This window comes from Solihabitans fulvus, from assembly GCF_008386585.1.
GTDB classification, from domain to species: domain Bacteria; phylum Actinomycetota; class Actinomycetes; order Mycobacteriales; family Pseudonocardiaceae; genus Solihabitans; species Solihabitans fulvus.
The window spans coordinates 115,344-158,892 of record NZ_VUOB01000075.1 but is presented as its reverse complement, the minus strand read 5'-3'; the positions used below and the strand labels follow the sequence as shown (position 1 = coordinate 158,892).

Annotated in this window: 41 protein-coding genes; 20 read left to right on the top strand and 21 right to left on the bottom strand. The window is 68.9% G+C overall.

What is annotated here, in order from left to right; genetic code table 11:
• Positions 1-499 precede the first annotated feature (499 nt).
• The 6 genes from F0L68_RS36150 to F0L68_RS36125 are packed head-to-tail and all read left to right on the top strand — an operon-like array spanning position 500 to position 7,103.
• Positions 500-1,537, top strand: coding sequence for an ABC transporter permease (locus F0L68_RS36150; RefSeq protein WP_149854398.1), 1,038 nt, complete (start codon positions 500-502; stop codon positions 1,535-1,537).
• A 32-nt stretch (positions 1,538-1,569) separates the two neighbouring features.
• On the top strand, positions 1,570-3,315 hold the full coding sequence (locus F0L68_RS36145; protein ID WP_149854397.1) for an ABC transporter substrate-binding protein: 1,746 nt from the start codon (positions 1,570-1,572) through the stop codon (positions 3,313-3,315).
• A 52-nt stretch (positions 3,316-3,367) separates the two neighbouring features.
• Complete coding sequence (locus tag F0L68_RS36140) at positions 3,368-4,345, top strand: ABC transporter permease (protein WP_149854396.1); 978 nt, start codon at positions 3,368-3,370, stop codon at positions 4,343-4,345.
• 25 nt (positions 4,346-4,370) lie between these two features.
• Positions 4,371-5,402: an ABC transporter ATP-binding protein gene (locus tag F0L68_RS36135; RefSeq protein WP_149854395.1), complete on the top strand. Its 1,032-nt coding sequence runs from the start codon at positions 4,371-4,373 to the stop codon at positions 5,400-5,402.
• A 21-nt stretch (positions 5,403-5,423) separates the two neighbouring features.
• Positions 5,424-6,449, top strand: coding sequence for an ABC transporter ATP-binding protein (locus tag F0L68_RS36130; protein WP_149854394.1), 1,026 nt, complete (start codon positions 5,424-5,426; stop codon positions 6,447-6,449).
• 54 nt (positions 6,450-6,503) lie between these two features.
• Positions 6,504-7,103: a DUF6896 domain-containing protein gene (locus F0L68_RS36125; protein WP_149854393.1), complete on the top strand. Its 600-nt coding sequence runs from the start codon at positions 6,504-6,506 to the stop codon at positions 7,101-7,103.
• Here F0L68_RS36125 and F0L68_RS36120 read toward each other — a convergent pair.
• From F0L68_RS36120 to F0L68_RS36110, 3 genes are all read right to left on the bottom strand, one after another.
• Positions 7,100-7,855, bottom strand: a complete 756-nt coding sequence (locus tag F0L68_RS36120) for a bestrophin-like domain (RefSeq protein ID WP_149854392.1) — start codon at positions 7,853-7,855, stop codon at positions 7,100-7,102. The genes F0L68_RS36125 and F0L68_RS36120 overlap by 4 nt on opposite strands.
• Before the next feature lie 4 nt (positions 7,856-7,859).
• Positions 7,860-9,647 (bottom strand): flavin monoamine oxidase family protein, encoded by a 1,788-nt coding sequence (locus F0L68_RS36115; RefSeq protein ID WP_149854391.1) that lies wholly within the window; start codon positions 9,645-9,647, stop codon positions 7,860-7,862.
• Between the two features lie 221 nt (positions 9,648-9,868).
• A complete protein-coding gene (locus F0L68_RS36110; RefSeq protein WP_223199440.1) occupies positions 9,869-11,149 on the bottom strand; it encodes a lytic transglycosylase domain-containing protein in 1,281 nt (426 codons plus the stop codon).
• A 464-nt stretch (positions 11,150-11,613) separates the two neighbouring features.
• Here F0L68_RS36110 and F0L68_RS36105 point away from each other — a divergent pair, with 464 nt between their 5' ends.
• Complete coding sequence (locus tag F0L68_RS36105; protein WP_149854389.1) at positions 11,614-12,759, top strand: ABC transporter substrate-binding protein; 1,146 nt, start codon at positions 11,614-11,616, stop codon at positions 12,757-12,759.
• 15 nt (positions 12,760-12,774) lie between these two features.
• On the opposite strand, the gene F0L68_RS36100 is transcribed toward F0L68_RS36105, so the two are convergent.
• Positions 12,775-13,308 (bottom strand): hypothetical protein, encoded by a 534-nt coding sequence (locus F0L68_RS36100; protein ID WP_149854388.1) that lies wholly within the window; start codon positions 13,306-13,308, stop codon positions 12,775-12,777.
• 143 nt (positions 13,309-13,451) lie between these two features.
• Complete coding sequence (locus F0L68_RS44965; protein ID WP_188317019.1) at positions 13,452-13,715, bottom strand: DUF2180 family protein; 264 nt, start codon at positions 13,713-13,715, stop codon at positions 13,452-13,454.
• 382 nt (positions 13,716-14,097) lie between these two features.
• On the opposite strand from F0L68_RS44965, the gene F0L68_RS36090 reads away from it, so the two are divergent.
• Positions 14,098-14,841 carry a class I SAM-dependent methyltransferase gene (locus F0L68_RS36090; protein ID WP_149854386.1) on the top strand — a complete coding sequence of 248 codons (744 nt, stop codon included), beginning with the start codon at positions 14,098-14,100 and terminating at the stop codon, positions 14,839-14,841.
• 120 nt (positions 14,842-14,961) lie between these two features.
• On the opposite strand, the gene F0L68_RS36085 is transcribed toward F0L68_RS36090, so the two are convergent.
• From F0L68_RS36085 to F0L68_RS36065, 5 genes are all read right to left on the bottom strand, one after another.
• Positions 14,962-15,543, bottom strand: coding sequence for a hypothetical protein (locus F0L68_RS36085; protein WP_149854385.1), 582 nt, complete (start codon positions 15,541-15,543; stop codon positions 14,962-14,964).
• Position 15,544: 1 nt separating this feature from the next.
• Positions 15,545-16,069 (bottom strand): SigE family RNA polymerase sigma factor, encoded by a 525-nt coding sequence (locus F0L68_RS36080; RefSeq protein WP_149854384.1) that lies wholly within the window; start codon positions 16,067-16,069, stop codon positions 15,545-15,547.
• A 214-nt stretch (positions 16,070-16,283) separates the two neighbouring features.
• On the bottom strand, positions 16,284-16,781 hold the full coding sequence (locus F0L68_RS36075) for a DUF6292 family protein (protein ID WP_149854383.1): 498 nt from the start codon (positions 16,779-16,781) through the stop codon (positions 16,284-16,286).
• A 113-nt stretch (positions 16,782-16,894) separates the two neighbouring features.
• Positions 16,895-17,200, bottom strand: coding sequence for a J domain-containing protein (locus F0L68_RS36070; protein WP_188317018.1), 306 nt, complete (start codon positions 17,198-17,200; stop codon positions 16,895-16,897).
• A gap of 555 nt (positions 17,201-17,755) precedes the next feature.
• Positions 17,756-18,196, bottom strand: coding sequence for an Hsp20/alpha crystallin family protein (locus F0L68_RS36065; RefSeq protein WP_149854381.1), 441 nt, complete (start codon positions 18,194-18,196; stop codon positions 17,756-17,758).
• Between the two features lie 49 nt (positions 18,197-18,245).
• On the opposite strand from F0L68_RS36065, the gene F0L68_RS36060 reads away from it, so the two are divergent.
• Entirely contained in the window at positions 18,246-18,947 is a 702-nt protein-coding gene (locus F0L68_RS36060) for an HSP18 transcriptional regulator (RefSeq protein ID WP_223199439.1), read from the top strand.
• Between the two features lie 99 nt (positions 18,948-19,046).
• Here the strand turns inward: F0L68_RS36060 and F0L68_RS36055 are convergent, their stop codons facing one another.
• The 7 genes from F0L68_RS36055 to F0L68_RS36025 all read right to left on the bottom strand — a co-directional run bounded on the left by F0L68_RS36055 (position 19,047) and on the right by F0L68_RS36025 (position 29,098).
• Positions 19,047-19,409 (bottom strand): nuclear transport factor 2 family protein, encoded by a 363-nt coding sequence (locus F0L68_RS36055; protein ID WP_149854380.1) that lies wholly within the window; start codon positions 19,407-19,409, stop codon positions 19,047-19,049.
• 173 nt (positions 19,410-19,582) lie between these two features.
• Entirely contained in the window at positions 19,583-20,254 is a 672-nt protein-coding gene (locus F0L68_RS36050) for an SDR family oxidoreductase (RefSeq protein WP_149854379.1), read from the bottom strand.
• 24 nt (positions 20,255-20,278) lie between these two features.
• Positions 20,279-20,677, bottom strand: coding sequence for a RidA family protein (locus F0L68_RS36045; RefSeq protein ID WP_149854378.1), 399 nt, complete (start codon positions 20,675-20,677; stop codon positions 20,279-20,281).
• Between the two features lie 726 nt (positions 20,678-21,403).
• Positions 21,404-22,375, bottom strand: a complete 972-nt coding sequence (locus tag F0L68_RS36040) for an RICIN domain-containing protein (RefSeq protein ID WP_188317017.1) — start codon at positions 22,373-22,375, stop codon at positions 21,404-21,406.
• Positions 22,376-22,559: 184 nt separating this feature from the next.
• The gene (locus F0L68_RS36035; RefSeq protein WP_149854376.1) at positions 22,560-22,937 is read right to left on the bottom strand and encodes a hypothetical protein; all 378 of its coding nucleotides are present in this window, start codon (positions 22,935-22,937) and stop codon (positions 22,560-22,562) included.
• A 115-nt stretch (positions 22,938-23,052) separates the two neighbouring features.
• Positions 23,053-23,526 carry a hypothetical protein gene (locus F0L68_RS36030; RefSeq protein ID WP_149854375.1) on the bottom strand — a complete coding sequence of 158 codons (474 nt, stop codon included), beginning with the start codon at positions 23,524-23,526 and terminating at the stop codon, positions 23,053-23,055.
• On the bottom strand, positions 23,513-29,098 hold the full coding sequence (locus F0L68_RS36025) for a PA14 domain-containing protein (RefSeq protein WP_188317016.1): 5,586 nt from the start codon (positions 29,096-29,098) through the stop codon (positions 23,513-23,515). The genes F0L68_RS36030 and F0L68_RS36025 overlap by 14 nt, the downstream gene beginning before the upstream one ends.
• 913 nt (positions 29,099-30,011) lie before the next feature.
• Here F0L68_RS36025 and F0L68_RS36015 point away from each other — a divergent pair.
• The 8 genes from F0L68_RS36015 to F0L68_RS35980 are packed head-to-tail and all read left to right on the top strand — an operon-like array spanning position 30,012 to position 37,384.
• A complete protein-coding gene (locus F0L68_RS36015; RefSeq protein ID WP_149854372.1) occupies positions 30,012-31,160 on the top strand; it encodes a branched-chain amino acid ABC transporter substrate-binding protein in 1,149 nt (382 codons plus the stop codon).
• Positions 31,161-31,190: 30 nt separating this feature from the next.
• Positions 31,191-32,090: a branched-chain amino acid ABC transporter permease gene (locus F0L68_RS36010; RefSeq protein ID WP_149854371.1), complete on the top strand. Its 900-nt coding sequence runs from the start codon at positions 31,191-31,193 to the stop codon at positions 32,088-32,090.
• The gene (locus tag F0L68_RS36005) at positions 32,090-33,157 is read left to right on the top strand and encodes a branched-chain amino acid ABC transporter permease (RefSeq protein WP_149854370.1); all 1,068 of its coding nucleotides are present in this window, start codon (positions 32,090-32,092) and stop codon (positions 33,155-33,157) included. The genes F0L68_RS36010 and F0L68_RS36005 overlap by 1 nt, the downstream gene beginning before the upstream one ends.
• Positions 33,154-33,996: an ABC transporter ATP-binding protein gene (locus F0L68_RS36000; protein WP_223199438.1), complete on the top strand. Its 843-nt coding sequence runs from the start codon at positions 33,154-33,156 to the stop codon at positions 33,994-33,996. Before F0L68_RS36005 ends, F0L68_RS36000 begins: the two co-directional genes overlap by 4 nt.
• Positions 33,993-34,706 carry an ABC transporter ATP-binding protein gene (locus F0L68_RS35995; protein ID WP_149854369.1) on the top strand — a complete coding sequence of 238 codons (714 nt, stop codon included), beginning with the start codon at positions 33,993-33,995 and terminating at the stop codon, positions 34,704-34,706. Before F0L68_RS36000 ends, F0L68_RS35995 begins: the two co-directional genes overlap by 4 nt.
• 31 nt (positions 34,707-34,737) lie before the next feature.
• Positions 34,738-35,781: a proline racemase family protein gene (locus tag F0L68_RS35990; RefSeq protein WP_149854368.1), complete on the top strand. Its 1,044-nt coding sequence runs from the start codon at positions 34,738-34,740 to the stop codon at positions 35,779-35,781.
• On the top strand, positions 35,778-36,713 hold the full coding sequence (locus F0L68_RS35985) for an ornithine cyclodeaminase family protein (protein WP_149854367.1): 936 nt from the start codon (positions 35,778-35,780) through the stop codon (positions 36,711-36,713). The genes F0L68_RS35990 and F0L68_RS35985 overlap by 4 nt, the downstream gene beginning before the upstream one ends.
• Entirely contained in the window at positions 36,710-37,384 is a 675-nt protein-coding gene (locus F0L68_RS35980; protein WP_223199437.1) for a GntR family transcriptional regulator, read from the top strand. The genes F0L68_RS35985 and F0L68_RS35980 overlap by 4 nt, the downstream gene beginning before the upstream one ends.
• A 43-nt stretch (positions 37,385-37,427) precedes the next feature.
• Here F0L68_RS35980 and F0L68_RS35975 read toward each other — a convergent pair whose 3' ends face one another.
• Complete coding sequence (locus F0L68_RS35975) at positions 37,428-38,588, bottom strand: FAD-dependent oxidoreductase (RefSeq protein WP_149854365.1); 1,161 nt, start codon at positions 38,586-38,588, stop codon at positions 37,428-37,430.
• A gap of 84 nt (positions 38,589-38,672) precedes the next feature.
• Here F0L68_RS35975 and F0L68_RS35970 point away from each other — a divergent pair, with 84 nt between their 5' ends.
• Complete coding sequence (locus F0L68_RS35970) at positions 38,673-39,329, top strand: TetR/AcrR family transcriptional regulator (RefSeq protein ID WP_149854364.1); 657 nt, start codon at positions 38,673-38,675, stop codon at positions 39,327-39,329.
• A gap of 73 nt (positions 39,330-39,402) precedes the next feature.
• Here the strand turns inward: F0L68_RS35970 and F0L68_RS35965 are convergent, their stop codons facing one another.
• The gene (locus F0L68_RS35965; RefSeq protein WP_223199436.1) at positions 39,403-40,101 is read right to left on the bottom strand and encodes a helix-turn-helix transcriptional regulator; all 699 of its coding nucleotides are present in this window, start codon (positions 40,099-40,101) and stop codon (positions 39,403-39,405) included.
• 44 nt (positions 40,102-40,145) lie between these two features.
• Between F0L68_RS35965 and F0L68_RS35960 the strand changes: the two genes are divergently transcribed.
• Positions 40,146-40,904: an SDR family NAD(P)-dependent oxidoreductase gene (locus F0L68_RS35960; protein ID WP_149854362.1), complete on the top strand. Its 759-nt coding sequence runs from the start codon at positions 40,146-40,148 to the stop codon at positions 40,902-40,904.
• A gap of 56 nt (positions 40,905-40,960) precedes the next feature.
• Here F0L68_RS35960 and F0L68_RS35955 read toward each other — a convergent pair whose 3' ends face one another.
• On the bottom strand, positions 40,961-41,425 hold the full coding sequence (locus tag F0L68_RS35955) for a VOC family protein (protein WP_149854361.1): 465 nt from the start codon (positions 41,423-41,425) through the stop codon (positions 40,961-40,963).
• 114 nt (positions 41,426-41,539) lie between these two features.
• Between F0L68_RS35955 and F0L68_RS35950 the strand changes: the two genes are divergently transcribed.
• Positions 41,540-42,535, top strand: coding sequence for a helix-turn-helix transcriptional regulator (locus F0L68_RS35950; RefSeq protein WP_149854360.1), 996 nt, complete (start codon positions 41,540-41,542; stop codon positions 42,533-42,535).
• A gap of 7 nt (positions 42,536-42,542) precedes the next feature.
• Here F0L68_RS35950 and F0L68_RS35945 read toward each other — a convergent pair whose 3' ends face one another.
• Entirely contained in the window at positions 42,543-43,349 is an 807-nt protein-coding gene (locus F0L68_RS35945) for a hypothetical protein (RefSeq protein WP_223199435.1), read from the bottom strand.
• Positions 43,350-43,549 lie beyond the last annotated feature (200 nt).

Below are 43,549 nucleotides of genomic sequence, written 5' to 3'. Positions count from 1 at the left end.
GAATACACGATCCCCGGCCGCAGCTCACCAGCCACCAACGCCGCCCGCAACGCGTGCGACACCTGCTCACGCAGGCTCCGCTGCTCCTCGACCGAGGGCAGCCTGAGTCGGTCGCCACCCACCGCAGCAGGCGAGCCCGTCTCACCCGATCGAACGACAGCCACCCAAGCCTCCCAAGAACATCAGCGCCGGCCTTCCGGCAGGTCGATCCAACACGATCCTGCTCGGTTCGCGGACACCGGCGACCCGACGCACGCCCGGATGACACCAAGTCGCGACATAACACGCACATCGTACTTAGCGGCACGAAACCGACCACTCAAGGTCAAACCACACCATGTCCAGGCAAAGGTTTCTTCAATGCAATGTCACACTTCAAATCTGACACTTGACGTACGTCACTGGGATTGTCAGAGTCCCAACACCACTCGTGCTCAGGCCAACAGCAGCAAACTTCGCCCCACGTAATGGTTTCACCCCACCTCCGCCGGGGATCCGCATGAACGAGCCAACCGGCCTCGCCGTGACCAGCGACCACCGCGACACGGCAGGGTCATCCGAGGAACCGCCACCAGACCAGACACTCGCGCCGGCCGAGGTGGCCGGCCGATCCCCGACGCAGCTCGCCTGGCGCCGCTTCCGGCGCGACCGAACCGGGGTCATCTCCGGCGCGGTCGTGCTGCTCTTCTTCCTTGCCGGGCTCGGCGCGCCCGTGATCGCCGCGCTGTACGGAAAGGATCCGTACACCACCTACGGCCAGAATCAGCCCGGCCTGCTCAACGAGTTCGGCTATCCCGCGAAACCCAACGGCGGCATCGACGGCCAGTTCTGGCTCGGCCTGGAACCCAGCCTCGGCCGCGACGTGTTCACCCAGCTGCTCTACGGCATCCGCACCTCGCTGCTGATCTCGCTCGCGGTGGTGCTGATCATCACCACGCTCGGCGTGCTGATCGGGGTCGTCGCCGGCTACACCGGCCGGTGGGTGGACTTCGGCGTCGGCCGGGTCATCGACGTCGTGCTGTCCTTTCCCTCCACGCTCTTCTTCATCGCGTTCATCCCCGTCATCCAGTCGCTGTTCGTGCCGCCCGACCAGGAGACGCCGACCTGGTTGCGCGCCACCACCGTCATCCTCGTGCTGTCCGCGTTCGGCTGGGCGCAGATCGCCAGGCTGATGCGGGGCCAGGTGCTCTCGTTGCGCGAACGGGAGTACATCGAGGCGGCGCGGATCGCGGGTGCCGGCCCCGGCCGCATCATCCGCGCCGAGCTGCTGCCCAACCTCTGGACCCCGATCCTGGTGTCCGTCTCGATGACCGTGCCGACCTACGTGACCACCGAGGCCGCGCTGTCCTTCCTCGGCGTCGGCATGGTCGAGCCGACGCCGGACTGGGGCCGCATGATCCATCGGGGCGCCGAGGTCTACTCCGCCGACCTGTCCTACATGCTCGCGCCCGGCCTCGCGATGTTGGTCTTCGTCATCGCCTTCAACCTGCTCGGCGACTCGGTCAGGGACGCCCTTGACCCCCGTGCCCACCGCTGAGCACGTCTGCCCAATCCCGAGATAGGAACGTCATGAACAGATCAACACAACGCTGGGCGGTCGCGGCCTGCGCGGTCGTCGCGTTCGGTGCAACGGCCTGCTCCTCGGGCACACCAGCCGGCAGCACCACGGGAACGCAGGCGCCGGCGGCCAAGCAGGCCGTGCCGATCGGTACGGCCGCCGACTCCAAGGGCCCCGATCCCGAGGTGCCCGGCGCGAAGTCGGGCGGCACGGTCACGGTGTACCAGCGGGCCGACTTCAACCACCTGGATCCCGCACGGCTCTACAGCTCGGGCAACCAGACCGCCGCGTTGCTGCTCACCAGGCAGCTCACCACCTACCAGCACGTCGGCGACCAGACCAAGCTCGTCGGCGACCTGGCCACCGACACAGGCTCCACCACCGACGGCGGCAAGACCTGGAAGTTCACCCTCAAGGACGGGCTCAAGTACGAGGACGGCTCGCCGATCGCGGCAGGCGACGTCAAGTACGGCATCGAGCGGACCTTCCAGAAGGAGCTCACCGGCGGGCCGCAGTACCTCCAGATGTGGCTCACCGGCAAGTCGGACTTCTCCGCCGCCTACCCGGGACCGTGGCAGGGGCAGGAACTCGACGCGATCGAGACGCCGGACCAGAAGACGATCGTCCTGCACCTCACCTCGGTGCACGCCGATCTTCCCTACACCATGGCTATGCAGTGCTACAGCCCCGTGCCCAAGGCCAAGGACACGCACGCGAGCTTCGACCAGCACCCGTTCTCCTCGGGGCCGTACAAGATCGACAGCCACGACACCGACAAGTCCATGGCGCTGTCGCGCAGCACGGGCTGGGACGCGGCAACGGATCCGGCCAGGCACGCGTACCCGGACAAGTTCGCGTTCTCCTTCGGCGGGCAGAACCTGGACATCGACCAGCGGCTGATCGCGGCCAACGGCGAGGACCGCAACGCCATGACGTTCAACGTCAAAGTCACCGCCGACGTGGCGCAGCAGGTGATGACCAACCCCGAGCTGAAGGCGCGGACCATCAACGGACTCGCGCCCTTCTCCGAGTACTTCGCGATCAACAACCGGCGAGTCACGGACGTCAAGGTGCGCCAGGCGATCATCACCGCCTTCCCGAAGGAACAGGTCAGGCAGATCTTCGGCGGCCCGCTGTACGGCGACTTCACCACGACCATCCTGTCGCCGGTGACCACCGGCTACGAGAACTACGACCTGTACAAGGTCCCGCCCGCCGGCGATCCCGCGAAGGCGAAGCAGCTGCTCGCCGAGGCCGGCAAGCCCAACCCCACCATCGTCTACGCCTACGCCAGCACCACGCAGTGGGAGCAGGCCGCGGTCGCGATCTCCGACGCGCTGACCAGGGCCGGGTTCACCGTGGTGCGCAAGCCGATCAGCGACAAGGACTACTACGACGAGATGGGCAAGGTGGACAACCAGTTCGACCTGTACTGGGCGGGCTGGGGACCGGACTGGCCGAGCGCGTCGACGGTGATCCCGCCGGTGCTCGACGGCCGGCAGATCGCCAACTCCAGCGGCAACACCTCGCTGTTCGACGACCAGGAGACCAAGGACGAGATCGACCGGATCAGCCAGCTCTCCGACCTGACGCAGGCCGGCGCGCAGTGGGCGGCGCTGGACAAGAAGATCATGGCCAAGGCGCCGATCGTGCCGTGGACGGACTCGCGCCAGATCTCCGTGAACGGTCCCGGACTCGGCGGGCTCTACCAGGGTTTCCTCGGCACCATCTACCCGACCGACGTCTTCGTGAAGTGACCGCCGCCGGACGGCCGGGCACCGCCCGGCCGTCCCAGCCCTTGGAGGCAACGTGCTCCGCTTCCTCGTCCGGCGGGTGCTCGGCGCGGTCCTGATCCTGTTCGTGATCAGCGCCGTGACCTTCTTCCTGTTCTTCGCCCTGCCCTCGGACCCGGCAAGACTGTCCTGCGGCAAGGGCTGCACACCCGAGCTGCTCGCGACCATCCACCACAACCTCGGCATCGACCGGCCGCTGCCGGAGCAGTACTGGTCTTTCCTCACCGGCATCTTCGCCGGCAGGGACTTCGACGGGCAGTGGTGCTCCGCGCCGTGCCTCGGCTTCTCCTTCGTCAACCACCAGCCGGTCCTTGACACCCTGCTGAACCGTTTCCCCGCAACGCTTTCCGTGGCGTTGGGCGCGGCGGCGCTGATGCTGACCGTGGGTGTCGGCCTCGGCCTGATCGCGGCGCTGCGCCGGGGAAAGACGGTCGACAAGGTCAGCATGGCCGCCTGCCTGGTCGGGGCGTCGGTGCAGATCTACTTCTTCGGGATCATCGCCCGCTACCTCCTGGTCGACGAGCTCCAGTGGCTGCCGCAGCCCGGCTACACCTCGCCGTTCGCCGCGCCAGGCGCGTGGTTCGGCGGCATGGTCCTGCCGTGGATCACGCTGACCGTGGTCAACGCGGCGACCTACGCCCGCTACACCCGCTCGTCGATGGTGGACACGCTCGGCGAGGACTACGTGCGGACCGCGCGCGCCAAGGGACTGTCCTCCTGGGGCGTGTACATCAGGCACGCCTGGCGCGGCGCGATGACGCCGGTGGTCACCACGTTCGGCATCGACCTCGGGCTGTTCCTCGGTGGCGCGCTGATCACCGAGACCACCTTCAACATCCACGGGATCGGCAAGCTGGCCGTCGACTCGGTGGCCAACTCCGACCTGCCGATGATCATGGGCACGGTGCTGGTCGCCGCCACTGCCATGGTCCTGGCCAGCATCGCCGTCGACGCCTGCTACGCCGTCATCGACCCCAGGGTCCGGCTGCGGTGAGCCGCCCTTCCGCCAGGAGCAACTCGTGACGCCTCCGTCAGTCCAGAGTGGACCTTTTCTCTCGGTCCGCGACCTTCAGGTGCGGTTCGCCACCGAGGACGGCGTCGTGCGCGCCGTCGACGGCCTGTCCTTCGACCTTCGGCGCGGACAGACGCTGGGCATCGTCGGCGAGTCCGGCTCGGGAAAGAGCGTGACGAGCCTGGCCGTCCTCGGCATGCACGACCGATCCCGCACCACGGTCACCGGACGGGTCACCTTCGACGGAACCGAGCTGATCGACGCCACCGAGAAACAACTACAGTCCCTGCGCGGCAACAGAATTGCGATGATCTTCCAGGACCCGCTGACCGCGCTCTCGCCGTATTACACGATCGGCGCGCAGATCGCCGAGACCTACCGCAGGCACACCGGGGCCAGTAGGTCGGCCGCCCGCGCCCGCGCGGTCGACCTGCTCGGCCGCGTCGGCATCGCGGCGCCGGGTCGGCGCGCGGACGACTACCCGCACGAGTTCTCCGGCGGCATGCGGCAGCGGGCGATGATCGCCATGTCCCTGGTGTGCGACCCCGATCTGCTCATCGCCGACGAGCCGACGACCGCGCTCGACGTCACGGTGCAGGCGCAGATCCTGGACCTGCTCGGCGACCTGCAACGGGAGTTCGACACGGCGATCATCCTGATCACGCACGATCTCGGCGTCGTGGCGAACACCGCGCACGAGGTCCTGGTCATGTACGCGGGCCGCGCCGTGGAGCACGGCGCCACCCAGCAGGTGCTGACCAGGCCGCGCCACCCCTACACCGAGGGGCTGCTGCGGTCGGTGCCGCGCCTGCACAGCGACGTCGACGAACCCCTGGTGCCCATCCCCGGCAGCCCGCCGAGCCTGCTCGCGGTGCCGGCCGGCTGCCCGTTCCACCCGAGGTGCGCGCACCGCGAGCGCGTGCCCGGCGACGACTGCGTCACCCGCCGGCCGGCACTGGCCGAAGTCGGCCACGCCGCCGCGTGCCACCTGCCTGAGGAACCGCGCGAAGTCCTTGCCCAGCAACACCTCCAGCCATAGCGACCCACCGGGAGTTACCCGATGCCCGAGCACCACACCGCGCCCCTGCTTGAGGTGGCGGGGCTGCACAAGCACTTCCCGATCCGCGGCGGCCTGCTGACGCGGCGCACCGGCGCGGTCCGAGCGGTGGACGGCGTGGACTTCAGCATCGAGGCCGGCCGCAGTCTCGGGCTGGTCGGCGAGTCCGGCTGCGGCAAGTCGACCACCGGCCGGCTGGTGGCGCGGCTGCTGGAGCCGACCGGTGGCGCGGTGCGCTACCGGGGCGAGGACATCGCGCACGCCTCCCGCCGCGAGCTGGCGCCCGTGCGCGCCGAGATCCAGATGATCTTCCAGGACCCGTACTCCTCGCTGAACCCCAGGCAGACCGTCGGCACGATCGTCGGCGCGCCGCTCGCCATCCGCCGAACCGGCACGGCCAGCGCCCGCCGCGCCCGCGTGCGCGAGCTGCTGGCCACGGTCGGGCTCAATCCCGAGCACTACAACCGTTTCCCGCACGAGTTTTCCGGTGGACAGCGGCAGCGCATCGGCATAGCCAGGGCGCTTGCCCTTGAACCGAAGCTGATCGTGGCCGACGAGCCGGTGTCCGCCCTGGACGTGTCGATCCAGGCGCAGATCGTCAACCTGCTGCAACAGGTGCAGCGGGACCTGGGTATCGCGTTCCTGTTCATCGCCCACGACCTGGCCATCGTCAGGCACTTCTCGCACCGCGTCGCGGTGATGTACCTGGGCAGGATCGTGGAGCTGGCCGACCGCGCCGAGCTGTACGGCGACCCGCGCCACCCCTACACCAAGGCACTCCTGTCGGCCGTCCCCGAACCCGACCTGGGAACCGGGGACGGCGAGGCGCAGGGCCGCAACCGAATCCGGTTGTCCGGGGACGTGCCGACCCCGGTGGACCCGCCGTCGGGCTGCCGCTTCCGCACGCGATGCCCGAGCGCACAGGCGATCTGCGGCACGACCGAGCCGCCGCTGCTGCCCGTGCCGACCGCCACCGGACAACACCTGGTCGCCTGCCATTTCGCCGAGCCACTACCGGCCGCGGCCTGAGCACACCGGAAGGCAGGAACTAGTCCGTTGGCACAGATCACCTAGTCTCCTGGCGTGGAACCGACATCGTCGAACGGGCCCGAGCCGGCGGACATCCGCCGGCAAGTCACGCGCGGGCACCGGTTGGTCGTCCACGTCGACCCCGCCGCGGACATGCCGGCCGTGACCGCGGCGGCGCGGGCGCTGCGGACCGCCCTCCCCGCTGACCTGGTGGTCATCGCCTCACCGACGGTTGCCGGTGGCGGACCGGGGCTCACGGTGCTCCGACTCGTCGCCGAGGAGGAGGCGCGGGAACTCCGTCCAGCGCTGGACAGGCTGATCGCCGAGTTCCGGCAGGTGTCCGGATCGCTGGTCGCCCGGTTGCGCGCCGAGGTGCTGCCCGCCCACGACCGCGGCGCCGAGTATCCCGACGAAGTCCGGGCCCTTGACGGGACGTGGGACGTCCACCTGCACGGCGACCACTGCCGGTTCGAGAACCCGGCCAGCGGCGAGACCGTGGAGGCGAGCATCGACGATCCGGACGCCATCGACCCGTACTTTCTGCTGCTGTTCGCCCGGACGTCAGGCCGCCACCGAGCCGTCCACGACGCGTGTCTGGAAGGCTTTCACGACATGTGCCGCCTGCTCGACCTGGCAGGCGTCGACACCGGCTAGGGACCGTGTTGCCCCATCTGCACCAGGGCGAGCCGGAACGCGTCCGGCTCAACCTGGATGATCCCGGCGAACGGCTGGTCCATGCCGTGCGCAAGGAGCAGCGACGCGGCGACCATGAGGTTCAGTGTCGCCATCAGCGCCGCGTGCAGCATTCGCCGTCGGGCGTGGAAGAACATCGGCACGATACCGACCGCGACGCCCCCGCCGACCAGCGCGGCCCAGAACATCGGCGGGATGGCGGGCTGGGCCCGGTTCAGTCGCCAACGGCGGTCCGAGTTCAGTTTGCTTAAATGGCCCAACATCACGCTGTACAGGGCCTGCTGCTGGGCGTTCTGCGGCTGCACGCTGAGGACACTTTTCCGCAGTGTGCCGGCGACGGCGTCGACCTTCGCGCTGGAGCCGCCCTTGCCCATGGCGGGCCACTCGTCGCTGATGACGAGCTGCGCGTAGTCGATCACCCCCTTCTGCAACCCCTTCTGCTGGTCCTCCGGAAACACCGTGGAGTCGTAGTAGATGCCGGGCAGGGCACTCGCCTCGTCGTAGATGTTGTTCTGGGTCGCGTTCATGTTCGACCACGCGCTGACCACGACGAAGGCGAGGAGGAAGGAGTAGAAGGCGCCGACCGCGCTCAGGAAGTAGCCGATCAACGCGTTGTGGTCGAAACTCCTCTCGCGACTGCACCTGTGGATGAGCAGCGTGCCGCTCACGCTCAGGATCACCGCACCGAAGAGGACCAGTAGTGCGACAGGCATCCGGTCAGCCCTGCGGTCGACCGTGGATCTCCACGGCCGTGCGCACCGCGCTTTCCAGCGCGCCCTCGATCCAGGCCGGCTTCAGGCTGGTGTGCTCTCCGGCGAAGTGCACCCGGCGCTCGACGGTGCGGGTGGCCGGGTGGTACTCGTGCAGCTGCCCGGGAGTGACGATGGCCGCCTCGCCTAGGGCGTAACGGTTTCGCGCCCAGGACTGGGTCGCGCCGACGCCCGTGAACTCCGAGTACACCTGCTGGCCGAACATGGCGGCCAGGTTCTTCAGCGCGAAGGCGTACCGCTCGTCGTCGGTCAGCGAGTCCCACCGCATGGCGTCGTCCGACCAGGTGTAGGAGGCCAGTACCACGCCGCCGGGAGATCCCTCCGGGCTGTGCGAGGGGAAGTAGGTGAACCGGTTGGGGCTGTCGGACACGCACCCGCCCCCGGTGAATCCGGTGAACCCCGGCGAGTCGCGCTCCCAGAACCGGGTCCTGAACTCCAGCAACACCTTGGTCGCCGAGTCGTAGTGCAGGGCCATCGTCGCGCGCCGCTTCGGGTAGGACAGCGGCGGCGTGAACTCGCAGAACCGTTGGGCGGTCAGGGGAATGGTGATGATCGCGTAGTCGCCCTCGAAGGTCTCCGTCGGTGCCTGCGGCCCGCCGTCGGAACCGTCCTCGGCGCCGGACTCGGTGATGGTCTCGATTCGCACGCCCGAGTCGGTCTGGGTGAGCGCGGTCATCCTCCGGTTCTGGCGGATGACGCCGTCGAGCTGTGCGGCCAACGCGTCGGTCAGGGACGCCGTGCCGTTCTCCAACTCCCAGTACCGGGAGGCGGGGTTGATCGTGGCGTGGTCCATCAGGGTGGGGAACAACGACTGGTGCAGCCGCGAGGTCAGGTTCTCCAGCGTGCCGGCGGCCTCGAGGTCGGCCAGGCTCCAACCCGCCTGCTCCACCAGGTATCGGTGGGTGGAGTAGTCGTCGTAGGTGTGCAGCAGCGTGGCCCACGCCCGGATCCGATCGGCGATCGGGCCCGTCGACGCGACCGTCACGGGCGCGAACGCGGCGTCCAGCGACGCGGCCGCGCCGGAGCTTCGCGCCGAGCCGAACGACTCGTTCACCTCGCCGGGAGCGGTCGCGTACTGGGCCCGCGTCACCATCAGGCCGTTGACCCGGATGAGGGTGCGGTTGGTGGCCGCTGGCGCGGTGAAGGCCACGGGCGCGCCGTTGGTCCACGACTCGCCGGTGAACGACCGGTACACCACCGGAGGAACCGGGCCGACCGGCTGCGCGCCGGGAGCCACGTCCGCGTTGTAGAACAACCGCCGTCGGATGCCCAGCTTGTCGGCCAACGCCAGCACCATCGGGTGGTCGTCGGGCAGCCGCATCGCCCCCGCCTCGGCGTGCAGCGCCTTGTCCGAGAACACACCGCGGAAGGTCTTGATCCTGCCGCCGATCCGGTTGGCGTTGGCCTCCAGGATCGTGACGTCGTGCCCGGCATCGCGCAACAGCCTGGCCGCGACGAGACCGGCGATGCCCGCCCCGACCACCAGGACCTTCTTCGGCGTCGTCGTCCTACGCAGGCCGGTGTCGATGAGGATCTTCAGGTACGCGAGCTTGAGGTCCTCATCGTCCGCGCCGACCTGGAGCATCTCGCGGGCGAGTTCGTGGCTGGTGCCGTCCGCCGAGGCGGCCGGCGCCAGCGCGTGCGCCGTGCCGGGGACGGCCAGCGCCGCACCGGCGGCGACCGCGGCGCCGAGAAAGCCGCGGCGCCCCAGCGTCGGTGAAAAGAAAGTGGTCATGGCGCACATCGCAACGTTGCGACGACGGCGGGACAAACACAGTCACTCGACCGTGTGCAAAAGTTGGCCCGTTACGGGACGCCTTCGTGTGCTGTCGCACGGTCCTGGCGTGGTCAGCGCGTCACCACCGCCCGGCATGCCGACCATCTCCCGCTGTCCACAGTGGAATTCCCACCAGTTCCGTGGTATCCGGACCGGTCAACGCCTGTGGGGGCGCGCCCTCACCTCGTGGTCGTCGGTGAGGCTTCCGGCTGTTGGCGTGGCGGCGCAGCGGAGGCGTGCCCCTGCGGGGGTGCGGAGTGCCCGGCGGGGTGGCAGGTCACGCCGGTCACGGGCTTGGCGCGGCGCACACCGTGCTGACGCAGCACCGCGGCCGTGGCCGCATCGACCGCCTGGTCAACGGGTCCGGGCATGGTGGCGGCCATGGCGCAGATCGCGTCGTGGACGACATCGTCGATGCCCTCGGCCGTCAGCCCGCCCGCCGCCGGTGCGGACGGCGCGGCGGCCGCGGACGCCTCAGCGGCCCCGACCACCGGTGCGGCGAGGGCAGGTCGGTCGGCGGGGACCGGCCGCGTGTCGTGCTCGGCGGCGGGCTGCGCCTGCGACGCCGCGGGTTGCGCGGGGGCGGCGGCGGGCGGCTGCTGGTCGACGTCGGTGACCGAGGCCGGCGGCAGGTCGGCGACGTCGGCGGGCGCGGACACGTCGCCGACCGGGTTCTCCGGCACGGTCGGGGCAACGCCGTGCTCGTAGTCGCGCGCGAGCGTGAGCACCATGGTCACGTAGGACTCGGCGTGGTTGTAGCGGAACACCGCCGCGCGGGCCCCCGGATCGGTGCGCAGGTCGCCGCCGCCGGCACACAGGTAGTTCGCCGCGCCGAGCGCCGCGTCGTAGATGTTGTTCGGATCGGCGCGCCCGTCGCCGTTGCCGTCGGCGGCGACGGACCGCCAGGTCGACGTGAGGAACTGCATCGGGCCGACGGCCCGATCGAACACCGGGTCGCCGGTCCACCTGCCGCCGTCGATGGCCGGGATCAACGCGACGCCGGGCCGACCGTCCAGCGCGATGCCCCTGATGGGTTTGCTCGGATACCCGTCCGCGCCGAGCGCCGCGCCGCCGAACCGACCGTGGTTGGACTCGACCTGGCCGATGCCGGCCAGGATCGACCACGACAGCCCGCAGGCGGGATTGTGCTTCGCCATGACCGCGGCGGCATTGGTGTAGGCGTCCAGCGCCGTGGCGGGGAGGTCCGTCGCCGCGACGCTCGCGGGTCCGGTCGGGGTGTGCGTCGACACCGCGATCGGTTGCGCCGTCGGCGCGGAACCCAGTCCAGGACCGGTGCCCTGCGGCCCGGCCGGCAGCGGCTCCGCCGGCCGGACGGCGTGATACGGCGGTGGCGTCAGCAGTTGGTCGACCCCCAGCGGGTGGCTCGGGGCCGCGTTGCCCCGCACCTGGCTCGGCTGGCCCGAGGCGACGGCGCCCGCGACCAACAACGCCGCCGCCACACAGGTTCCCGCCGTTCGGCGGCGACTGCCGTCGGTGGGCTTCGACCGCCTGCTCGTCATCCCTGATGTCACAAACCCGGGATATTACTTAGACCCGATCAGCACGCCATTCGACACGATAAGGAATGATCAACTCCACGCTATTTCCACGCTGCGACGCAGCACAAAACCAGCAGGTCAGGGGCGCACAACCGGCACAGACAGCGACGCAACAAACCACTCCATCGAGTACCTTGGTCACCCTTTTCCAGGCCCCTGACTCGCGGGCGGCGACAATAACCATCGGTCGCCCGCACCACGCGAAGAGAATTCAGCGCGGCCGACCGGGTTCCTGCCGTCGATCAGCTCGCCGCGCAGCCGCCTCGGTCCCTGCGCGGCGCCACGGACCCGGCGGTCACCCCTTCGTGGGTACGGGCGGCGTTCCTCGGCGGTCGCCGACCGGGGGTGCGGCAAGGTACCGCCACATGGGCAACGTGTTGGTCGGCGTCGTGCTGCCGTGCACCGGCCGGCTTCGACAGCTGGGCGAGCCCCTGACCTTTGTCCTGGACATCGTGCGCGGGCAGGCGCGGCGGAGGGGCGTCAGCTTCATCGTCGCGGACAGCCGGTCCACGCCGGAAGGCGCGCGGCACGCGGTCCGGCGCCTGGTGCGCGACGAGCGGGTGAGCATGGTGCTCACGCTCGGCGGCACCCAGGTGCTGCCGGCCGTCGCGCGGGCGTGTGAGGAGCTGGCGGTGCCGTGCCTGTCGACAACGCTGCCGTGGCAGGTCTTTCACCGGGCGCGCCGGCAGCCCGCGCACTTCGCCCACCACATGTGCTGGGGCCTCGACGGAATCGCCAGCGCGTTCGCGCAGCTCTGGGAGGCCGCGGTCGGCACCGCGCTGGTCGGCGTCGTCTGGAACGACGGCCCCCAGGGCACCGCGCTGCGCGACCCGTCCCACGGCTTCCTCCCGCTCGTCGCCTCGCGGGGACACCGCGTGCTGGATCCCGGCGGCTACCGGGAGGGCAGCGTGGACTTCGGGCCGCATGTCGAGGCGTTCCGGTCGGCCGGAGTCGACGTGGTCACCAGCGCCGCCACCGCGGCGGATCTGGCCGCGTTCGCCGAGGCCGCGTCGAGTCGAGGCTTCCGGCCGCGCCTGATCACCTGCTCCCGCTGGCTGGCCTACCCGTTCGGCGCGAAGGCGGCCGGCGTCGCCGACATCGGCACGGTCGTCGCGTGGACGCCGCGACATCCCTACCGAGCGTCATTGAGCGACCACACCGGCGAGGAACTCGCGGCGGACTACCAACGCGGCACGGGCCTGCCGTGGTCGCAGCCGCTTGGTCTGGCGCACGCGCTGGTCGAGGTCGCCGTGCACGTGCTGACCGTGGCGCACGACCCGACCGACCCCGACCAGGTCGTGCAGGCGTTGCGACGCACGCGGTTGGACACCATCGTCGGACCGATCGACTTCCCGGCGGGCCCGATCCCCACGGTGGCGACGCTCCCCCTTGCCGGCGGCCAGTGGCGGGAGCGCGCCGGCCGGACGGAGCTGGTCGTCGTCACCAACGCCGATGTTCCCGCCGTGCCAACAGCTGACGTCGTGCGGCCTGCCAGCTGGCCGTCACCCTGACCTCGCTCCTGGCGGTCAATCCGTGGAGAGCCTCAGTTCGACGAGGTAGCTGGTGGCGTCGCTGCCGGACCTCGCGCCGCCCTGGAAAACCATCGAGCTGTCGCCCCGCACCCTCCGGTACGCGTCCGTGCCGCCCGTGATGGCCATGGTGGACTGCGTGAAGTGCAGGCCGGTCACGCCCAGCTGGTAGGTACGCGAGCTGGACAGGAAAATGGACCCCTTGTTGTCCAGGGTGTAGATCGAGCTGCACTGCGCGATGCCGGTCGGCGGCACGGACAGCGGGCTGACGGACGTCATCGTGCACACCGTGGATCCGTTGCCGACCCGCTGCGAGGTAGCGGCGTCCAGCAGGTCGCCGTTCGCCGTGAAGGTCGCGAGCGGGTTGACCGGAAAGCTGGTCAGCGAGAACCCCGACCGCTTGGCGATCAGCTTGACCACGTCCTCCCGCGAGTTCGACGCCGTTGCGGCGGGCAGCACGGAGCTGGCGGTGAGGCCGACGACGGCCCCCGCGACCAGCAGGCCGAGCCGACCGAGGAACTTCGTAGCCATGCCAACTCCTTGACGGCCGTGGTCCGGACACGCGAACGAGGCCACGGTAAGGCGCGAGCACCGGGCGGGCCACTCGTGTGCACGTTGTGGTGAACGAACTCGAAGTCGTTGCGCGGCAAGGCTTCAGCGCACAACGACGCGCCTCAGCCGGTCGCCTGTTGCGCGGGGACCAGTCCCTGCCCGCCGCAGAGGTGCGGGTGATGGACGCGGAGGGCCTCGTAGCACGGTGTGCACGAGATGGTCCGGATCTCGGTCTCACCCACGGCGGCCGAGGTGAACCCGGCGGCGTGCCGAACGATCTTGCTTCCAACGTGCGCGCACGAGGCACACACGCCGGCACCACAGGTCACACAGACGCCCACCGCGGGCGCGGGGCGACCGGCACCGGTGCAGTCGAGGCAGTTCATCTCGGTCTCCAGTTCGTGGAACAGACGAGGAGGGAGCCCGGACAGGGTAGGAAACCGAAAATACGCCCCATGCGGACCAACTGCCAGCCGGGCGGGGCGACCAGCACCCGTGCCGCCAACTGCGCTTTTTCCCGTCACCGCACCACATTCACGAGAGCCAACGCGCAAGATCCAACCCGTTCGAGTGCGAGGTTCCAACCCTTCGGGCGACAGCCACCAGCTCACCCGTTCGCCGCAATCGGCGACGGATTCTGTTGTGGCCGGGATTCCTCGCCGGCCAGGTGTCCGGCGCTCGCGCACGCTGGCGGCGGACCCGAGCGGGCGGCCGGTGGCCCAGTTGATCTCCTGGCGTGCCGGTTGATCCGTCGACACTATGGGAAACATGCCTACCCATCCCGAGAGTTCTGCCGGAGCCGCCGGCGTGGTCGCGGAAAACGACTACGACAGCTTCGCCGAGGCGTACACGGCCGAGACCGAGACCAACCTCCTCAACGCCTACTACGCACGGCCCGCGATCGTGAACCTGGCAGGAGAGGTGACCGGTCGGCGAATCCTCGACGCCGGCTGCGGCTCCGGCGTCGTGTCCGCGGCGCTGCGCGACCGGGGCGCCGTCGTGACCGGCTTCGACCGCAGCACCAAGATGGTGGAGCTGGCCCGGCAACGGCTCGGCGGCGACGCGGCTCTCCAGGTCGCCGACGTGACCGGCCCGCTGCCGTACCCCGACGGCGCGTTCGACGATGTCGTCGCGGCCCTGGTGCTGCACTACCTGGAGGACTGGACCGCGCCACTGGCCGAGCTGCGCCGGGTGTTGAAGCCCGGCGGCCGGCTGATCGTGGCCGTCAATCACCCCATCATCTTCAAGATCGTGCATCCCGAAGCCAGCTACTTCGCAACCAGCAAGTGGTCCGAGGAGTACACCTTCAACGGCCAGAAGGCCGTGCTCACCTACTGGCACCGGCCGCTGCACGCGATGACCGACGCCTTCACCGCGGCCGGCTTCCGCACGGCCGTCATCAGCGAGCCGCCCCCGGCACCGGAAGCCCACGAACTCTTCCCCGAGGAACTCGATGGCAGGCAAGCCTTTCTGAGCTTTCTGTTCTTCTCCCTGGAGGCAGTCCAGGGGTGAGGCCCTGCCCGGGCAGCCAACTCGACCGCTCGTCCGGGAGGTCGACGCCGAACCTGGCGAGCTGGGCTGCGTCGGGCCCGGGCAACCGTCTCGCGGTCACCCGGGTCCGTGTCGAACAGATCACTTGGTGGAGCGCTGGCCCGGGTCGCTCGCCGCGTCCAGCACGCAGGCCGGCGCGGGATCCTTCATCGGCGCGGTGAAGCCGAGACCGGTGCCGCGGCCAGGAAGGTCCGAGACGGCCAGCAGAATGGTGTAACCACTGGGAATTCTCGTGCCCAGCGTGACCGAGTCGGTCCCCGGCTTCGGGATGTCCCAGTCGGAACCGTGGTACAGGTCGGCGCTTCCGGGGTTCGCGCAGTTCGCGGTCATCGGGACGGCCTTGGCGCGCACACCGAACTCCCGCAACTTCGCGTTCGCCTGGTCAATCGCCTTGATGTCCTTGATGGACACGGTGACCGTGCCGTCAGAGTTCTTGGTCACCGCGTAAGCAGCCGGGCTGTTGCCGCCCCAGGCCGCGAAGCCTGCGATGGCCGCACCGGCCAGGGCCACCGCGCCGGCCGCGATCCACACCGGCCGACCGCGACCCCGGTCCCGACCCGACTTCGATTCGTTCTGCTGCAAGGCTTCCATAATTTCCTGTCCTCCCTCTCGGTGCTCAGCATGCTGAGCAAGCGCGTCTCGCAGAGTGGTCTCGTTGGGCATGTCAGCTCGTCTCCTTCACGGTGGACAGGGTCCTGCTGGCGGAAGGGCTGTGTGACCTGATCCGCAGTGAGGCCAGCCCTCGCGAGACGAGACTGCGTACCGTTCCCTGAGAGCAGTCGAGCGCCGTGGCGATCTCGGCGTCATCGCAGCCCTCGTAGTAGCGCAGCACCAGCGCCGCACGCTGTCGGCGCGGCAGTGTCGCAAGCTTGGCCATCATGGCTTCGCGTTCGTCGTAGCGGTGTGTCGAGTCCGCGGTCGGCGAACCGAGTTCGTCCAGAGTCTGAAGTGGAGCGCTCACCTCGCGTGTCCACTTCCGACGTCCCCAGGACAGGAACTCGTTGGTGACCATACGTTTGACATACGCCGCAGGAGAGTTGACCTCGGTGCTGATCCGTGGCCACTGCTGCTGGGCCCGCAGAAGCACTTCCTGCACGATGTCCTTGGCGAGATGTGGGTCGTAGCACAGCACAGTGGCGTAGCGGAGCAACGGGTCCAACCGCTCGGCCACGAAGTCCTCAAAGGTCATGCACACCTCGGATCGGCCAGCTGCTCTGTTTTGGTGTCACACCCCTAGGACGCATTCACCTTGCGATCTGTTGCGCCCAGTTCGACGCCGGCATCCCCTCCGCGTCGTGTTCCACGTCACGCAGAGTGTTTACTTCGGGTCGAAACAGATGGACGGCTATCGCGTCATTCCGACAGGCAAGCGATGCGTGCCGGATGACCGCACGGCAGACCCGCTACGGGCACGAGTCGGTTCGATCATCGAGAGTCGGCCCGTTCCCGGCCCAGTCGGCCAGCCGATTGGCGACCTCGGCACGCACGGCAGCATGGGCATGCGCGGGAGTGCCGCAACACCCACGTGCGCCGCTGTGCCGATCGGTTACGGCGGCGCGGACCCACGCGGCTACGGTGTCCGGCGGTGGCAGCACATCCCCGTCCAGGGAGGCGGTGATCAGCAGGTCCTCCCCGCACCCGGTTTCCACGATGACTGTCCAGCCCCGCTCGGCATCCCAGGTCAGGGCCGTGTCCCGGTCCGGATAGTCGGGCAGTCGGTCCTCCAGCGCGATGTAGGCGCTGGCCACGTCCGCCCACTCGCACCAAGCCGCTTCCGATCCGACGCCCACCACCGCGGCAACCTGGGCGGTGTAGCGGCGCAGGCCGTGCTCGGCCAACTCATGCAGGACGTCCTCCTCGGCCGGGCCGTCCACGTGTCCGGCGGCAGGCGTGCGGATCACGGCACATTCCAGGTCACCTGGACCGCCGACATGCTCCGCCGAACTACTGCGGGCAGGCGAGCTGGCCGGGCCGTGCGGCGGTGGAGCTGCCAGAGTCGTTGTCACTGGTGTCCTCAGTGGGGCGGGCCGTGGTAGCGGACGGGACTCACGCGCAGTAGCAGCCGCGCACCGCGCGGTGAGGGCGGGCTGCTGGTGTTCGGAGTGGCGTCGCGTTGCCGGTCGTAGTCGGCGCGGCGGGCCGGGTCCCGTAGCACCCCGTAGGCGGCAACCACCTCGGACAGTCCTTTCGGCCCGGTGCCGGGGTGGACGTCGGGGTGCTGACTGCGGACCCGACCGCGGTAGGCGTGGGCGATCTGGGCCGGCGTTGCGGTGGCAGCCACGCCGAGGACGGCGTAGTAGTCGGGCAGGTCGTGGGTCATGTCGGGTTCTCCGGTCGGATTGCGGGGTGGTCCCGACCGGTTGCCGGGACCACCCCGCATCGGACGACAGCTGTCAGCGCGATCCGCCGGGTCGCGCCGCGATAGTGGTGCCACAGCGGCGATGTCGGGCGCGAGGAGGTAGCAGCCCGCGCGATGTCGTGTTCGCGGTGGCGAACGGTCTGACAGCACGTCCCGCGTGGTCGTTGACTATCGGGCATCACCGTCCTTCCTGGATTCGAACCCCGCCTGACAGACGATCCGGGTAGCGGCTCGGGGCGGGGACCGTTCCCGACACCACGCCAACCCGCACTTGCGACAGGCTGAATCTGCCGGTGCCGCGGGCGGGACGGCCGACCTCGACCGGCCTGCCCGTCCCGGTGGGGTGGGCGATGGAGGGTGCGGCGGTGTCGGTCGGCCCCAGTTCGCCTGGATGATCGCCTCGAACTCGGCGCGCATGAGGTCCTCGTCCGCGCACAGCAGGGCGAGGAACTCCTCCTGGCGGTCGGTTCGCCGGGCAGATGTCATGGCCGCTGTCATGGCGATCACGTCACCGGGTCAGGCCTTGATCTCCTTGCGGGTGTCCTGCCCACTGCCGATCTCGATCTTGCGGGGCTTGGCCTGCTCGGCGATCGGGATCCGCAACGTCAGCACGCCCGCGTCGTAGTCGGCCGTGATCCGGTCGGTGGCCAGGGTGTCGCCGAGGAACAGCTGCCGGGAGAACACGCCCAGTGGCCGCTCGGACACCTGCATCTCCACCGACTCGGTGGGCACGGCGGGCCGGCGCTCAGCCTTGACGGTGAGCACGTTGCGCTCGATGTCCAACTCGATCGCGTCGGGATCGACGCCAGGCAGATCGAAGGCGACGACGAACTCGTCCCCGGCACGGTAGGCGTCCATCGGCATCGCCGTGGGACGCGACCAGGTTCCAGCGGCGTTGTTGAAGACCTGCTGGGTCAACCGGTCCAACTGCCGGAACGGGTCGGTGCGCATCAACATGGCTTCCTCCCTGTCATGTTCTGGTGCCAACGCGCACCTCCGGTATAGCATGTCGTCGAAACGACGACAATCCACATGTCACCGAAAGGACGACACACTGAACGACAGCACCGGCGGGTACACAGCCGTCGAGGCGCTCGCCCTGGTCCAGGGGCTGCTCACCGACACCCGCGCGGGAGCGGCGGCGCCCGCTGACCTGGTCGCCGCGCTCACCGTGCTGCGTCAACTCCGTGCGGAACTGGCCGACTGGGAACCCGAACTGGTCACCGCCGCCCGCGCGCAGAAGGTGAGCTGGGCCGTCCTGGCGCCCGCGCTCGGGGTCACCAGCCGCCAGGCCGCCGAACGCCGCTACCTGCGCCTGCGGCCCTCGGCCACCGGCGAACGGACCGGCGAGCAACGGGTCCGCGCCCAACGCGACAAGCGGGCGGGCGACCGGGCGGTCGCCGCCTGGGCCCACGACAACGCCGCGGTCCTGCGTCAGCTCGCCGGACAGATCAGCGCCCTGCGGGATCTGCCCAACCGCGCCCAGCGCCATGCCGACCTGGTCGGTCAGGCCCTCGCCGAGGACGACCCCGCCAGCCTGCTGTCCCCGCTGGCCGACACCCACACGCACTTGAAGGCGACCCACGCGGGCCTGGCCGCGCAGGTCCAGTCGATCACCGACCAGGCCACGCAGATCCGCCACGCCACCCACGCGACGCGGTCGAGCTCACCACCCGCTGCGGAGCAGCAGACCCACAACCGCGCCTGAACTCCGACGGTTGGTCCACCACGCGTGAGCGGTCGGGGTGCCGGGTCCATTTCCCTCGGACCCGGCACCCCGCATCTCGTCGGCGAGCGCGGTCACGGCTTAGGCGGCCGGGACCTTGTCGAGGAACCCGTAGACCTTGGTGAAGCGGTCGTTCTCGATCACAGCGACGTCGAACCCGATCACCAGGGGCTCGTCGCCGGGAACGCCCAGGTGCCACGAGAAACGCGCCGTGTTGTGGTGCGCATCGACCGGGCCACCCGAGCTGAACAGCAGGCCGCCGAACTGGGCCTGAGCCCCGGCGATGACCTGGTCGATCACGTCGCGGCCCTCGGCATCCACCAGCGGGTCGGTGTAGCGGGCGTCCTCGGTGAACACCTCGGCCAACACCGCGGCGCGCTCAGCCGGGTCGGTGGTGTTCCACGCGTCGAGGTAACGGGCGACGAGGTTTTCGGTGCTGCTCATGGGTTTCGCTCCCTGCTCGGTGCTGATCTCCTGTTGTGCACCAAGCTTCATCGACCAAGGGTCATGACGTCGATTACCTCAAAGGTAAGCGCGACCGTGATCGCCGCCACGTTCGACCGCAGGTGACATCGGCCCGACTGCACGCCGGACATCACGCAGTTGTTCACCCTGGTTCAGTGCGCTATCGCCTGGTCGATTGGGGTCTCGCCGCCGACCACCACGTAGATACGGCCTGCGGTGTCGGGACGGTCGAGGAGCGCTCCGAGCACAGCGGCAACGTCCTCCCTGGCGACCTGGTCGAACCTGGCGACCTTGGGTCCAACCACGTCCCCGACAGTGAGCTCGACGGTCCCCTCTCCTCGGCCGTCGGTGAGCACGCCGGGCCGCAGCACCGTCCAGGCGAGCCCGTCACGGGCGAAGATGTGCTGCTCAGCGGCGCGCTTGGCCCGCAGGTAGACGGCGTACCCTTCGCCGATGCCTCGGTCGTCGGCGCAGCCCACGTTGATCGAGCTGACATGCAGAAACCGTCGCACGCCGGCCCGTTCGGCTGCGTCCATGACCAGCACGACGGCGGCCCGGTCCATCCTGTCCCGGCGTTCGGCGGTCGCGCTGTTGCCCGAACCGGCCGAGAACACGGCAGCATCGGCGCCGACGAGAGTCGCGGCCACCTCGTCGACGGTGGCGCGCTCAAGATCGAGCACGACGGCCTCACCGCCGGCCCGTGTGATGTCGTCGACGTGGCGGGGGTCGCGCACGATGCCCACGACGGCATCGCCGCGTTTGACGAGGAGCCGAGTCAACCTAAGGGCAATCTTGCCGTGGCCGCCAGCGATGACAATCTTCATTCGATTACTCTCCTGGCAGGCTCATCAATCAGGCAGCAGCGCAGTGCATTTGATTTCGGCGAACAGTCCCGGCATGGCCAAAGCGGCCACGCCGATCGCGGTCCAGGTCGGCAACCGATCCAGATTCGTGAAATACCGGTCCTTTACTTCGATGAAAAGCTGGAGTTCGCGCATGTCTGTGTGGTACGTGACCATGTCCACCACGTCATCGAAGGTAGCCCCAGCTGAACGCAGCACTTTCTCGACGTTCTCGAACGCCTGAGCGAACTGCGCCTCCTTGTCTTCAACCACGTTCAGATGTTCGTCCCGCCCCAGCTGACCGGCCATGAACAGGAAGGGCCCGGCCTTCACCCCAGGCGAATACCGAAACCGCTCAGGGACGTCCTCCATGCCTTCGGGAACCACAGTCTCTCGTCTGGGCATGCTTCTGGCCCCTCTCTCCGTTGTAGGGCTGACTCCTGCGGCGCGCGGGGTCGGCACGGCGGACTCACTACAAGATCAAGTTTAGTAACTCGAAGATCGTTTTGCCCAACCATTTTCCGGCGAGGCAGCCGGCGGCCTACTCCGATGGCCGCCGTCCGAGGATCCCTGCGCACCACGACCGTGGTTGACCACTCGCCGGCAGTCCGTGGGACGACCTGCGGGATGATCGCCAGGAGGTTGATCCGATGCCAGATTTCGTTCAGTGTCAACGGAATCAGCCCCACCGGGGCGGGACTGGCACCCCGCATGAACGCGATCACCGAACGCTGAGTCACGACGCTGCGCGCCGAACTGTGCTCTCCGCGTAGGCGCCGCCCAGTCCGGCGACCGTCCTAATTAGACGGTTCGCCGGCTCACTGGTGTGTACGAGCTCCCAAGGCACGTTAGCGGGCCCGAACTAGACGAATTCCTAGCTGTTCGCGTTGACCTCGGTGCGGATCGAGGCCGCCATCGCGTCCAAGCGTGGTGTAGCCGGGTAGTTCGCAGCTGCGCCGCACCAGCTCGTCCAACGCCACGACGAGTACCGCCTGTGCCGGGCCCTGACCTACCGGGCCCGGCACAGGCGGTTCGAGCCGAGTCAAACAGTTTCAGCCGCCACGGCACGCTGGCCGGCACCTGTCGGGACACGGCGGGGCCGCGCTCGATCGGTGCCGGTAGCGCTCCGCGTCAGGTCCCGGCGCAGTTGGTGAACGTCGGCCTGGTCCGTGCGCTGTAGATGCTCGCGCCGCCGGTCTCATCGTGCTTGAGGGGCACGGTGATGGTGTCGTCAGCCGTCCACGGGAAGCCCTGGGTGTCGAAGATCCAGGTACCGGTGACCTTCGTCGCCAGCTCGGACAGCGTGACCCACCCGTACTGGCGAGGCGGCACAGTCACGGTCAGCTTGTTGCCCATTTCCTGCTTGAGGTCCACCGTGGTGTCGCCGTGGACCTCGCCGGTGACCTCGAGTTTGAGGTTGACGACACCCACGTCACCGCCCACGGTCAGGGTGCCGCCCAGTTTGAAACCGATGCTGTTGGTCCAGCCCGTGGTGGTGGTCAGGGTGAAATCCCACGGGATCGAGGTGGAGGTGTCGTTGAACCACACCGGCGAGACACAGACCTCAGGCAGGGCGAACGGCGGTGTCTGGGTGGTCGTGGACCACGAACAGGTAGAGGTGTCCTTGACACACCGAGCCGCGGCGTAGTCCACGGCGGTGTTCCACGCCGTTTGATAGACCCCGGTGGGCAGTGTCCACTGCTCGTACGGCGTGTTGTCGCAGCGGTAGGTGTACGCCCAGTTGTCGGTGTATGGAGGTAGCTGCACGGTCAGACAGGAGTTGTCGCCGACCTGACGGATCCTGAACGCCTTCTGCGTCGATCCGTCGATCGGTTGGAAGTACCACTGTTCGGAAGCGCGCCCATCGCAGGGCTGTTGCCGCAGTTGGTACCGGGCGGTGGTCAGGTCAACGCATTTGCCGGTGGTGGTATTGACGATGGCGAACCCCGCGCCGAGGGCGGTGCCGGTGTTGACGCGCCATGTCGTGGCGGACCCCGGCGCGGGGTTCACGGAGATCGGCGCGTTGTCGTCGAAGTTGCCGTCCTGGACGTCCAGGAGTTTGCCGTTGCTGACGTTGGTGAACGTCAGCTGGACCAGTGCCATCGGGCTCAGGTCCGCTTGAGTTGTGTCTACGTGGGACGGCGCTGCGGTGGCCGGGCCCGCGGTGACCGCAGCCGCCGCGCACACCATCGCGGCGATCGCGACCGTTCTCCTCCACCAGGATCTTCTGCGTGTCGCTAACACCAGTACGTTCCTTTCACTGTGCGCTCATCGCCTTCGAGGCTCCTCATCTCCGAAAGACCTTCCTCAGACGAGACTCTTCCTTGACTGACACCAGCGCCCCTGGACCACCGACGACCGTCCTTCCCGACGGCATCAGGAGGTTCCAGTGTTCGTAGTCATCCGACACCTCCCCCCGCTCTGTACTGTCGTAGAAATTTCCTGAGTACAGCGGGAACAGATGCAGTCGGATCTCACCGAAATCAAAACTCACCTCGCCCCCTGGTGAGATTGGTGAAATTCTCGAGACAGTGATGCTGTTGAGAACGGAAATCTGACGCGATATCAGCTCCCGAGGATCTTCGGAGGCGAGCAGGACTTCGTTGTCACTCTCGATCCGCCATGCGGGCATACCGACCAGCAGTGCCCACTCGCCAAACTCCACCGAGAACATGCTTCCGCTCTCGTCGAGGAGTCTGGCGCCCCGGGATGTGGCAGAGTAAAGGCCCGCACAGTCGAGCAGTGCACTGTCGAGTGAACTGGCGAATCTGGACCCACCGTCAACCATCCGGTCGACCAACCTTTCGCAAGGACCACCGTCCGGCCGGACCCGCATAGATGGCCTCCCCGTCCTTCAGCGACCACGTCCAGTCGGGGCCCTCCTCGTTCGGGTTGTGGAAGGAATCAGGGAACACACGCAGCGAGAAGGTGCCGAAGACGAAGGTGGTGTCTAGACTCACGTACTTCACGCGCACCGAGGAGAAGTGCTCCCCCGCCAAGCACTGCACGGCCTGTTGGATGAACCTGACGCTGTCCATGCCCGCGACCAAGGGACCCGACGGCGTATCCACCCGCCACACCCTGGTGCGGACCGTCAAGAACGGCCCGTAGCGCAGGCCCGACTCCTGCCCGCGGCTGACCAGACGCAGGCGCAATGTCCCGTGTGAGCTGAAGCCCGGCTCGAACACCTCGCCGCCCAGGAAGGGGGCCAGCAGGTCCTCGACAGGGGTGCCGTCTCTGTCAGCGGCATCCACGACCGAGATCCTCCATCTCCTCCATCGTCAGGTTCGCGTTTCCCGGACGCGTCTGCTTCTCGTCGTGAATCGCCTCGCTGAGAGTGTCCCTGTCCACGCCGGCTCTTCTCGCCGCCTCCTCAACCTCTTTGTTCTTTTTTCGATTGTCTCCCTGCATCATCTTCTTGTCCTGCGGATTGTCGTAGTCGTAGTCCTCGTAGTCATGCGGATCCGTGGACCAGGGATCGTTGTGAACCAGTAACGCCGTTTCCCCGGCCACCACGTAGTAGGTGTGAATACCGCGGACGGCGAGGTTATAAACGGTCTGGCCGGCGATCTGGCCGCGGTCACGCAGCCAGCTGACAGGGGCCGCCGCGCTATCCGGCGCACTGCGGATCAGGTCACCGGGCCTGAGATCATCAACATTGACCCAGCCCCTGTGCTCGGCCCAGATCGGGTGCGTGTCCGTGGCCGTGACGACAGTCGAGGCCGCGGTGGAGGTCTGGACGCCGATGTCGATCAGGTGTTTGACACCGTGGCCAACGATCACGCCAAGGACGGGTTCGGCACTGGTGGTTCCGGTGGCCGGGTCAGTGGCTCGCACCAGATCACCGGGCTTGACCTGGTCAATGGAGACGGTGGCGCCGTTCGCCAACATCACCTTCGTGTCGGGAGCGAAGGAGTTTGGTGTGCACGCATGGATGGCGGCCTTGGACTCCTGTTCGACGGCCTTCGCGGCTTTGCCGAGTGTCGATGCCTCTTTGGCGGCGTTCTTGGCGACGGTGCCGGCGAGCTTGCCGCCGGGGATCATGCCGAGCGCGTCCATCGCCGCAGCTGCCTTGTTGCCCTGCGCCAGTTGTCCGGCCACCGCCACCCCGGAGGCGACCGTGCCGACCGGGCCGGGCACATAGGACACCACTTCGGCCGCGGTGGTCGCGACGTGGACCACCGACTTCCAGGAGAACGTGCCAGCCAGGTCCAGTCCGTTGACCGGGTCGGCGTTGACGTAGTCGTAGTCGTTGGCAGATCCGCCCGGCACCGGGTCAAGTTGCAGGAACCGGCCCAGGATCGGCAGGTAGACGCGGGCGCCCATCTCGATCGCCTGCTGGCCGGCCAGGTGCTCCACCGGCCGCTCGTGCTGACCCAACCAGCCGAAGGTCATGCCGCCGGCGACAGTGCCGGCAACAGGGATGTCGGTGAACTCGCCGGTGGCGGGCTCGATGTCCCGCCCGTAGGGATCGTAGAGATGGACGTCGCCGGTGCGGGTGGCGGTGCCATCGGCGGTGAACAGCACGTCCCCGTGGATATTGGGGTAGGACCAGTTGGTGGTCAGGGTCTGGTCGTAGTTCTTGGTGAGCAACACCCCGCCGGGCAACGGCACGATCCGTTGCAGCAGGCCACCGTCCTTGTTCAGGACCAGGTCGGCGGTGTCGTGTTTGGAACTGTAGGAGTAGCGGGTGGTCCCGTTCTTCGACAGGTCGGCGGCACCGGTCACCGTGCGGGCGGTGAGCCTGTCGGCCGGGTCCCGGTTGTAGGTGATCGCCGTGCCGGTCGCGGTGGTCGTGGAGATGTGGCGTCTGCTGGAGTCGTACCCCAGGGTGTCGCCCCCGACCTTCACCGCGTCACCGTGGGTGTCGTAGTCGAAGGAGAGCGTCGTACCGCCGCCGGTCGAGCTCAGCCGGTCGGCGCCGTCGTAGCAGTAGTTGGTGGTGACCGCGGGAGCGCCGTCGCGGCTGTCGGTGGACGCGGTGCGGTTGCTGTTCAACCCCGCAGCCTTGGCCTGCCCGCAGCCATCGGTCGGGTCGAACCGGTAGGTCAGCTGGTGGTGCGGGACGGTCGCCGCGGTCAGCCGACCCACGGTGTCGTAGGTGTAGGAGTAGTTCGCGACAGGTTTCCCATCCGCGGTCACCGCATCATCGGTGACGCGGTTGTCGCGGGACCGGGTCACCGTGTCGACCACGGCGGACGCGGAGGTCCGCCACGTCAGCGCCGTCGGTTGACCCGAGTCGTTGCGCGCCAAGGAGTCCAGACGGGATCCGTTGCCGTAGACGACGCTGGCCAGCTCAGCCGCAGTGGTGTACGCGGGAGTCGCCACGGCGACTCCGTCCACCTTGACGGCGGTCAACTGACTGGCGTCGTTCCAGGCGTAGGACACGGTGCTGGCGACACCCTTGATGGTGGTGGTGTCATTCGTCAGCCGGCCGACCTGGTCATAGCTGGCGGTCGAGGTGACACCGTTGGCGTCGGTGTAGCTGACCTCCTGGCCTACCAAGTCGATCACGGAGGTGATCGATCCGTTCTCGTCGCTCACCTTCGTGGTGAGCGGGTCGCCGCCCACGGCCCAGTCGGTGACCACGGTGCGTCCCGGCTTGTCCCCGTACGCGGGCACGCTCACCCTGACCACCCGGCCGCGCGTGTCGTAGCTGGTGCACGTCCACGCCTCGTCGTTGGCACGTTGGGCCACGACACGGCCGGCCTCGTCGTACACCGTCTCGCCGGTCAGTGCCGAACCGGTGCCCGGCTTGGCTTCGATGACGGACTTGGCCATGCCGGCCTGGTTGGCGGCCGGCGCGTGTGGGTCGCAGGGGTTGGCGCGGGTCTCGGTGTCGCCGTAGTAGGCGGTGGTGGTGCGCCTGTCGGGGTTGGCGATGTCGCCGGCGGGCATGGCCGTGGCGAGTTTGCGCAGATACCCCGCGCCGGGCCGCTCGTAGGTCGTGTGGCCGGTGAGGTTGAGCCCGCCCGGATCCGCGGTGGCGGACACGGCGAGCCCGTACACCGGATCGATTCCCGCAGCGGGGTCGGCGTAGCCGGTCGCGCTGTGTTTGGACGGCGCCCGCTCGGTACCGCCGCCGGAGGTGTCATCGGTGGTGGCACTGGTGGCCAATCCGTAGCGGGGCGCAAGGTTGGCGCCCGGCACCGTCGTCGGTGCGACCCCGCCGGGCGGGGTCCAGGTGAAGTTCAGTGCTCCCGTTGTGCCGGCACGGTTGTAGTAGTCGACGCGGATCCGGTGCCAACTTCCGGCTGCGGTGTTGGTGTACTTGCCTGCCACCGCGGTGGCAGGCTTGTCGCCCCAGCTGTCGACGGTCAACACGTCGTCGACCCACAGGCGCGCGCCGTCGACCGTGGTGAACCCCAGGCCGTAGTCCCCGGTGGAAGGGAGCTGGATCTCGCCGGTGAACCGGCCCGACCAACCACCGGTGTTGGTCACCGGCGGACTGCTGTTCCAGGACTGCGCCAGGGTTCCGTCGGTCGTGCCGACCCCGGTGGTGAACAGCGCCGGCACGCCGGCCAGGGTTGGGTTGTCGTAGAACGCGGCCGACAACCCGGTCAGGCCCTCGTCATAGTTGGTGTGGGTGTGCGGCATGGTCGCCGCACACGCCGCTGTCGGGGTCTGGCCGGCGAAGCAGGACGCGGGCGCGGGCCCGTACTTGTCCATCGGGCGGTCGGCGTGGTCATACACCGTGGTAGAGCGCCGGCCGGCACTGTCAGTCGCGGCGGTGGCCTTGTCCTTGGCGTTCCACTCCGCCGAGATGGTCGCGCCCGTGAAGTCCGTCGTGACCAGCGTGCGTCCGGCGTCGTCGTAGGTCGTGGTGCGGGAGTGGGTGGCGTCATACACCCCCGCCACGGCCACGGTCGCCTGCTTGCGTTCGAGGTAGTACTGGTAGAAGTGCTCGGCTCGCTGCCCGGTTCGGCTGCCGTCCGGAGATGGTGCCAGGACCTGTACCGCTCGCAGGACCGGCGGCTCCTGGGGTTGCTCGACCACCGGGTCATACCCGATCACCGTGCAGACGGCGGCGATGTCGTCGGTGTTGGTGCACCCGTTCTCCGTGGACGGTGCCTGCCTGGCCACCCAGTCATAGGCGAGGCTGCCGCGGAGCGTGGCCAGCGGCCCTATGCTGTCGAGGGCCTTCTGCTTCTCCTCCTCGTTGTCACCGGCCTGGTCATAGCGCTGCTTGGCCGCGGCCCGGCCGACGTAGTCGAAGTCCTGCATGACCGCGCCCGGATTCTCGACCCTGGCCAGGGTGCCCATCAGGTACCACAGCCGAGTCTCGGTGCCGTCCCAGTAGTGGATGCGGCACAGCATCTGCGGCGGAGCCGGGTCCGCGCCTGGTGGACGAGACACCCCGCCGTAGCAGTTGTCGCTGTTGTCGGTGTTGTAGTACAGCCGCTGCGACCGTCCCGACACCGGGTCCTTGATCTCGGTCAGCCGCGGCGGTGATCCACTGTAGACGTATTGCAGCGCAGCGGGTTTCTTACCGTCCAGCACCGACTCCACCGCACCCAACGTGCCGTCGGGGTTGAACACCGACACGGTGTCGCCCTCGGTGACCGTGATCCGGCCGCCTGCGTCGAAGGCGAGCACACCGTCCTCGCCCACCGGCGGGCTGTAGCCACCGGCGGACTTCTTGGCCCAGGTGTGCTTGCCACCCGCGCCATCGGTCAGGACCACCGACCCGTCGAGCATCTCCGCGTGGCTGTAGCCACTGGACTGCGCCGACAGCGTCCAGCCCGCCGGCAGCGACTGCGAGTCGGCCGAGTACAGCCATTCGGTCGGCACGATCCGCGGATCGAGGTTGTGGCTGCGCTGATCATCAGCCCCGATGGTGCTCTTGGCCCACAGCACCATGCGTGGACGATCGTCCGAGTGGTGGTAGAGCTCGATCTTGATCGGCACCAGTTGGCCGGCCTTGAGCGGGACATCGTGATCCTGGTGGGCGCCGGGAAGCAGGAAGTCGTCACTGGGATCGGCGGCGTTCGGGTTGTCGTAGACGAGTTTGTCGCCCGCCCAGACCCGTGCGCCGTCGGTGTGCCCGCCGGCGAACCGGAAGTCACCGGTCACCGGGGCCTTGAACTGGCCCTCCCACCGGATGACAAACCAGTTGTGGTCCAGCGCCGGCGGCATTGGGTTGTCCCGCCAGGGAAGGTTGTCCGGGTTGCCGCTCCATGCGATGCCCCAGTCCAAGTTGACCTGCGACTCGCCGCGCACCATGACCGGGATGTCGTCCGGGGTTCCCGCGTGTCGCGAGTCGTTGAAGTACGACGCGCGCACACCATGTGGTGCGCCCTCCCGGGAGTTGTAGGCGAGGTTCACCCCGGCCGATCCGCCGACGGTCTGGAATGCCGGCCCGGTGGCCTCGACGTGGGCGTTGCCGTTGAACAGGTTCACCGTCACCGGACCCAGGTGGTCCGTCGGCGCCGGTCCCGGATCGCCCACCCGCTGGTTGACCGTGAAGTGCCCGACCCACTGCGGCGGCGTGGCCGTCGTCGCGCCGGCCACCGCTGTGCCCGCCGTCCAGGTGTAGCGACCGCCGTCGTGCAGGACGTGCTTGGGCACTGTCCACTGTGGCTGGTCAAGACACCCGGAATCCACCACGCTGCCGGAACGCCCATCGAAGCCGGTGGAGATCTTGAAGCAGTACAGGACACCGTCGCCCGCTGCGGCGACCTGCAACACCGGTGACTCGGTGGCGACGACCGCGTCGTCGACCGGGCTGACCAAGCTCGTCTGTGGCGCCGCATCGAGGGCATGCAGGGCGCGCTGCCCGGCCCTCAGTGGCGTGAAGTCAGCCTTCGGCTGCGTCGGATCAGGCACTTTGCCAGGGGTCTTCGCCGATGACACAGACAGGATCGGCAGATCCCGTGGCACTTCGGACGGATGAGCTGTTGCCAGCGTTGGCCCGACCACTGCCTGTATCACCCAGGCGGTCAGCACCATCGTCAGCACGAACGCGATCGGCCGCAGCCGTGTTCCAGAACGCAGTCGTGTGCGAGCAGGTCTCCAGGAAGACATGGCACCTCACCAGTTTCGACGTCCAACACCGGACAACCGAGCCAGTTAGAGCGCATTGCTGATCCCTCGCCCAGGCGATCTGCCGCCTGGGCGATTCGACGGCAACGTAGCGCCGCTCAATGAAACTTGCATGAAATGCCAGCTCTGGGAGTGACGGTGGATTGATGCCGCTCTGGTGCGACTTCCTGGGCAGTGCCCTAATGCTCAGAATCCGTGTCGGATGGTTGATCAGGATTCAGGGTGCGCTAATGGCGACCTCGAAGGCAGACGGCCGCAGCTGGCCTATCCACGTGCAGTACTCCGGCACCGCCAAATGGATCGGGAACTGCCAAATCGGCGTGTTTCTTGCTTACGCCACAAGCAGACCAAGCGTCCCCTGGCACACCTGATCACCACACCATTCGACCATGTCGTGACCTGGGCCGGTCTCTCGCAGGCCACTGTGGAAGGTCCACTCGACACACACCCATCAGCTACACCCTGTTGTCCCACGGTCGCCACGAGTGTCGGCCCCGGAAACCGCTTCGAAGTTTTCGTTGTCTTCGGGCCCGTCGGGTCGTAGCATGCCCCGCATGCCATGTGACATTGCACATACCTTGATGTGCAGTGCAATGTCACACCTCGCACTGACCTGCATGGCGTCGACCCGGCCGGGAGCGAGCTCGGCTACAGGTTGGCCCGCCCGTCGGCGGGTCACACGAGATGGAGTGACCACATGACCTTTCGTCGCGTCGCTGTGGCGGCGACCGCCATGGTGCTCGGCCTCGGCCTCACCGCCTGCGGCGGCAACCTCTCCCAGGGAGGTTCCGCTGACACCGGCAAGGGCGACATCAAGCTCGGCATGCTCACGCCGCTGACCGGCAGCTCGGCGGCGATCGGCCCGCACATGAAGGACGGAGCCCAGCTCGCGGTCGACGAGATCAACGCCAAGGGCGGGATCAACGGTCGCCAGCTCTCCCTCACCGTGTCCGACGAGGCGTGCGACCCGAAGACGGCCGCCGCAGGCGCCGCCAAGCTCGTCAGCGACGGCGTCGCCATCTCGGTCGGCGGCTACTGCTCCTCGGCGACCCTGCCGACGCTGAGCATCTTCAACAAGGCCAACATCCCGATGATCATCCCGGCCGCGAACTCCGCCGACCTGGTCGCGCAGAAGCTGCCGAACGTCTTCCTGCTCAACGGAACCGGCATCCAGCAGGCGGAGGCCGCGTCGAAGTTCGTCAAGGCGCAGGGCAGCTCGGCCGTCGCGCTCCTCGACGACAACACGTCGTACTCGACCGACATCACCAAGCGCACCGACCAGAACCTGCGGCAGCTGGGCGTCACCGTCGCCACCCACCAGTCGGTCACCGCCGGCGAGTCGGACTACTCCGGCGCGGTCAACGCCGTGCTTGGCTCCCACGCCGACCTCGTCTACTGGACCGGCTACTACCAGGAGGGCGGCCTGCTCATCAAGCAGCTCAAGGCCGCCGGCTACCAGGGCAAGATCATGGTCGCCGACGGATCGGTCGACGAGAAGCTGATCCAGATCGCCGGCCAGGACAACGCCCAGGGCGTGCTCGCGACGATGACCCAGACGCCGCAGACCATTCCCGGCGGCCAGGAGTGGATCAAAAAGTACCAGGACAAGTTCGGCACCGCGCCCGGTTCCTACTCGACCCAGGCGTACGACGCGGTGCGGGTCGCCGCCGAGGCGATCAAGTCGGCAGGTTACACCGACGGCCAGGCCGTCATGAAGGCGCTCGGCCAGATCAACGGTTTCAGCATCTTCTCCGGCCCGCTGAAGTTCACACCAGAGCACACCCTCAGCGAGGGCGGCTTCGACATCCTCGTCATCCGGGGCAGCTCCTTCGCCCTCAACAAGTGACGGATTCTCCTCGTACCCCGGGAAAGACGCATGGACCATCTCATCCAGCTCATCCTTGACGGCCTGTTCGTCGGGTCCTTCTACGCCCTGGTCGCCCTCGGCTACTCGATGGTCTACGGGATCATCAAGCTGTTGAACTTCGCGCACGGCGACATCTACATGCTCGGCGCGTTCGCCGGTTTCACCGTGCTCAGCGTCGGCGCCGGCGCGCTCGGCGGCGGTTTCCTCGCGCTCATCGTCATCATGGCGCTCGCGATGGTCGGGACCGGAGCGTTCGGCGTCGTCCTCGAACGGGTCGCATACCGACCGCTGCGGAACGCGCCCCGACTGTCGGTCCTGATCACCGCCGTTGGCGCCAGCTTCGCGCTGGAGTACGGCATTGCCGTGACCTTCGGGCCCAACCCGCAGGTGTATCCGATCGGCGTGAGTGGCGGCGCGCTGGGCATCGCCGGGGCGCGGATCACCTACGCGCAGCTGGCGATGATGGCGATCGCCGTCGTGCTCATGGTCGCCCTCGACGCCCTCGTCAGGAAGACCAGGGCGGGCCGCGCGATGCGGGCCATCTCGCTTGACCCGAAAGCCTGCCTGCTCATGGGCGTCAACGTCGACCGCGTCATCTCCCGGACCTTCTTCCTCGGGTCCGCGCTCGCCGGCGCGGCGGGTGTCATGGCCGGCGCGTACTACGGGAAGATCGACTTCCTGATGGGTTTCGTCATCGGGCTCAAGGCGTTCACGGCGGCGGTCATCGGCGGCATCGGGAACCTGCGTGGCGCGGTCCTCGGCGCGATCGTGCTCGGCCTGCTCGAGTCGTTCGGTGTCGCGTTCCTCGGCAGCCAGTGGCGTGACGTCTTCGCGTTCGGCTTCCTCATCCTCTTCCTGACCGTGCGCCCGACCGGGCTGCTCGGCGAACGCGTCACGGAGCGTGTGTGATGAACGACGATTCCTCGGCCTACGTCAGGGCCGTAGAGGAGCGTGCACCAGCGAACGTCGCGCTGGCCGGAAAGGGCGTCGGCAGCCCGAAACCGCGCCGCGCTGGGCTCCCTGTCGCGTTGTCGGGTCTCCTGTCGAGCAAGTGGCTCGGTCTCGTGGTGGCCGTCCTGGCGTTGGCGTTGCCGTACCTCAACTCCAGCACCTACATCATCCAGATCGGCACGGACGCGCTCATCTTCGTGATGCTCGCGGTCGGGCTGAACATCGTGGTCGGCTTCTGCGGTCTCCTCGACCTCGGGTACGCCGCGTTCTTCGCGATCGGCGCCTACGCCTCGGGCGTCCTCTCGACGAAGTGCGGGTGGCCGATGATCGCGACCCTTCCGGTGGTCGTGGCGGCCTCGGTGGCCGGCGGGCTCATCATCGGCGGGCCGACGCTTCGCCTCCGCAGCGACTACCTGGCGATCGTCACCCTCGGCTTCGGGGAGATCATCCGCATCACCGCCAACAACCTCGACTTCACCGGTGGGCCGAACGGTCTGTACGGCATCCCCGACTTCGGCGACTTCGGACTGCGTTCCGACGTCGCGGTCTACTGGGTCACCGCCGCCGTCGTCTGTGTCGCGGTGCTGTTCTCCAGCAGGCTAGGGCGCGGCAGGATCGGCCGGGCGTGGCGCTTCGTCCGAGACGACGAGGACGCCGCCGAGGCGATGGGAATCCACACCTACAAGGTGAAGTTCGCGGCCTACATCGCGGGCGCGGTCTTCGGCGGCGTCGCGGGGATGCTCTTCGCCGCCCACCAGACGGCGATCTCCCCGCCCAGCTTCAACTTCCTGTGGTCGGCGCTCATCCTCATGGCCGTCGTCCTCGGCGGCATGGGCTCGACGCCGGGAGTCGTCATCGGCGCCCTCGCGATCTCCCTGCTGCCGGAACTGCTGCGTGGCGCCCAGAACTGGCGCTATCTCATCTTCGGCCTGCTGCTGATCGTGATCATGGTCTTCCGTCCCCAGGGGCTGCTGCCGGCACGCGCGGGAGAACCGAAGCGGCGCAGGCGGGGAGGCGTGGCGTGAGCGCGGTCCTCCTTGACGTGAAGGACATGGCGGTGTCGTTCGGCGGTGTCCGCGCCGTCGACGGCCTGACGTTCTCGGTCCACGAGGGCGAGGTCCTCTCGGTCATCGGCCCGAACGGCGCCGGCAAGACGAGCGCCTTCAACTGCGTCACCGGCTTCTACAAGCCGACGGCGGGCTCGGTGACGTTCGCGGGCGCCGACATCACCGGGAAGCGGCCCGCCGTCATCGCCGCGAGCGGCATCGCGCGGACGTTCCAGAACCTCCGGCTCTTCGGCGACCTGACGGTCCTCGACAACGTGCGGGCCGGGATGCACGTGCGCATCAGGCAGAACTTCCTCGACGCGATGCTGCACACGCCGCGCTACTGGCGTTCCGAGGACACGGCCACCGACGAGGCGCACAAGTGGCTCGACTTCGTCGGGATGGAGTACGACCGGACCGCGCAGATCCGCAACCTCCCCTACGGCGAGCAGCGGCGGGTCGAGATCGCCAGGGCCCTCGCCCGCGCGCCAAGGATGCTCCTGCTGGACGAGCCGGCCGCCGGGCTGAACCACGGGGAGAAGGCCCGGCTGCTCGACCTCCTGCGGCGCATCGCCGATCTCGGGATCGCGGTGGTACTGATCGAGCACGACATGGGGCTGGTCATGAAGGTGTCCGAGCGGATCGTCGTGCTCAGCTACGGCAAGGAGATCGCCGACGGCACGCCGACGGAGATCCGGACGAACCCGGCCGTCATCGAGGCGTATCTCGGCGCCGAGGACGAGGAAGCGCACGCGGAGGCGGAACGCATCGCCGCCGAGGCGAAGCCGGCTGGACCGAGGACGGAGACGCGGCAGTGAGCACAGTGCTTGACTTGAAGGGCGTCGAAGTCTGCTACGGCAGGGTGGAAGCCTTGCGAGGGCTCGATCTCACCGTCGGCGAGCGGGAGATCGTCGCGCTCCTCGGCAACAACGGAGCAGGCAAGTCGACGACGGTCTCGACGATCTCCGGTGTGGTGCGGTCGCGGGCCGGGTCCATCACGGCGTTCGGGGACGACATCACCTCGGCCACGCCGTGGTCGATCGTCGAGCGCGGGATCCTGCACGTGCCCGAGGGCAGGCGGATCTTCTCGCGGCTGACGGTGCACGAGAACCTTCAGCTCGGCGGCTACACCGTGCGGGACAACGCGGTGATCGACAAGCGGATCAACGAGGTCTACGAGCTGTTCCCGCGCATGGCCGAACGGCGCGGCCAGCAGGGCGGCACGCTCTCCGGCGGCGAGCAGCAGATGCTCGCGATCGGCCGGGCGATGGTCGCCGGACCCCGGCTGATCATGCTGGACGAGCCGTCCATGGGGCTGGCGCCGCTGGTGGTGGCACAGGTCATGGAGGCCATCGTCGCGATCAACCAGGCCGGCGCGTCGGTGCTGCTGATCGAGCAGAACGCGAGGGCCGCGCTGAAGGTCGCGCACCGGGGCTACGTCCTGGACTCCGGCCGGGTCACGGTGACCGGGCCGGCCGACGAGCTGCGCGCCGATCCACAGGTCGTCGAGGCGTACCTCGGGGCATGAAACCATGATGAGCACAGGGAGGATGCCGCCGATGGCGAGCGACAAGCCGATCGAGACGATCGACTGGCACACCGGCGGTGAGCCGTTCCGGATCGTGCCGGACAGCCCGGCGGCGGTGACCGGCGACGGGCTCACCGTCGCCGAACGCCGCGTCATCGCGGCGGCGAGCGACGAGGTGCAGTGGGTCCGGGCGCTGTTGTGCGGCGAGCCACGCGGTCACGCGGACATGTACGGCGGATTCCTGGTGCCACCGAACGACTCCGGCGCTGCGCTGGGCGTTCTGTTCTGGCACAAGGACGGGTTCTCGACGGCGTGCGGGCACGGCACGATCGCGCTGGGTGCGTGGGCCGTGGCGTCGGGTCTGGTGCCGGCGCCCGCCGACGGCGTGACGGACGTCGTCGTCGACGTGCCCTCCGGACGCGTCACGGCGAGCGTGCGCACGAGCGGGGGCCTGGTCGAGGACGTGACGTTCACCAACGTCGCCAGCCATGTCCACGAACGCGGCGTCGAGGTCGAGACCTCGCGCGGGACGGTCACGGTCGACATCGCCTTCGGCGGCGCGATGTACGCCGTGCTGCCGGCTCAGGCCGTCGATCTGCGGGTCCGTCCTGAGGACGTCACCGAACTCATCGCGATCGGCCGGGAGATCCGCAACGCCCTCAACGACGCGGGTGTCGCCGAGCACCCGGACGATCCTCGCCTGTCCGGCATCTACGGGACGATCCTCACCGAGGAGACCAGCCCGCCGGAGTCGCGGGCCGACGGGAGCCGGCAGCTGCGCCAGCGCAACCTCGCCGTGTTCGCCGACGGTGAGGTCGACCGGTCGCCGTGCGGCTCGGGAACATCGGCCAGGGTCGCGCTCCTGGCCGACAGCGGCGAACTGCGCCCTGGTGACGAACTCCTGAACGAGTCCGTGGTCGGCTCGGTGTTCCGCGCCTGGATCGCGGAGCAGACCACGGCGCACGGGAGGGCCGCGGTCATCCCGGCCATGACGGGCACCGCCTACGCGGTCGGAACCTCCCGGTTCACCGTCGATCCCCGCGACACGCTGCTCCCAGGGTTCGTGCTGCGATGAGCGTTCTCCTCGACTCCGAGGATGTCTTCGCGCTCGGTCCCGTCGCCGCGGTCGCCGCGGTCCGGGACGCCCTGGCCGGCGGGCTCGACCCGGACGGCGACGTGCCAAGAACCATAGTGCCGCTTGGCAACGGCCAGGGGCTGGTCATGCTCTCGGAGGGGGCGGGCTGGTTCGGGGTGAAGGTCGCGACGGTCGCGCCGGGCAACCCCGCGCGGGGGCTGGCGCGGATCAACGCGACCTATCTCCTGCACGACGCGGAGACCCTGCGTCCGGTCGCGATCCTCGACGGCGTCGCGCTGACGACGCTGCGCACGCCCGCGGTCTCGGTCGCGGCCTGCCTTGACCCGCTTCGCGCGCTCGCGGCCAGGAGCGGCGACGGGCTGCGGATCGTCGTCTTCGGTGTTGGCCCGCAGGGCGAGGGGCACGCGCGCACGATCCGGGCCCATGTGCCGGTCGCCGAGGTCACCGCCGTGACGCGTCGCGGCGGTGACCTCCCGGTCTGGGCCGACAGCCACCTGGCGGCGGGCGACCCGGCGCTCGCCGACCGCGTCCGCGCCGCGGACGTGATCGTCGCAGCGACCTCGGCCCGCGAGCCGGTCGTGGACGGGAACCTCGTCCGCGAGGACGCCATCGCGATCGCGGTCGGCTCCCACGAGCCGTCGGTGCGCGAACTCGACGCCGCGCTCCTGGGACGCGCGACGGTTGTCGTCGAGAGCCGGGAGGTCGCGCTGAGAGAGGCCGGGGACGTCATCCTCGCGGTGACCGAAGGCGCGCTCGATCCCGGCAGTCTCGTGACCATGGCCGACCTGATCGGTGGCGCAGGTCAAGCGATTCGCGACGGCAGCCCGGTCGTCGTCAAGACATCGGGGATGGCGTGGGAGGACCTCGTGGTCGCCGTCGCGGCGTACCGGCAGTGGAGCGAGCGAGCGTGATCGGCCTGCCCAGCGTCCGGCAGCGGGAGAGCCTGCGGGACCAGGTGACCGAGGCATTGCGGTCGTTTCTGGTGACGGGTCAGCTGAAACCGGGGCAGATCTACTCGGCTCCGGTGCTCGCGTCCGAGTTGGGCGTGTCGGCGACCCCGGTGCGCGAGGCGATGCTCGACCTCGTGCGCGAGGGGCTCGTCGAGACCGTCAGGAACAGGGGGTTCCGGGTCACGCAGGTGAGCGACGGCGAACTGGACGCGATGGCCGAACTGCGCGGCCTCATCGAGATCCCGACGATGGCGGCGGTCGCGCGGCACTGCGTCGGCGCGATCGCCGAGGCGGCCGAGGCGCTGCGGCCGCTCGCCGAGGAGATGGTCGAGGCCGCGGCGGCGAAGGACCTCGGCCGCTTCATCACCCTCGACACGGACTACCACCTGTCGTTCCTCGCGCTCCACGGCAACCGCCACATCGTCGACGTCATCCGCACCCTGCGCGGCAGGACCCGGCTGTACGGGCTGCGGCTGCTCGCCGAACGCGGCACCCTCACCCAGCACGCGACCGAGCACCTGGAGATCCTTGGCGCGGCGCTGGACCGCGATCCCGAAGCCATGACCAGAATCATGACAGTCCACATTGGACACGTGCGCAGACTCTGGGCCGGGCGGGCCGAGGACGGCTGATGCCGACCCGCCTCTCACACCCCTGACCGAGGGACTCCGCCGATCAGGCGCACTGCCCCTTCGCGGTGTGGTGCGGCTTTTCCCTGTCACCGTTGAAGAGTCTGGCAAGGGCGTGCGGCGCGTCGTGGCCGAAGACGAGTTCGACAGTCTCGTGTGCTGCTGTTGCTTCGGCGTGGCTGCGCGGGAACATGACCGCCTCATACGCGGCGAGGGCCGCGTCGGTGTCGTGTCGGTGTGCGGCGATGGCGTGGGCGAGTTCGGCACCGTCGAGCATGGCCAGGTTGGCGCCTTCGCCGCCGGGGACAGTGACGTGGGCAGCGTCCCCGAGGAGGGTCACGCCGGGAACTCGGGCCCACCGGTGCTGGTCTGGGAGCTGGTAGATGCTGCGCAGCACTGGCGCGGTGTCACTGTGGGCGATGAGGGCGGTGAGCTCCGGCGCCCAGCCGTCGAACTCCGCGGCGATGACGGCGCGGGTGGCGTCGGCGTCGGCGAAGTCGACGGCATCGAACCACTCGACGGGCCGGGACATGCAGACGTAGGTGTGGATGACGGCGTCAGCCTCGCGGTGCGCGAGGAAACCCCCGCCGGGTTCGAGGGCGTAGAGCGCGCCGTTGCCGACGATCGCGGCGCTGGCTCGATGACGGTGGTCGACGTCGTGCAGATAGGTGTCGATGTAGCTCATCCCCGTATACGTCGGAGTGTGCTCGGAGACCAGTGATCGGACCTTGGACCAGGTGCCGTCCGCGCCGACCAGCAGCTCGGTCGTGACGGTCGAACCGTCGGCGAACACGAGCTCGTGCTGTCCGTTGCCGACCGCGGTCGCGGTGACGAGCTTCTTGCCCCACCGCACTGTTCCCCTGGGCAGCGAGTCGAGCAGGACGCGGCGGATGTCGCCGCGCAGCGCTTCGGGCTTGGTCATCGAGCCGTCGTCGGGGACGTCACCGAGAACGACCGCGTGCCGGTCACACACCCGTTGTGCGGCACCGCCCCGGTGCAGGATCGACCGGTACTCCTCGTCCAGGTCGGCGAGGTGGAGGGCGAGCTGCCCGTTGTGCTCGTGCAGGTCGAGTTGGCCACCCTGGGTGCGGGCGTGCGCCGAGGCGTCGGCGTCGTAGACGGTGACGGGAACGCCGCGCAGGTGCAGCACGCGGGCCAGCGTCAGGCCGCCCAGTCCGGCGCCGATGACGGTAACGGGTGTGGTCATGAAAGCCCCTCCACGTCAGATTGGACCATCGGTCCAACGCGAGTTGGATTGTGGACCAGCGGTCCATTCGTGTCAAGATGAGCCATGACCGTCACTTCTGCGCGCGCCCCGAGACGGCGCGACGCGCTGTCGCGGCAGCGGATAGTCGAGGCTGCGATCGAGCTCCTGGACGCGGACGGTGAGTCGGGTCTGACCGTCCGGGCCCTGACCAGCCGCCTCTCGACAGGTCGAGGTGCGATCTACCACCACGTCGCGGGTGTGGACGACCTGCTCGCCGCGGCCGCCGACGATGTCATCCGCGCGGCAACCGAGCGCACCGCCGACGGCACCGACCCGACCACGGCAATCCGGGACCTCTCGCTCGCGATATTCGACGCCCTCGACGCCCACCCGTGGGTCGGCACCCAACTCGCCCGCGAACCCCTCCAGCCGGCGGTCCTGCGGATCTGGAAAAGCATTGCCGTGCAACTACAAGGCCTCGGCATCGACGGCTCAGCTCGATCAGACGCCGGAGCCGCCCTGGCGAGTTACATCTTCGGATCGGCCGCCCAGTTCGCCGCCGGGGCACGTCGCTCGTCCGACGAGGCCAAGCGACAGAACTACCTCGACGCGCTGGCATCCGCATGGACCGAACGAGACGACGACCAGGTCGTCCGCGACGCGGCGTCGCACCTGCGCGATCACGACGATCGCAAGCAGTTCATGGCCGGAATTGACATCTTCCTCAAGGGAATCACCTGAAAGCGACCTGACCGGACGCCGTCACCCGCAAGATCTGTCCAAAAAGGACAGTGACTTTTGGTGAGCGTGGCGGTCAGCTGACGGTCTCCCACGCCGCGAGCAGCGGGAGGTTCCGTGCGGTGGGCGAGTCTGGTTCGACGGTGTAGACGACCAGCCGCTGTTCGGGGTCGTGCGGCTTCTCGACCGACTCGATCCCGAACTCCAGCGGCCCGGCCACCGGGTGCGCGATCCGCTTGCCCACCGACGTGCGGTCGGTGACGCCAAGGTCATCCCACCAGCGCGCCACATCCGGATCGGCGGCGCGCAGCTCGGTGACCAGCGCGACCAAGCGTCGGTCACCGGGGTGCCGGCCGACCTCGTAGCGCATCGCACCGACGGCCGCGGCGGCGAAATCGGCCCAGTTCACGATCCGCTCCCGCGCGAGGGGGTCGAGGAAAAGCCAGCGCAGAAAAGACGATTCGGGCTCCATCGGTGCACCAAGCACGGCGGTGAGGAGCGCGTTGCGCGCCAGGATCACGCCACGGCGGCCGAGCAGCAGCACCGGCACGTCGAGGCTGTCCATCACCCGCAGCAGACCGGGGTCCGCCCGCTGCGGCGCGCTGTCGTCGCGCGGCCCGCGACGGACAGGCGCGGCGAGGTAACGCAGGTGCTCGCGTTCGATGTCGTCCAGGCCCAGCGCTCGCGACAGCCCTTCCACGACGTCCTCGCTGATCGTCGGCTGCCGGCCCTGCTCGATGCGGCTGTAGTGGTCCGGGCTAAGAGCTCCTAACACAATGACTGTTCGGCCCCCGCTACGGACCGGCGTTGCCTGGGGATATGCAGACACTCACCGGCCGCACGGCCCTCGTCACCGGATCCACCAGCGGCATCGGCGCCGCCACCGCGCACCGCCTCGCCGCCGAAGGCGCGCGGGTCGTCGTCACTGGCCGCGACACCGCGCGCGGCGACGCCGTGGTGCAGGAGATCCACGACAACGGCGGCGACGCCATGTTCATCGCCTCCGACCTCGCCGCCGTCCCGGACGCCTTGCGCGCCTTCGCCAGGGACACAACCGATGCCGCTGGCGCCACCATCGACCTGTTGGTACACAATGCCGCGGTCTGTCCCGCCGTGGACACGCTCGGACTGTCCGATGTGGACCTTGAGCAGACGCTCGCGGTCAACATCCGCGCGCCGCACGTCCTCACCGCCGCGCTGGCGCCCGCGATGACCGAGCAGGGGCATGGCGCGATCGTCGTGGTCGGCTCGTGGATGGCGGAGGTCGGCCACGCGTTCGTCGGCCTCTACTCCGCGTCGAAGGCCGCCGAAGCGCAGCTCGCCCGCAGTTGGGCTGCGGAGTTCGGGCCGCGCGGCGTGCGCGTCAACACCGTCGCGCCGGGCGCCACGCGCACCCCGATCAACGACGGCTCCGACGACGTCATCCGCCGCATGACCGAAAACCTGCCCGCCGGGCGCGCAGGCACGCCGGACGACATCGCGGCTACGGTCGCGTGGCTGGCATCGGACCAGGCAGCGTACGTGCACGGCACGACGATCGCGGTCGACGGCGGCATCACCGCGACCCGCGCGGGCTGAGAAACCGTTGCCCGCCCGGGTCTTCAGCGGCTGATGACCGGGTGTGACCCGCAGAACTAGTTGGTGTGCCTGGACTCCACGTCGACGATCCAGGTAACGCCGAAGCGGTCGGCGAGCATCCCGAAGGCGGGCGCCCACTGGGCGGGGCCGAACGCCTCGATCACGGTCGCGCCCTTGGCGAGGCCCTCCCACACCGGGGTGACCTCGTCGATGCTCGCACCGCGAACGGACAGGAAGAACGGCTCCTTGGTGATCGTGGTGCCGTTGTCCCGACGCGTGGTGGGCGCGCCAGGGGCGGTCGGCGTGTGCTCGCCGGGCACGTCGTAGGCCATGACCCGGAAGCCGCTGTCGGCGACGACCTGGCCGAACACGACGTGGGCGGCGCCGGGCAGCTCGGCGGGCATCCCGAAGTCGGCGTAGGTGGCGACGGTGAGCTGCCCGCCGAACACCGACTGGTAGAACTCCAGGGCTTCGCGGGCCTGGCCGTGGAAGTTCAGGTGGGCGACAGCGTTGAGCGACATGGTGTTTCGGTCCTTCGCGAGTGGTTCCTGGTGCCGGAGGCTTCCGGCGACAAGAACGACGATGTCAGCAGTACCGGTCAGAGAACGTCCGCTATTGGTGGCAGGGTGAGAACCATGCCGATTGCCTCCTCGACGACGACCTCCAGCCGGCTGCTGTCGCTGTTGTCCATGCTGCAAGCCCGCCGGGACTGGCCAGGCGGCCTGCTCGCCGAGCGGCTGGGCGTCAGCGAGCGGACCGTGCGCCGCGACGTCGACCGGCTGCGCGAGCTGGGCTATCCCGTCCAGGCGGTCAAGGGCCCCGACGGCGGCTACCGGCTCGAAGCCGGCAGCCAGCTACCGCCACTGCTGTTCGACGAGGAACAGGCGGTCGCGCTGGCCGTGGCGCTGCGGATCGCCGTCGGGACGGGCGCGGGCATCGAGGAGGCAGCCTTGCGAGCCCTGACCACGGTGCGGCAGGTGCTGCCGTCGCGGTTGCGGCAGCGCGTCGACGCCCTCGAGATCAGCGCGGCCCGGCACGGCACCGAGCCCCAGGTCGACGCCGCCATCCTGCTCACGCTGAGCGCCGCGGTCCGAGCGGGCGAGGAGCTGCGGTTCGACTACCGTCCGCCGGGACAACCCGAGGACGCCGAGCTGCCCCCGCCCCGCCGGGTGCAGCCCCACCATCTCGTGGTGCGGGCCGGGCGCTGGTACGTCGTCGGCTGGGACCCCGACCGCGGCGACTGGCGGGCCTTCCGCGCCGACCGGATGACACCGCGGGTCCCGACCGGACCGCGGTTCGCGGCCCGGGACGTGCCGGGCGGCGACGTAGCCGCGTTCTTGTCGGCCCGGTTCAAGGGTGCCGAGAGCGCGGACGCCTGGCCCTGCCGCGGTGAGGTGATCCTCGACCTGCCCGCAGCGGAGGTGGCCCCGTTCGCCGGCGACGGCGTCGTCGAGGAACTCGGCGCCGGCCGGACCAGGCTGACGACGGGGTCCTGGTCCTGGGCCGCCCTCGCGGCGGCGTTGGCCCGCTTCGACACCGAGATCGAGGTGATCGGGCCGCCGGAGCTGCGAGTGGCGTTCGCGGAACTGTCCCGTCGCGCCGGCCGCGCCGCGAGCAAAGGTAGGCCGTAGGCGTAGGTCAGGTCACCTGGTCGTGTGGTGATGCGGCGCCGGCACGGCGGAAGCGCTCGCGGGCCTCATGCTCCGACAGCGAGGTGATGGGCTGCCCGACCGCGTGCTGGAACTTGGCGTCGTAGGCCCTGGTCCAGACGCCCGCCGCCCACGCCCGTTGGAGTTCGCCGGCGCTGAACTCCCGGCCACGCGCCTGGCAGTACGCGACGAGGAACCGCTCGGTGTCCTCGACGCTGGCCAGCTCGTCCGCGCTGACGGTCGAATACAGCGCGGCAGCAAAGCCAACCAGGACCTCTTCGCTCTCAACGGTCACGCTGTCCCAGTCGTGCACCACCAGCAGCGCGTCCGCGCTCCAGCGCAGGTTGCCGGCAAGCCAGTCGCAGTGGCCGAGCACGGCGTCGGACTTCCCGGCTCGCAACAGGTCACGGGCGCGGCGCCCGGCATCGTCGATCCACTCCGCGCCGGCCACCTCGTCAAGGTTGACATCGGGGTCTTCCTCCGAACACGGCCACAGTCCGTCCCCTGCGTGGTTCCAGGCCGCCCACGACGGTACCGGGGCGAGCGTGGACACCTCGGCCGGCCGGGGAGCCAGCCGGATCAGCCGCGCGAACGCCTCCGCGAAGGCCAGGGGCGCGTGCTCCGCGCTCGGGAGCGCGGCACCTCCGGGGACGTACGCCTCCGCGGTGGCGACGTCGCCGCCGAAAGGAGCGGCGCCGGTGAGCGGCTGGGGGCACGGATAGCCGGCCTGGAACATGCGGCGCTGCACGTCGACGCAGGCCGCGATCCGCGGCGAGTCCGGACGAACCTTGACCACGACCGCACGGTGGTCCGCCAACCGGAGCCCGATGACAGCGGACAGGTACCCGGATCTGAACAGCTCCTCCGCTGGCGGGCTGCCCAGATGCTCCAGGCACCACTGGGCAAGGCGGTCAGGATCGACGGCACGCGCGCGAGGTGACACCTGAGCATCCTGACATGCGATGGTGGCATCAAAATCCCTGGACGCTCGTCGAC

Bases quoted from the DNA above. Each gene is read 5' to 3' on its own strand.
- F0L68_RS36130 (WP_149854394.1), top strand. From the start codon at position 5,424: ATGCCCGAGCACCACACCGCGCCCCTGCTTGAGGTGGCGGGGCTGCAC.
- F0L68_RS36005 (WP_149854370.1), top strand. From the start codon at position 32,090: ATGAACGACGATTCCTCGGCCTACGTCAGGGCCGTAGAGGAGCGTGCA.
- F0L68_RS36040 (WP_188317017.1), bottom strand. From the start codon at position 22,375: ATGGCACTGGTCCAGCTGACGTTCACCAACGTCAGCAACGGCAAACTC.
- F0L68_RS35950 (WP_149854360.1), top strand. From the start codon at position 41,540: ATGCCGATTGCCTCCTCGACGACGACCTCCAGCCGGCTGCTGTCGCTG.
- F0L68_RS36090 (WP_149854386.1), top strand. From the start codon at position 14,098: ATGCCTACCCATCCCGAGAGTTCTGCCGGAGCCGCCGGCGTGGTCGCG.
- F0L68_RS35975 (WP_149854365.1), bottom strand. From the start codon at position 38,588: ATGACCACACCCGTTACCGTCATCGGCGCCGGACTGGGCGGCCTGACG.
- F0L68_RS36080 (WP_149854384.1), bottom strand. From the start codon at position 16,069: ATGACCTTTGAGGACTTCGTGGCCGAGCGGTTGGACCCGTTGCTCCGC.
- F0L68_RS36010 (WP_149854371.1), top strand. From the start codon at position 31,191: ATGGACCATCTCATCCAGCTCATCCTTGACGGCCTGTTCGTCGGGTCC.
- F0L68_RS35955 (WP_149854361.1), bottom strand. From the start codon at position 41,425: ATGTCGCTCAACGCTGTCGCCCACCTGAACTTCCACGGCCAGGCCCGC.
- F0L68_RS36120 (WP_149854392.1), bottom strand. From the start codon at position 7,855: ATGCCTGTCGCACTACTGGTCCTCTTCGGTGCGGTGATCCTGAGCGTG.
- F0L68_RS36045 (WP_149854378.1), bottom strand. From the start codon at position 20,677: ATGCCCAGACGAGAGACTGTGGTTCCCGAAGGCATGGAGGACGTCCCT.
- F0L68_RS44965 (WP_188317019.1), bottom strand. From the start codon at position 13,715: ATGAACTGCCTCGACTGCACCGGTGCCGGTCGCCCCGCGCCCGCGGTG.
- F0L68_RS36145 (WP_149854397.1), top strand. From the start codon at position 1,570: ATGAACAGATCAACACAACGCTGGGCGGTCGCGGCCTGCGCGGTCGTC.
- F0L68_RS35960 (WP_149854362.1), top strand. From the start codon at position 40,146: ATGCAGACACTCACCGGCCGCACGGCCCTCGTCACCGGATCCACCAGC.
- F0L68_RS36055 (WP_149854380.1), bottom strand. From the start codon at position 19,409: ATGAGCAGCACCGAAAACCTCGTCGCCCGTTACCTCGACGCGTGGAAC.
- F0L68_RS36105 (WP_149854389.1), top strand. From the start codon at position 11,614: ATGGGCAACGTGTTGGTCGGCGTCGTGCTGCCGTGCACCGGCCGGCTT.
- F0L68_RS36100 (WP_149854388.1), bottom strand. From the start codon at position 13,308: ATGGCTACGAAGTTCCTCGGTCGGCTCGGCCTGCTGGTCGCGGGGGCC.
- F0L68_RS36085 (WP_149854385.1), bottom strand. From the start codon at position 15,543: ATGCCCAACGAGACCACTCTGCGAGACGCGCTTGCTCAGCATGCTGAG.
- F0L68_RS35990 (WP_149854368.1), top strand. From the start codon at position 34,738: ATGGCGAGCGACAAGCCGATCGAGACGATCGACTGGCACACCGGCGGT.
- F0L68_RS36060 (WP_223199439.1), top strand. From the start codon at position 18,246: ATGTCGTCGAAACGACGACAATCCACATGTCACCGAAAGGACGACACA.
- F0L68_RS36015 (WP_149854372.1), top strand. From the start codon at position 30,012: ATGACCTTTCGTCGCGTCGCTGTGGCGGCGACCGCCATGGTGCTCGGC.
- F0L68_RS36050 (WP_149854379.1), bottom strand. From the start codon at position 20,254: ATGAAGATTGTCATCGCTGGCGGCCACGGCAAGATTGCCCTTAGGTTG.
- F0L68_RS36115 (WP_149854391.1), bottom strand. From the start codon at position 9,647: ATGACCACTTTCTTTTCACCGACGCTGGGGCGCCGCGGCTTTCTCGGC.
- F0L68_RS36150 (WP_149854398.1), top strand. From the start codon at position 500: ATGAACGAGCCAACCGGCCTCGCCGTGACCAGCGACCACCGCGACACG.
- F0L68_RS35985 (WP_149854367.1), top strand. From the start codon at position 35,778: ATGAGCGTTCTCCTCGACTCCGAGGATGTCTTCGCGCTCGGTCCCGTC.
- F0L68_RS35970 (WP_149854364.1), top strand. From the start codon at position 38,673: ATGACCGTCACTTCTGCGCGCGCCCCGAGACGGCGCGACGCGCTGTCG.
- F0L68_RS36065 (WP_149854381.1), bottom strand. From the start codon at position 18,196: ATGTTGATGCGCACCGACCCGTTCCGGCAGTTGGACCGGTTGACCCAG.
- F0L68_RS36070 (WP_188317018.1), bottom strand. From the start codon at position 17,200: ATGACCCACGACCTGCCCGACTACTACGCCGTCCTCGGCGTGGCTGCC.